The organism is Pantoea sp. ICBG 828 (genome assembly GCF_002928355.1).
Taxonomy (GTDB): Bacteria; Pseudomonadota; Gammaproteobacteria; order Enterobacterales; family Enterobacteriaceae; genus Pantoea; species Pantoea dispersa.
The window spans coordinates 1-57,671 of record NZ_POWN01000013.1 but is presented as its reverse complement, the minus strand read 5'-3'; the positions used below and the strand labels follow the sequence as shown (position 1 = coordinate 57,671).

Below are 57,671 nucleotides of genomic sequence, written 5' to 3'. Positions count from 1 at the left end.
GCTACCCGGGCAAAATAGGGCGTGGCGGTGATCGATAACGGCACAATTGCGGCCCAGGTGCCCAAAGAGGTGCCGACCAGCAGACGGGTAAAGGGAATCAGCGCCACCAGCAGAATAATGAACGGCAGCGAGCGAAAGCCATTGATCACTACGCCCAGCAGGCGATTGATGCTCCGGTTTTCAGCAATGCCGCCGGGGCTGGTGGTCACCAGAATCAGTCCCAGCGGTAATCCGGCCAGCAGCGAAAACAGGCCGGCCACCGCCGTCATCAGCAGCGTTTCACCCAACGCGTTGAGCAGTAAATCAATCATCACTGGCGACATAACCGACCAACTCCACCTGTGCCTGCTGCGTACGCAGCCAGCTGAGAACCTGATACTCATCGGCAACGTTGGCGGCCGGGAGCGCAATAAAGAAACGCACTACCGCGTAGTGCTGAATATGGTCGATGCCCCCCTGGAGCAGGCGAAATTTACCCGGCAGAGCGCTGGCAAACTGCGTCAGCAAATCCCCCTGCGCCGCCACACCAGCAAAGTGAACGCTGTAGATCGCCTCACCTTCACGCCGTTCGCTGAGCCGCGCTGCGAGATTCTCCGGCAGCTGCGGCAGCAGCCCGCGCAGCAGCGTGCGCGTCAGCGCGGATTGCGGATGGGCGAACACCTGCCACACCGGGCCCTGCTCGACAATCTCCCCGGCGTCGATGACGGCCACGCGATGCGCCACGGATTTGATCACCTCCATCTCATGCGTGATCAGCAGAATGGTGATACCAAGCTGCTGATTGAGCGATTTCAGCAGCGCGAGAATCGAGCGGGTGGTTTCCGGATCGAGCGCTGACGTGGCTTCGTCACACAGCAGCAGCGCCGGGCTGGCGGCCAGCGCGCGGGCAATACCGACGCGCTGTTTTTGTCCACCGGAGAGCGCCGCCGGATAGTGTCCGGCCTTGTCGCTCAACCCCACCAGCGCCAGCAGTTCCGCTACGCGCTGGTTGCGCTGTGCCTTTTCCATGCCAGCTATTTTCAGCGGCAGCGCCACATTCTGCGCCACGGTTTTTGCCGACAGCAGATTGAAATGCTGAAACACCATGCCGACGCGACTGCGCACCGCCTGCAGCTGCTGTTCTGACAGACCGGTAATACGCCGCCCTTCAATCTCGATTACGCCTTCGTCGGGCTGCTCCAGCCCGTTGAGACAGCGAATCAGCGTCGATTTTCCGGCGCCGCTGCGCCCGATCAGGCCAAGGATTTCGCCTTTTTGCACCGTCAGTGAGACATTGCGCAGCGCCTGTGTCTGACCGAAACGGCGCGACACGCCCTGTAAACGCACCACGTTGCTGTGCTGCGCCACGCGATCGCGTACTGTTGCCTCTTCGATCACGCCGCGCGCCACGGCGGTCAGGGGCACGGTGGCCTCGGAAAATAGCGTCATGGAAGGGTTCCTTACCAGGCGGTTTCGCCCGTGCCTTTGTAGACCTTGTCAAATACCGTTTTGACGGCATCGTTCTGGTACGATGCCACCAGGGTTTTCACCCACGGGGCGCTGGCGTTCTCTTTTTTCACCGCGATAAAGTTGTTGTACGGGTTGTCTTTCACCGGCTCCTGCGCGATACGATCCGCCGCGGTCAGACCGCTTTTCAGCGCCCAGTCGGTATTGACCACTGCTGCATCAAGATCCGGCACCGAGCGACCAATGATGCCGGAATCCAGCTCTTTGATTTTCAGGTGATGGGGATTATCAGTGATGTCGGCCGTGGTGGCGGCAATGCCGACGCCCGGTTTGAGTTTGATGAGCCCCTGTTGCTGCAGCAGCACCAGACCGCGCGCCTCGTTCGACGGATCGTTAGGCACGCCGATTACCGCTCCGTCTTTCAGACCGGCGGCGCTTTTCACTTTCTTCGAATAGAGACCGATCGGCCAGACGGCGGTATCGCCGACGCGCACGATATCGTAATGATTGACCTTGATTTGATTATTCAGGAACGGCTGGTGCTGGAAGGCATTGGCATCCACTTCACCATTCTGTAACGCTTCGTTGGGCTGATTATAATCATTGAAAATCACGGTTTTCACCGTCAGCCCTTTCGCGGCGGCCTGTTTTATCACTTCACGCCAGACGTCTTCGTCCTCGCCGCTCATGATACCGACCTTCACCGCGGTTTTATCCGCTGCCTGCGCCACTGAAAACGGCGCGACCACGCTGCCGGCAACCAGTAACGCGCCGACAGTTAACAACAATTTATTTTTGGCTGATACAAAGCGTGTGTGCATAAATTATTTCCTGAGTGTTATTATTACGCGAGTCAAAATAAGCTGCCGTGATCGACAGATACGCGCAGTATACGCAGTTGCTTATTCCAGCATTATGATTTATCCGGGAATGCTATTCCTGAAATGAATAAAGCCATGCCGCCGCTCATCGCGCCAAAAGGCCCCGGGCGGCTGTGCTACCATGCCTGTTTGATTGACCGTTATTGAGCGCTATGTCGGATACCACACCCAAACGTAAAAATGACCCGGAAGGGTTGAAAAAACGCATCCTCGCGGGTGCGCTGCAAACCTTCGCCGAATACGGTATGCAGGGCGCGCGAATGGAGCAGATTGCTGAACTGGCACAGACCACCAAGCGCATGGTGGTGTATCACTTCATCAACAAAGAGAAGCTGTATATTGAGGTGCTGGAGCAGGTGTATCAGGCGATCCGCCAGCATGAAACCGGCCTGAATCTTACTACGCTGGAGCCGGAAGAGGCGATGATCAAACTGGTGGAAGCCAGTTTTGACTATCACGTCACGCATCCCGATTTTATGCGCCTGGTGTGTACAGAAAACCTGCTGCGCGGGCGTTACATCATGCAGTCTGAGCGCATCAAAGCGATGAACAAAAGTACCCTCGATTTGCTGGATGACATCCTGTCCCGCGGCCAGCGTCAGGGCATCTTTATCGACGGCCTGGATACCGTGGACGTACACCGCCTGCTCAGCAGTATTTGTGTGCATCACGTCTCCAACCGCTACACCTTCCACACGCTGTTTACCCCCCACGACAGTGAAGAGGACAGTATTCGCCGCAACCGTCAGCTGGCGGTGACGGCCACGCTGCGCTATATACGCAAAGCCCCGTAATCTGCGGGTTCGCTGTGATGGTCTACGCTTGATCAAATAAACGGGACCGTGACAGACCTCAGATTAAGGAACGCTGTAGTGAAGAAAGATGCTCTCCTCTATCCGTTACGCAACACGCAACATACCGATGACACGCCTGCGCTCTGGAACTGGGCGCAGAATTCGGTAGTTGGCCAGCGCCAGCAATTGCATCAGCCGCGTAGTGAAGCCGAGCTGCAACAGCTGTTGCGCGACTCGCACGGCAAAGTGCGCGTGCTCGGCAGCCGCCTGTCGCCCGGTCGCATGCTGTGCGTACAGCCGCAGGACGTACTGCTGGATCTCAGTGCGCTGCACGGCATCCTCGCTCAGGATGAAGAGAGCGTCACGTTTGCCGCGGGCACGCCGCTGCAGCAGGTGTATGACAGCCTGACAAAGATGGATCGCATGCTGGCCTCCTCGCCCGGCGTGATTGCGGTGCAGACGCTGGCAGGCGCGCTGGCAACCGGCACCCACGGTCAGGGCCTGGCACAGAGTTCGCTGGCGGACGAAGCGCTGCATATCCGCATGGTGCTGGCCGATGGCAGCGTGCGCGAGTTTCAGCGCGGTGACGCTGATTTCCCGGCGGCGATGGTGTCACTTGGCGCGCTCGGCATCGTCACCGCCATTACGTTGCGCACTCAGCCATTTCGCCTGTTTACCTGCCATAAATTCGCGGCGTCTGCCGATTCACTGGAGCAGGATTTGCTGACGTGGAATGAGCAGCACGAACTCAGCAAAGCCTGGTGGTTTGTCGATGACAACCTGATGCATGTCTGGAACGCCGATGTCGCCAGTGCGGAAAACAGCCAGGCGTGGCACGACCATCAGCGCGAAGTGATTGAGCACGGCGATCAGGCCGACAGCAGCCTGAACGACACCATTGATCAGACGCTGGAACACATGCATCGCGACACGCAGATTCACGGCAAAGGCGGCAAACAGTTCCGTACCGTCACCCGCTTCCGTGATTTCACTGACATCAGCGGCGATATCTACCAGCTGTTTTGTCGTGGCATCGCCGTACCGCAGATCAACGTTGAGATTGGCGTGCCGCTGGCCAAAACGCCGGAAATTATCAGCAAGATCAAAGCCTGGTACGCACAGAATCGTCCGCACATGCACTATCCCATTATCCTGCGCTGCACCGGCGCTTCACAGGCGTGGATGAGCCCGGCGCATCAGCAGCCGACCTGCTTTTTTGGTTTCGTGGTGTATTACGCGGATGACGGCTCGCTGTCGCAGGACGGACTGCATTTCCTCACCGAAGTGGAAAAACTGCTGGCGGCAGAAGGTGGACGTCCGCACTGGGGTAAATATTACGATCCGCAGCGCTATCAGTGGCGCGCCATCTATCCGCAGTGGGATGCGTTTCGTGCGGTGCGTGAACAGCTGGATCCGACGCACCGCTTTAGCAATGACTATGTCACGGCTTTGTTTGATTGAGTTTGATGGGGAGAAGCTATGTACGCCTGGGTAACGCTGTTAACGCAGCCGGAATATTATGTCGGGGTGAAAGCGCTGCATCGCTCACTCAAACGCAGCGAAACGCGCTGGCCGCTGATTGTGATGGTCACCGATGCCATCGATCTGAGCATGCGCGAAGCATTACAGGCGCTGGGCTGTGTGATCCATCCGGTCCAGCCGCTAATGCCGGACGCCGCGCTGGAGCAGCATTATGCCTCGGCACAGTTTGGTGAAGTATGGAGCAAGCTGCGCGCCTGGGAGCTGACCGGCTGCGAGCGCGTGGTGTTTCTTGATGCCGATATGCTGGTGCTGCGCAACATGGATGAGCTGTTTACGCTTGACCTCGGCAAGCATGCGCTGGCGGCCTGTCACGCCTGCCGCTGCAACCCGAATCAAATCGCCAGCTATCCTGACAGCTGGCAGCCGGAGCATTGTCACTACACCTGGCAGGCGCGCGGTGAGACACCGCCCGCCGATCTTGATAACTATCTCAACGGCGGCTTTCTGGTGCTGCAGCCGGATCAGGCGGTATTCGACTGGCTGCAGCAGAAAGTGGCTGAGATTGACGACCTGCGCCGCTATCCGTTCTCCGAACAGGATTTGCTCAATGAAGTATTTGCCGGGCGCTGGCTGCCGCTGCCGTACATTTATAACGCGCTGAAAACACTGCCGTTCCAGCATGCCGGCTTATGGCATGACGATGAGGTGAAGAATCTGCACTACATTCTCGCCAAACCGTGGAAGCGCGACCTGAACCAGCCAGAGGCGCAGCGCGACCGTTATTACGCGCTGGATAAGCTGTGGTGGGAGCTGGGCGCAGATTAATGGCTGTTAACGGCGCGATTTATCGGGCAATAGTTGGTCGCCATGAATGGCGACCCTACAGAATCTAAAACGGGTTAAAGCCTTTGCTGAATTTCCCAGGGTGCGCATTTATGCGCACCTGGTCGCGGCGCGATTTATCGCGCAATGGGTTGGTCGCCATAAATGGCGACCCTACAGGGTCGAATGCGGGTTACAAGGTCTGGGTGCGTTCGTGAAGGACGCATTGTCGCCATCAATGGCAACCCTGCAGAATCTGATACACGTCAAAAGACCTTGCCGCATTTCCCAGGGTGCGCATTTATGCGCACCTGGTAGCGGCGCGATTTATCGCGCAATAATTGTGCGCTTCCCTGCGCACTGTGGCTTAACGCCAGCCGAGCTCTGGCGCGACGTGGGTCAGAATGCTGTCGATCACGTGCGCACAATAATCCACGCCAAGCTGATTAGGGATGGTCAGCAACAGGGTATCGGCTTCCGCAATCGCTTCATCCTGTGCCAGCTGTTTGATCAGTTGCTCCGGCTCTGCAGCATAGCTACGCCCAAAGATGGCGCGGGTTTTCTCATCGAGGAAGCCGACGGAATCCTGCTCCTGTCCGCCGCGACCGAAGTAAGCGCGATCGGTGTCGTTCATCAGGGCAAAAATACTGCGGCTGACCGACACGCGCGGTGCACGCTGATGCCCTGCCGCCTGCCAGGCTTCTTTATAGGCGCGAATCTGCTTCGCCTGCTGCACATGGAACGGTTCGCCGGTCTCGTCATCCTTCAGCGTCGAACTCTGCAAATTCATCCCCAGCTGGGCTGCCCAGATCGATGTGGCGTTCGAGCCAGAGCCCCACCAGATACGCTCGCGCAGGCCTTCGGAATATGGCTCCAGGCGCAGCAGCCCCGGTGGATTCGGGAACATCGGCTGCGGATTGGGTTTGGCAAACCCTTCGCCACGCAGCACTTCCAGCAGCTCTTCGGTGTGACGACGTCCCATATCCGCATCGGTTTCCCCTTCGCGCGGATTAAAGCCAAAGTAGCGGTAGCCTTCAATCACCTGCTCCGGCGAGCCACGGCTCAGGCCGAGCTGCAAACGGCCGTTGGCGATCAGGTCCGCTGCTCCGGCGTCTTCCGCCATATACAGCGGATTTTCGTAACGCATGTCGATCACACCGGTACCAATCTCGATGCGGCTGGTTTTGGCACCGACTGCCGCCAGCAGCGGAAACGGTGAACTCAGCTGGCGGGCAAAGTGGTGTACGCGGAAATAGGCACCGTCGGCACCCAGTTCTTCAGCGGCAACGGCCAGGTCAATCGACTGCAGCAGCACATCCTGCGCCGAACGGGTGGCCGAGTGTGGTGACGGGGTCCAGTGACCGAAAGATAAAAAGCCAATTTTTTTCATGCTAAATGCTCCTCGCGGGCCAGAACGGCGCCGGCGTCATCAATCAGAATTCGATGAGGTAAGGTTACGCCTGTGCGAAGAGGACTGATAGCCAATAGTTTTCGCGCGCTTCTTCAACTTTTTTGCATAACAAAGCAATTTTCCGTCTTTGTGTTTATCACGCGTATCGCGCATCGTGAGCGCATCTTTTCCCGTCTCGCTGACTGAATACATGAACAAGGTCAAAGGAACCTCCGCCTACCTCAGTGCGCAACAGCGCGAAGTGGTGCATCAGCTGGCGCGCAGCTGGCTATGGCGCAGCGAATTGCCGACCTGGCTGTTAATCATTACTGTTTATAGCGGCTGGTTCGCCAGCGTGCTGTACTGGCAAACGCTGGGCCTGCCCCTCGCCACGCTGCTGCTGATTTTGTTCACCACCTGGTATTTGTCGCTGCAGCATGAGTTGATTCATGGCCATCCGACGCGCCTGCCGCGCCTTAATCAGCTGTTTGGCACGCTGCCGCTGGCGGTGTGGTATCCGTATGGTCTGTACCGGGATTCGCACCTGGCACATCACCGCAACCACACCCTGACCGATCCACATGATGATCCGGAAACCTATTATCTGTCGCCGGCGCACTGGGCTCGGCTCAAACCCTGGCAACAGCGCGTTATACATCTGCGCAACACCTTTCCGGGACGTCTGCTGCTGGGACCGCTGCTGGATATCCTCGCCACGCTGCGCGCGCTGACGCAAAGCGTGGTGCAGCGCGACGTGCCGGCGATGATGATGTGGCTGGTGCACCTGCTACTGCTGGCCGGACTGTTTTACTGGCTCAGCCTGCGCGACTTTTCCCCGCTGTGGCTGGTGCTGGCGGTGAGCTATCCGGCGCTGATGCTGACCAAGGTGCGCTCATTTTACGAACATCGTGCCGATGAGGCGCCGCTGGCGCGCTCGGTGAATAACGAAGCGGCCTGGCCGTGGCGCCTGCTGTTCCTGAATCTCAACTATCATTCTGTACATCACGATCTGCCCGGTTTACCCTGGTACGGTCTGCGCAGAGTCTATTTGCTCTACCGCGACGGCTACTATCAGCGTAATCAGGGTTTTCGCGTTGCCGGTTACGGCGAATGGATGAAGCGCTTCTGGCGTCAGCCGATCGACGTTAACGCCCACCCGGGACACCACAAGGACGCACAGAATGCACATCATCTCTTTACCGATGTACGACATCGACCACCCGAGCACGCTGGCAATGACCTCAGTGCTGACGCGGCTGCTGGCGAAGCGCGGCGTGCAGGCTGAGGTGCAGTGGCACGACGACCTGCTGCCACACTGGCGTGATGACAATCTGCTGCTGAGTCAGACCTGCGGCTATCCGCTGGTCGCGCTATTGCCTGACGTGCAACTGGTGGGCACGTTTCAGTCCAATGCGCCTGGCTGCCATGACCTGCGCTATCGCAGCTGGCTGGTGGCGCGGCAGGAAGATGAGAACCTGAGCCTCGCTGATTTCCGCGGCCGTCGCGCAGTGTGCAACAGCAATGACTCACACTCCGGATACAATTCGCTGCGCTATGTGGTCGCGCCGCTGGCCCGGGACGGCAAATTCTTCGCCACTACCCGGTTCAGCGGCAGCCACCGCCAGTCGCTGGCCGCGCTGCGCGCCGGAGAGGCCGACCTCGCCGCGATTGATTGCATCACCTGGGCGCTGCTGCGCAAATACCGGCCGCAGGAGCTGCAGGGCTTAGCCATTATCGGTGAAACCCCGCTGTGTGCCGCGCTGCCGCTGATAACCTCGGCGAAAACCGACAGTTTGCTGCTGGAAAAGCTGCGCAGCACGCTGTTTGAGCTGGCCAATGTGGAGGACTACAAGGATATGATGAAGGCCAACCTGCTGGCGGGCTTTTCTGTGCCGCAGCGCGACTGGTTTGACGAGGTTAAACGCTGGGAAGATGACGCCGCCGCGCTGGGCGTGACGGCGCTGTAAATAAAGCACTAACCGGCGGCATCCCTGCCGCCAGCGGACTTACTGTGCGCGAGCCGCGATAATCGCCTCCGCGACGTTACGCGGTGCTTCGGCGTAGTGGGCAAACTCCATGCTGTACGTGGCGCGGCCCTGCGACATCGAGCGTAGCGTGGTGGCGTAGCCAAACATCTCGGCCAGCGGCACTTCAGCACGGATAATGCGCGCGCCGAAACGCTCGTCCATGCCCTGCAGCGTGCCGCGCCGGGATGACAAATCGCCCATCACGCCGCCGGCATACTCTTCCGGCGTCTCCACTTCCACCTGCATCACCGGCTCAAGTATCACCGGATCGGCCTGCTTCGCTGCCGCTTTGAAGCCAAAGATCGCCGCCATGCGGAACGCCATCTCCGACGAGTCAACGTCGTGATAAGAGCCAAACGTCAGCGTGGCTTTGATGTCGACCACCGGATAACCGGCCAGCACGCCGCTGTTCAGCGCTTCGCGAATGCCCTTCTCCACCGAAGGAATGAATTCGCGCGGCACCACGCCGCCTTTGGTCGCGTCTTCAAAGGCGAAACCGCTTCCGGCCGCCTGCGGCTCCAGCGTCAGCACCACGTGACCATACTGGCCCTTACCGCCTGACTGACGCACAAATTTCCCTTCCACCTCGCGCACCGTTTTGCGGATGGTTTCGCGGTAGGTTACCTGCGGCCGGCCAATATTGGCTTCCACGCCAAACTCGCGTTTCAGACGGTCGACGATGATCTCCAGATGCAGTTCGCCCATGCCGGAGATGATGGTCTGACCGGACTCCTCATCGGTGTGCAGCCGGAACGACGGATCCTCTGCCGCCAGCCGCTGCAGCGCCAGCCCCATTTTTTCCTGATCGCCTTTGGTCTTTGGCTCAATCGACAGCGAAATCACCGGATCGGGAAATTCCATGCGCTCCAGCGTGATTACCGCATCAGGATCGCACAGCGTTTCGCCGGTGGTGACCTCTTTCAGCCCGACGCAGGCGGCAATATCGCCGGCGCGGATCTCATCAATTTCGATGCGATCGTTAGCCTGCATCTGCACGATGCGGCCAATGCGCTCTTTACGCCCTTTTACCGCGTTCCACACGCTGTCACCCTTGCGCAGCACGCCAGAATAGACGCGCACAAAGGTCAGCTGACCGACATAAGGATCGCTCATCAGCTTGAACGCCAGCGCCGAGAAAGGTTCCTCATCGTCAGCATGGCGTTCGTCGTGTTCGCCGCGCTCGTTGATGCCGGCGACCGGTGGCACGTCGAGCGGCGAAGGCATCAGTTCGATGACCGCATCGAGCATGCGCTGCACCCCTTTGTTTTTAAACGCGCTGCCGCACAGCATCGGCTGGATTTCGCCCGCCAGCGTGCGCTGCCGCAGCCCGGCAATCACCTCGTCTTCACTGAGATCGCCCTGCTCCAGATAGCGATCCATCAGCGCTTCGCTGGCTTCTGCCGCTGCTGCCACCATGTTTTCCCGCCACTCCGCCGCCTGCGCCTGCAGCGCGTCCGGAATCGGCGCATAGCTAAAGCTCATGCCCTGGCTGGCGTCGTCCCAGTAGATGGCGCGCATTTTGTTGAGATCGATGACCCCGCTGAACTGCTCTTCAGCGCCGATGGGAATGACAATCGGCACCGGATGCGCCTGCAGGCGATCTTTCATCATCTGCACCACGCGGAAAAAGTCCGCGCCCTGGCGGTCCATCTTGTTGACGAACGCAATGCGCGGCACGTGGTATTTATTCGCCTGCCGCCACACGGTTTCTGACTGCGGCTGAACGCCACCGACCGCGTCGTACACCATCACGGCGCCATCCAGCACGCGCATTGAGCGCTCCACTTCAATGGTGAAGTCAACGTGTCCGGGCGTATCAATGATGTTGATACGGTGCGGCGTGAAGCTGCCGTCCATGCCCGGCCAGTAGCAGCTGACCGCCGCCGAGGTGATGGTAATGCCGCGCTCCTGCTCCTGCGCCATCCAGTCGGTGGTTGCCGCGCCATCGTGCACTTCACCCAGCTTGTGGCTCATTCCGGTGTAAAACAGGATGCGCTCAGTGGTGGTGGTTTTACCGGCATCGATGTGCGCGGAGATGCCGATGTTGCGATAACGTTCGATGGGGAGGGGTCGGGGCATAATGCGTCCTTAGTCTGTTGACAAAAAATCCGGCAGGCACCATTGCCCGCCGCTGTGCCCCAGCATAAACCCATTGTACGAATGAATACGAACAGTTTGAGCTTTTTTTGCTCATCGCTGAGATTGTCACGGTTTTCCGCATTTGCGGTGTGGCGCAGCGACGCGCAGCGCTTTAAGGTAAGGCTTTCATGCTTAACGGGAAAACAGTCCATGCGTATTCTGATTGTGGGAGCCGGTGCCACCGGCGGGTACTTTGGCACGCGCCTGGCGCAGGCCGGCCGTGATGTGACCTTTCTGGTGCGCGAGCGCCGCCAGCAGCAGCTGCAACAGACCGGACTGGTGCTGCAAACGCCGGAAGGCAGCACGGTGCTGCAACCGCAGCTGGCGTTAGCCTCGACGCTGACCGGTGATTACGATTTGATTATCCTGACGGTGAAAAGCTTTGCGCTGGAACAGGCGATTGAAGACATCGCTCCGGCGGTTGGCGCGCAGACGCTGATCATGCCGATCCTCAATGGTATGCGTCACATTGATACGCTGCGCGCACGTTTCGGTGACAAGGTGATTGGCGGGCTGTGTAAGATTCACGCCACGCTGGGCGAGCACGGCGAAGTGATGCAGCTGTCGCCGCTGCACGTGCTTTACTACGGCGCGCTGGACGGCAACAATGATGCCCGTCTGGCGCGCGTGGATGCCGCGCTGCGTGATGCGCAATTTGATAGCGTGTTCGCCGATAACATTATCAGTGAGCTGTGGGAGAAGTGGCTGCTGCTGAGCACGCTGGGTGCCGTGTGTTGTGTGGCGCGCGGCAATACGCAGCACATCCTGCGTTCAGCCGGTGGTGAAGCGCTGTTACAGGGCATTTTCGCCGAGGTGCTGGCGGTGATCACCGCCGATGGCTACCAACAGCGTCCGGCCGTGACGGCGAAGATTTATGAGACGCTGAACAATCCTGAGGCAGCGATGACCTCATCCATGTACCGCGATTTAACCCAGGGCTACGATATCGAAGCCGATCAGATCATCGGCGATTTGCTGGTGCGCGGCGCGCGCCATGCGGTGGCGACGCCGCTGCTGAACGCGGTGTATGTGAATTTGCAGGTGTATTTGCAGACGCGGTGATCGGTCCGGTGCGTGGCGTGCCAGGTGCGCATGAATGCGCATCCTGTTATTTGTGCGACAGGTCACTGCGGCACCAGCCAGTCGCACAAACCGTAGCGGCGCGATTTATCGCGCAATGTGCATTTCCGCACCGCGGCCGGTTGCGCAATAAATTGCGCCGCTACGGATAGTGCAAAATATTATTTTACTCAATCACATATGCTTTTGGTGACGGTTTAACCCAACCGCGACTGCACGCCGGGCAGCTGCATCAGGCGCTGCCAGGCTGTTTCGACCGCGTCGGGTATATCAACGTGCCCGAAGAACCCCTTGCCGTTCGGGCCGTAGCCGCTGGCGTCGTCACGCAGGCGCTGCACCTCGCCCATCAGCAGCGACAGAAAACGCTCCACTGACCACAACCCCTGCGGCGGCGCGCCAACGATGCGCAGCATGCCCGCATCCATCATCACCTGCGGCACAAACACCGGCCAGCTGATGAATTCCGGCGCATGCTCGCGATCGCGCCACTGCCAGCGGAAGGTTTCCCAGCTGCGGCGCTGCATCAACGGATCCTGCACCAGCAGTACGCGCTGCGGCTGCCACTGTTGATCATCCAGCAGGCGCTGGCTCAGGGCGGCGTTTTCGCCACAGTTGCGTGAGGCGGTTTCCAGCAGCAGCTGATCGTCAGGCAGCTCAGCGAACACGCGCGCCATCTCGCCCAGCAGCTGCGCTTCGCCCTTGCCGGCGGTGTCGATCTGGCGATAGAGCGGATGGCTGGCAATCATCGCGGCCAGCAGCGCGGTTGAGTGACCGATGCCGCCGCTGATCAGCAACGGCAGCTGATATTTCTTCGCCAGCGCAATCACCGCTTCGACGTTCGGCAGCACCGCATGTCCGGCAAGTATGGCTAAATCGACCTCCAGCGTACCGTCCTTTGGCAGCTGATCGAGCGCCAGCCAGGCGGCAATGGTGTTGATATCCTGAATTTGATGGTCATTGAGCTGCATCACTTTCTCCTTGCGTTATCACTGGCAGTGTAACGCCTTAATACCGCGACGGCAGGGAAAAATTTGCTACACTCGCCGCATTCTCATCAGGAGGGATCAATGACAGCGCGTTCCGTAACGCTTGACGATGTCGCCCGGCTGGCTGGCGTCTCCTATCAAACGGTTTCCCGGGTACTCAACCATTCGGCGCAGGTGTCACCGCGCACCCGCGCGCGGGTGGAAGCCGCGATGCAGCAGCTCAGCTACGTGCCAAACCGGGTCGCGCAGCAGCTGGCCGGCAAGGCCACGCGCACGCTCGGTCTGGCGACCAGCGATCTGGCGCTAATGGCGCCAGCGCAGATTGCTTCGGCGATTCAGCAGCGCGCGGCGGCGCAGGGCTATCATCTGGTGATCGCCATGGCCAATGCCACCAGCCACGCGCAGGACACGGTGCATGAACTGCTGGCGCAGCGCGTCGATGCTCTGTTGATCAACCTGCCGCTGGATGCCGCGCAGGCAGCGCAGATTCAGCAGCAGTGCGGCAGCAAACCGACGCTGTTTCTGGATGTGGAGCGCAGCGCGGCCGTGGCGCAGTGTCAGTACCGGAGCACCAGCGGTGCGCAGCAGGCGGTGGATCATCTGGTGGCGCTCGGCCACCGGCAGATTGGCGTGCTGAACGGGCCTGCCAGCTCCGCGTCAGCGCGGGCGCGATTTAGCGCCTGGCAACAGGCGCTGGCGCGTCATCATCTGGTGCCGGACTGCGTACTGAGCGGCGACTGGAGCGCAGCGTCCGGCTATCAGGCGCTGCTGACCCGGCTGCCCGACCAGCTGCCGCAGGCGCTGCTGGTGGCTAACGATCAAATGGCGCTGGGGGCGATGCGCGCGCTGCATCAGCATGGCGTACGAATTCCGGCGGAGATGTCGATCATCGGTTACGACGATACGGCGGAGAGCGCGTGGTATCAGCCACCGCTGACCACGGTGCGCCAGGATTTACAGCAGTTAGGCACGGTGAGCGTCGATCGTCTGCTGGCGCAGCTGGAGGGTGACACGCCGGACAGTCAGCCGCTGGAGACTGAGCTGGTGTCACGCGCCACCACGGCAGCGCCGTTGCAGCAGCAGGTGGATGTGGCGGAGATTGCGCAGCAGTTACAGCAGCTGGCGCGGGCATTAAAAAGGTCGCCGTAAAGGGCGACCCTGGAACAAAACGCGGCTATCGAGCCCGTGTGAAGCTTACTGCCCTTTTGGTTCGCCCATCGCTTTGAGCTTTTTCGACAGCTCGCGACGCTCTTTCGACAGATCGGCGTTTTTGATGATGTACTCATCTACGCGATCTTCATAATCCACGCGCATGCTGGCGATGATTTCCTGAATCGCTTCCACGCTCATACCAGGTTTGATGTACTCGCTCAGGTTGTCCAGCAGCAACACACGTTTCTGGTTATCACGGATTTTCTTTTCGTTGTCCGTAATTTCGCGCTGCAGTTTGTTTTTACGACGAAACATACGCACAAACTCCAGTACGTCCTGAAATGATTGCTTGGCATTTTCCATGTTGGCACCTTTCTTGTGGCCTGCCGCGGCAGGCAAAATAGTCATAAACCGGGAAGACATTTAGCTTAGCGGCTTATAAGCCGGGTTCGCAATTTTCACCGCTAAATTCGGACTGGCACTTATCTTAGCGCAAAGAAAGGGCAATTCGCACTAAGTCATTGCCTGAGAAAACTATTTGCGCAGCGCCAGACGCACCAGGTCTGTCATGCGCTCCAGCTGACGCGCCTGCTCCAGACTCAGCCAGACGTAACCGTAAATCGCGGTTGTCTCCAGCCGCGCGCTGCCGTTGGCGATCAGCGCTTCCAGCTCCTGGGTGATGGCTTCCAGCTCGTGGCTGTTGGCAATCACCTGTTCAGTCTCGCCTTTCACCATCAGCGCAGACAGCGCGTTCAGGGTGTTCTCGGTCATCTGCTGCGTGCGGCGCAGCGTCGGCGCGTTCAGCAAAATCAGATGGCTTTCGCGCGACGCCCACCAGGCTTCAATCTGCATCTGCATGGTGTTAACCATATTACGGTTAATGGTCTGAATGGCTTCAAACACCGATTTAGGGATGCGCGTCTCTTTGCTCGCCGGCTCCAGCAGCGCGCGCATTTTGATCACGCTGGTGAGCAGCTTCTGGAAGCGCGGATTGAGGCGCGGCTTCTCCACCAGATTGGCAGAAAAGCCGGCGTGATGAATCTTCGCCATGTTGATAAAGGCGTCCGACAGCTGAATGCGCCAGTGAGTGTAGGCGCGCTGCGCCCAGATGGCGCTGAACAGCAAGGCCATCAGTGAGCCGAGAATCACATCGCCGCCGCGCCACAGCGCCACGGTGAAATCGCCGGCCGGCGCGCCGACCACCACGCCGAGCGTGATGCCGATCAGCAGTGCCATATACGGGTGTTTGCCCAGCGTCAGATAGCCGCAGACGATCATCACGATAAAGCACCACACCAGCATCAGCGGCAGTGACAGCAGCTCCAGCTTCAGCGCGATCAGCCCTGATATCAGCCCGGCAAAGGTACCGCTGATACGCTGCACCACGCGCGGCAAAACATTGCCCCAGGTGGAGATCGGTCCCATCACCACCACCAGCGTAATCAGCGGCCAGGTGCCTTCCGGAATATCGGTCAGACGGACAAACAGGAAGCACAGCACAAAGGCGATAGCGATGCGTACGCCGTGCACGGCGCGGTAGTGGCGGTAAAACCAGAACTCAATTGGAGAGATAGGCTTGTCAGCGCGTAACATGGTGGTCCGGGTGCGATAAAAATTTGCGCGCTATGTTACCCTGGCGCAGCACGAACATTGAGGGGCTGGCGCAACTTTTTGCGCAATAATACAACTGCGCTACATCTTGTTTTCTCAGTGCACACAAGGATGTAACGCAGCGGTTGCTTATCGCCCGACGGCTTACAGTTTCTGTTTCACGTAATCGCTGATGCGCGTGATGATGCCTGCTTCATCGACCGACTGCAGCGCGTACAGCGGATAGCTGGCCAGCTGCTTGTCTTTATCCAGCACCTGAATTTCGCCCACCTGCTCGCCGGCTTTGAGCGGCGCTTCGAGGTCTTTACGATTGATCACATACTTCGCCATCACGTTCGACACTTCGCTGCGCGGCAGTGACAGATAGATATCTTCGGTGGTACCGACGTCCACTTTGTGCGGGTTGCCGTACCAGACGTTTTCGCTGCCGATCTTTTTCCCGGCGTGGAACAGCTGCACGGTGTCGAAGTTGTTCTGTCCCCACACCAGCAGTTTACGCGCCTGCTCTTCACGTCCCTTTGAACTTTTCCCGCCCATGATCACCGCAATCAGACGATGGCGACCGACGATGTTCGAGGCGACGATGTTAAACCCGGCGCTCTCGGTGTGGCCGGTTTTCATGCCGTCGACGTGCAGATTCTGATCCCACAGCAGGCCATTACGGTTGTTCTGGGTAATGCCGTTGAAGCTGAGGGTTTTCTCGCTGTACATGGCGTAGAAATCCTGCTCACCGTTGATGATGGCGCGCGACAGCACCGCCAGATCGCGCGCGGTGGTGTGCTGCCCCGGCGCATCAAGACCGTGCACGGTTTCGAAGTGGGTGTGCGTCAGGCCGAGCTTTTGCACGTAGCTGTTCATCATGTTGACGAAGCTCTCCTGACTGCCGGCCACATAGTCGGCCAGCGCCACGCAGGCGTCATTGCCGGAATCGATGATCACGCCGCGCATCAGGTCGCGCACGGTGACTTTATCGCCCGGCTTAAGAAACATCAGCGACGAGCCTTTAAACACCGGATTGCCGGCGGCCCACGCGTCTTTACCCACCGTGACCACATCGTCGCGGGTGATTTTCTTCTGATCGACCGCGCGGTCGACGACATAACCGGTCATCAGTTTGGTCAGGCTGGCCGGGTTGCGCTCCGCATCCGGGTTGCCTGCGGTGAGGATCTGCCCGGTGGTGGCGTCCATCAGCACCCAGGACGCGGCATCAATGGCCGGCGGCGTCAGGGGAAACGGCATGCTGTCATCCGCGTGCGCCAGCGATGCCCAAACAATCATTCCAGATACAGTTACCAACAGACGCCTTTTCAACACTTCTTCCTCAACATCAAATAAATGAATTTACCGCCGCACGTTTTACGGCAAATAGCGCTTTGATATCTGAATAAATTGAAAAAAAGTATGAACCGCGGACAAATGCTGCGCGCCCGCTCGCAGCGATGGCGATCGAGGTTGTGCTGTACCGGGCTGACGACTATTCTGTGCGTTGATTTTCCATAGCCAGGATAACGCCGTGCCCGCCTCTGAGTTCACTTTTCTGTTCCACGATTATGAAACCTTCGGCAAAAGCCCGTCGCTGGATCGTCCGGCGCAATTTGCAGGCCTGCGCACCGACAAAGCCTTTAACGCCGTGGGCGAACCGCAGGTGTTTTACTGCCAGCTCGCGGACGATTACCTGCCGCAGCCGGAAGCGGTAATGATCACCGGTATCACGCCGCAGGTGGCCAACGCGCGCGGCGTGCCGGAAGTGGAGTTTGCTCAGCGCATTCACGCGCTGTTCAGCGAACCGCAGACCTGTGTGATCGGTTACAACAACGTGCGCTTCGATGACGAAGTGACGCGCAATATCTTCTACCGCAACTTTATCGACCCGTATGGCTGGAGCTGGCAGAACGGCAATTCGCGCTGGGATCTGCTCGACGTGATGCGCGCCTGTTATGCGCTGCGCCCGGAAGGCATCGTCTGGCCGGAGAACGACGACGGTTTCCCGAGCTTTAAGCTGGAGCATCTCACCCAGGCTAACGGCGTGGCACACGAACAGGCGCACGATGCGATGTCCGATGTGTACGCCACGCTGGCGATGGCAAAGCTGGTGCAGGAGAAGCAGCCGAAGCTGTTTGAGTTTCTGTTTACCCATCGCAACAAGCAGAAACTGATGACGCTGATTGATATTCCGCAGATGAAGCCGCTGGTGCACGTTTCCGGCATGTTCGGCGCGGCGCGCGGCAATACCAGCTGGATTGTGCCGCTGGCGTGGCATCCGGATAACAAAAACGCGCTGATCGTGGCCGATCTGGCCGGCGACATGACGCCGCTGCTGACGCTGTCGCCAGATGAGTTGCGCGAGCGGCTGTATACGCGACACAGCGATCTGGGCGATTTGCCGGCGGTGCCGATCAAGCTGGTGCACATCAATAAGTGCCCGGTGCTGGCCCCGGCCAATACATTGCGCCCGGAAGATGCCGAACGACTGGGTATCGATCGTCAGCACTGTCTGGCGAATCTGGCACTGCTGCGCCAGCATGCCGAAGTGCGGGAAAATGTGGTGACGCTGTTTGCCGAAGCGGATCCGTTCACGCCGTCGGAGGATGTCGATGCGCAGCTGTATGACGGCTTCTTCAGCGACGCCGATCGCGCCGGCATGAACATCCTGCGCCAGACGCCGCCGCAGAACCTGCCGGCGCTGGATTTGACCTTTGAGGATAAGCGTATCGCGAAGCTGCTGTTCCGCTATCGCGCCCGCAACTTCCCCGGCACGCTGGATGATAAAGAGCAGCAGCGCTGGCTGCAGCACCGCCGCGAGCAGCTTAATGCGGAGCGGGTACAGGCGTTTTTGCTGGAGCTGGAGTCGCTGGCTAGTTTACATGAGGGCGATGCAGAGAAGATGGCGCAGCTGAAAGCGCTGTATTTGTATGCGCAGGAGTTGGTGTCGTAGCAGGGTTTCGTGCGGGCTGATGCCCTCACCCCGGCCCTCTCCCACAGGGAGAGGGAGAGGTAGAGTGCGTTTTGGTGCAGCTACAGAGCTGATACCTGACTCATGCTCGGGCGGTTCCCTCTCCCACGGGGAGAGGGAGAGGTATAGTGCGTTTTGGTGCAACTCCAGGGCTGATACCTGACACACGCTCGGGCGGTTCCCTCTCCCGCGGGCGGGAGAGGGTTAGGGTGAGGGAAAAGCCTTACACCTCTTCGCTAAACTGCGGTACCGGATTGCGGAACGTGCGGGTCACAAACGCCAGGTAAACAATACCAATCGCCGCCCACACCAGGCCGAGCACCATCGAGGTCTCTTCCAGGTTGATCCACAACGCACCCACCGTTAGCGCACCCATAATGGGCAGCACCAGATAGTTGAGGTGGTCTTTCAGCGTCTTATTACGCTTCTCACGAATCCAGAACTGGGCAATCACCGACAGGTTCACAAAGGTGAACGCCACCAGCGCACCGAAGTTAATCAGCGCCGTTGCGGTGACCAGGTCGAAGTTGATCGCCAGCAGCGCTACCGCACCAACCAGCAGCACGTTCAGCGACGGCGTGCGGAATTTTGGATGCACGAAGCCAAAGAAACGCTGCGGGAACACGCCGTCACGGCCCATCACGTACATCAGACGCGAAACGCCGGCGTGTGCCGCCATGCCGCTGGCCAGCACCGTCACCACCGAGAAAATCAGAATGCCGATCTGCAGCGCTTTACCCGCCACGAACAGCATGATTTCCGGCTGTGAAGAGTCCGGATTCTGGAAACGCGAGATATCCGGGAAGTACAGCTGCAGGAAGTACGAGACGCCAATAAAGATCACCCCACCAATCAGCGCGGTCAGGAAAATCGCGCGTGGAATGGTGCGCTCGGCATCTTTGGTCTCTTCCGACAGCGAGCTGATACCGTCAAAGCCAAGGAACGAGAAGCAGAGAATGGTCGCACCGGTAATCATCGGCACCACCTGCGCATTTTCAGACCAGAACGGCTTCGTACTGGTCAGCGTACCAGCGCCAATACCGTGTGCCACACCATACACCACCATACCGGTGATCACCGCCATCACCACTACCTGCAGCACCACAATGACGCTGTTGAAGTTGGCCACAGTTTTGATCCCACGCAGGTTGGAGATGGTCATAAACGCCACCAGCAGCACCACGAAAATCCACGACGGAATGCCCGGCACCAGCGACTCAAAGTAGCTTTTCGCCAGCAGGATGTTGATCATCGGCATGAACAGATAGTCCAGCAGTGATGACCAGCCCACCATAAAGCCGACGTGCGGACTGATAGCCTTCTGAGCATAGGTGTAAGCGGAGCCCGCAGATGGGAAGCGGCGTACCAGCTTGCCGTAGCTCACGGCAGTAAACAGTATCGCGATCAGCGCGAAAGCATAAGCGGTGGCGACGTGACCGTCGGTGAGGCCTGACACGATGCCGAAGGTATCAAACAGGGTCATTGGCTGCATATACGCCAGGCCCATCATGACGACCGGGATCAGAGTCAGAGATTTTTTCAGATGTGCACGCTGTGGTGCGGCAGAGGTATTAAGCGACATTGTTCAGGCCCCCTACAGCAACAACTGAGTTCAGTTGTACCACAGGGATACTGCGCAACGTGCTGCAGTGAGAAGTGATATTAGTGTTTGCGATTGTCGCCGCGCCATAATCATCACGGAAGCGAGAACCAGCATGCGCTGGTGCAATTGTAAACAGTCCCATCTTTGTTCCTCAAATCTCACGCACAAGCGTGTTTCAGTGTCTATCTATCCGGATGCGTGTCCGGCCTCGTTCATGTAGTGAAAGCACCATGCAAAAAAATAACCGACGTAATAAGCGTCGGTTATGTTTTGTCTTTTGCAGGGCGCGTATTTTGCCCCAACTTAGGCCATCGACACAAGACGTTGGATCAATTCTTCTGTCGGTCAGGCGTTCTTCAGCATCCAGTCAATTTCCGTGGCGGTGATCAGCCGTTCAAACTCGCGCAATTCATACTGTTTGCAGCTGTGCCACACGCCGCTGAAGCGTTCGCCGAGCAGCTTTTGCAGCGGATAGCTGTTTTCAAACTCGTACAGTGCATCGCTCTGGCGAATCGGCAGTTCCAGCCCTTCCGCCTCGTGACCGTTGCCCTTCACCGGATGCGGTAAGGGTAGCTGATTATCCAGACCGTGCAAGATACCGGCAATAATTGCTGACACCACCAGATACGGATTGGCATCGGCGCCCGCCACACGGTACTCGACGCGATGGTTTTCTACATCGCCGCAGGGAATGCGCAGCGCCACCGTGCGGTTGTTGTGCCCCCATGACGCCTGCAGCGGCACAAACGCCTCCGGCAGGAAGCGACGAAACGCATTGACGTTGGGCGCCAGCAGCGCCATTGATGCCGGCATCAGATCGATCATGCCAGCCAGCGCCCGCTTCAGCAGCGGCGAATCGCTGCCATCATCCAGCGCAAAGGCGTTGTGATCGGCCGCATCCAGCATGCTGATGTGTACGTGCATGCCGCTGCCCGCATACTCCTCATACGGCTTGGCCATAAACGTGGCGGTCATGCCGTGATTCTCTGCCACCTGACGCACCAGCCGCTTCAGCAGAATGGCGTCGTCGCAGGCTTTGAGGATATCACGCGTATGGTGCAGGTTGATTTCGAACTGGCCCGGTGAGGCTTCCGCCAGCGCGCCGTCGGCTGGGATATTCTGCAGTTTCGCCAGCGCGTCAATATCGCGCAGTACGTCGGCAAAATGGTCGAGATTATCCAGCGAATAGACCTGACTCTGCATGTTGCGCTCTTCGCTCCCCGGCGCACACGGCGGCTGAATATAGCCTTCGGCATCGCGCTTTTTGTCCACCAGATAGAACTCCAGCTCTACCGCTACCACCGGAAACAGACCGCGATTGCGCAGCTGTTGCCACAGCCGGTTCAGCACGTTTCGGGGTTCAACGTCAAAGGGAGTGCCATCTTGGTCGCACATGGTCAGCAGCAGCTGGGCAATGCGTTGCGGGTCAGAGGCGGAAGGAATTAAGGTCCCGGGGACCGGTATGCAGAGGTTATCAGGTTCGCCGAGCGCCTGTCCGAGGCCGGCTTCCTCGACGGTGTTGCCGAGAATGTCCATGGCGAAAACCGAGGCCGGAAAGTAACACCCTTTTTCCAGCTTAGCTAACGCGGAGACGGGAATGCGTTTACCGCGAAATACCCCGTTGAGATCGTTTAACAGAATATCGACATACTGCGTTTCCGGATGGCGTTCCAGCCAGGTTTTCACCTCCAGCTGGAACGCGCTGGTTCGTTTTTCTTCACTGTGTCGCGTGAAGTCTTCTACTTCCACGAGGTTCGTCATCTTCCCACCCGCCCTATACCGTTTAAGATGGTTTGCACATGCTCAAAATAACAGCCACACCTCTAACATAGCTCTAACGCAAATGGTGTGCAAATGTAACAATTCTGTTTGAAGAACAACCAGACGGTTGCTAGATTGACAATATATTGCACACTTTTTCTACTTAGCGCGCAAAACCGGCGAAAATATTGAACAGCAGCGTGGAGACGTAATGGGCATTATTTTTGACAAGCCTTTGATTGGCGTAGTGATGTGCCAGAACCCCATCGGCAACCACGTTGGGCAGACCGTGCATAACAAATACCTCGACGCCGTGGTGCTGGCCGGTGGCGTGCCGCTGCCTTTACCGCATCAGCTGATGCACGCGCCGCAGCTATTAGAAAACAGTATGACGCTGCTGGACGGCATTTTGCTCACCGGCAGCCCAAGCAATATTGAACCCTGGCATTACGGTGAAGAGGGTCATGAGGCACATGCGGATCCGTCGCGTGACCGCTTGTCCTTTGCGCTTATCACCCACGCCAGCGGGAAAAAGATGCCGATGCTGGGCATCTGCCGCGGTCTGCAGGAGCTGGTGGTCGCCAACGGCGGCGCGCTGCATCGCCAGCTGCATCAGACGCATCTGTTTCAGGAGCACCGCGAAGATGACAGCCAGCCGCTGGAGCAGCAGTACGCGCCGGCGCATCTGGTGCAGCCCGAACCCGATGGCCTGCTGAGCCAGCTGTTGGGCAGCGCTGCCGCGTTCGCGGTCAATTCGCTGCACGGCCAGGGCATCCGCGAGCCTGGCCCGCAGTTACGCATTGAAGCCCGCGCACCGGATGGCCTGATCGAAGCCGTCAGCCTGCGCCAGCATCCGTTTGCGCTGGCGGTGCAATGGCATCCGGAGTGGCAATCCGATCGCGATCCGGTCTCGCGCCGTTTGTTCGAGGCCTTTATCCACGCCGCAGCACGTTATCACAAGGAAAAACAGCCATGAATGATGCCACTCTGGCGCCCGGACGACGCTTATCGCAAATCCGGCAGGAGTTGGGATTGTCTCAGCGTCGCGTCGCTGAGTTGTCAGGTTTAACACACAGCGCCATCAGCACCATTGAGCAGGATAAAGTCAGCCCGGCAGTCAGCACGTTACAAAAGCTACTCAAAGTGTATGGGCTGTCGCTGTCGGAGTTTTTCTCGGAGCCGAAAGTGAATGCCACGCCGCGCATCATCGTACGCCCGGATGATTGCGTAGAGATCGGCAGCCTCGGTGTTTCTTTACAGCTGATTGATAACGGTGCGGCGAAGCGCGCGCTGGCGATGCTGCTGGAGCGCTACGAGCCGGGGGCCAGCACCGGTGAAAAGCTGCGCCATCCGGGGGAAGAGACCGGCACGGTGCTGGAGGGGGAAATCACCCTGGTGGTGAACGGTCAGAGTTATCACCTTAACCGCGGCGAAAGCTACGTGATTGATACCGGTTTGCCGCACAGTTTTACCAATACGTCAGATCAGCCGTGTCGCATTGTCAGCGCGCATACGCCCGCCAATTTCTGAGTTCACGCGCTACAGGAGGTTAAGATGCACCACGTGCAAAGTTATTACGCCGCGACCGCCAACGCGCACGCGCCGTGGCCGCAGCTGCAGGAGAGCATTCAGTGTGACGTCTGCATCATCGGCGGCGGGTTTACCGGGCTCTCTTCCGCGCTGTTTCTCACCGAAGCCGGTTACGATGTTGTGGTGCTGGAAGCGGCCCGCGTCGGCTTTGGCGCCAGCGGCCGCAACGGCGGCCAGGTGGTGAATTCCTACAGTCGCGATGTCGATGTGATTGAGCAGCGCTACGGCAAACAGACTGCGCAGATGCTGGGCAGCATGATGTTCGAAGGAGCGGAGATTATCCGCGACCGCATCGATCGTTACGCCATCGCCTGCGACTATCGTCCCGGCGGCATTTTCGCAGCGCTCAATCAGCGCCAGATGGGGCATCTGCGCAGCCAGCAGGCCAGCTGGGCGCGTTACGGCAACAGCGATCTGGAGCTGCTGGACGAGCGCGGCATCCGCCGTGAAGTCGCCACCGACCGTTACGTCGGCGGCCTGCTGGACCGGCGTGGCGGCCATCTGCACCCGCTCAATCTGGCGTTGGGTGAAGCCGAAGCGATTCGCCGGCACGGCGGCCGTATATATGAGCAGTCGGCGGCGCTGGCAGTGACTTACGGCGCACCCAACCGGGTCAAAACCGCGCAGGGTGAAGTCAGCGCCACCTTTGTGATTTTTGCCGGCAACGCCTATCTGCCATCGCAACTGGAACCGCGACTGGGGCGCAAAAGCATGCCGTGCGGCTCGCAGATCGTCACCACCGAGCCGCTGAGCCGCGATCAGGCGCTGGGGCTGATGCCAAATAACCACTGTGTGGAAGATTGTAACTATCTGCTGGATTACTTTCGCCTGACTGCCGACAACCGTCTGCTGTACGGCGGCGGCGTGGTGTACGGCGCGCGCGAACCGGAAGACATTGAGGCGTTGATCCGGCCCAAGCTACTGCGCACCTTTCCGCAGTTGCGCGACGTGAAGATCAGCCATCGCTGGAGCGGTAACTTCCTGCTCACGCTGTCGCGCATGCCGCAGTTTGGTCAGCTGGAGAAGAATGTGTTCTTCATGCAGGGCGATAGCGGACATGGCGTGACCTGCACGCACCTCTCCGGCAAGCTGATCGCCGAAGTGCTGCGCGGCCATGCAGAGCGGTTTGATGCATTTGCGAAGCTGCCGCACCTGCCGTTTCCCGGCGGAAGACGCTTTAAGGTGCCACTGACGGCGATGGGCGCGGCCTGGTATGCGTTAAGGGATCGGCTGGGGGTTTAGGTGGGTGCGGTTTGCTGCCCTCACCCCGGCCCTCTCCCACGGGGAGAGGGAGAAGGATGGTGCGTTCATCTGCAGTGAGAGGGAGAAGGACGGTGCGTTCATCTGTATGGAGAAGGAGAATGGCCGTGAGATCATCTGTCTGAGGGTGATGCTGCCGTTTGTCAAAGTGACGAAACCAGCGAAATAAACGCTCGGGCGGTTCCCTCTCCCGCGGGCGGGAGAGGGTTAGGGTGAGGGCAACCCCGCACCGCCCCTACTCCAGCGGCATCTTCATCGGGTCATCATAGCTGTACTCAAACCCCAGCTCGTGACAAATCTTCGAACCGTCAATCACCTTGCCACCCGACCGTTCAGACTCGGCAACAAACGTCGGTGGCACCAGGCCTAACTGCTTCGACACGCTCGGGTAAAAGCTGTCGCGTGACGGATGTTTCGGAGCGCACAGGTTGTAAACATGCCCGCCCTTCGGCGTTTGCAGCAGCAGCACAATCGCGTCGACCACATCATCAAGATGCACCAGGTTCACCGCGTGCGCGCCGTTTTCCAGGTTGGTTTTACCGGCGAGGAAACGCCCCGGATGACGGTTCGGACCGACCAGCCCGGCAAGACGCACGATATCCACGCTGGTGCCCGGCAGGTCATGCAGCCAGTTTTCCAGCTCCACCAGCGTTTTGCCTGCCACCGTCTCCGGCTGCAGCGCACTGCTCTCTTTTCTCACGCCGTCGCCGCTGCCGTATACCGAGGTAGAGCTGGTAAAGATGATGCGCGGCACTTTATTCGCCAGCGCGGTATCGACCACGTTCTGCACCGCCTGCATGTAATCTTCGCCGCCCTGCACGGTGCGGCTGGCAGGCAGCGTCACCACCAGCGCATCCACCGCCATCAGTGCGGCCAAATCATCTGCTTCACACTCCAGCTCCGGTGACAGCACCAGCTGAAACGCATCAATGCCACAGCGGCGCGCCGCATCGACGCCATCCGGTGAGGTTTTGCTGCCGGTCACCTGCCAGCCGCGCGCTGACAGCGCCATCGCCAGCGGCATTCCCAGCCATCCCAGACCTACAATCGCCACCTTTTTCATATCGACTCCTGCTCTCCCGCGCTAAGACACCCCATCTTAGTGCCAGCGCGTCAGCCAGACCAGCGCAAACTGTTGCCGAAGGTTGCGAAAACTGACGTTAAAAAAGGGTTGCCAAGCGCCGCCATCTTCGTTAGGTTAATCAGCACGCAAATGAATACTCATTCAGCAACGGAATTTTTTATGACACGCGTTCAGTTCAACCACCATCATCACCATCACCCTGACTAGTCTTTCAGGCGATGTGTGCTGGAAGACGTTTAGGATCTTCCAGTGGTGCGAGCGCAAAGAGAGCCCCCGGAAGATCATCTTCTGGGGGTTTTTTTATGGGCGAACGCAACCCGATACGCTTCAGACAGGATTGAATAAGAGGACAGGAACCATGTTAGATAACACCCGTTTACGCATAGCTATGCAGAAATCTGGCCGTTTGAGTGATGAATCACGCGAACTGCTGGCACGCTGCGGTATTAAAATTAACCTTCAGCAGCAGCGTCTAATTGCGTTTGCGGAGAACATGCCGATCGATATCCTGCGCGTGCGCGATGACGATATCCCTGGCCTGGTGATGGACGGCGTGGTCGACCTCGGTATCGTTGGCGAAAACGTGCTGGAAGAGGAGCTGCTGACGCGCCGCGCACAGGGCGAAGACCCGCGCTACTTTACGCTGCGCCGCCTCGATTTCGGCGGTTGCCGCCTGTCACTGGCAATGCCAGTGGATGCCGAGTACACCGGTCCGCAATGCCTGAATAATGCCCGTATCGCCACCTCTTACCCGCACCTGCTGAAGAAATACCTCGATAAACAAGGCATCGCGTTTAAATCCTGCCTGCTGAACGGCTCCGTTGAAGTGGCACCGCGCGCCGGTCTGGCCGATGCCATTTGCGACCTGGTGTCCACCGGCGCCACGCTGGAAGCCAACGGCCTGCGTGAAGTTGAAGTGATCTACCGCTCCAAAGCGGTGCTGATTCAGCGCGATGGCGAACTGCCAGCGGCGAAACAGCAGCTGGTGGATACGCTGATGACGCGTATCCAGGGCGTGATTAAAGCGCGTGAATCCAAATATATCATGCTGCACGCGCCGAGCGAGCGGCTGGAAGAAGTTATCGCCCTGCTGCCGGGTGCCGAGCGCCCTACCGTGCTGCCGCTGGCCGGTGAAGTGAGCCGCGTGGCGATGCACATGGTGAGCAGCGAAACGCTGTTCTGGGAAACCATGGAAAAACTGAAGGCGCTGGGCGCCAGTTCAATCCTCGTGCTGCCAATTGAAAAAATGCTGGAGTAACCGATGAGCGCAATCATGCAACCTATCGACTGGCAGGCGTGCAGTGCCGAACAGCAGCAGGCGCTGCTGCAGCGTCCGGCAATCTCGGCATCGGCCAGCATCAGCGCCACCGTGCAGGACGTGCTGGTGCAGGTGAAACAGCAGGGTGACGCGGCACTGCGGGCGTTCAGCGCGCGCTTCGACAAAGCCCAGGTGGAGAATCTGCGCGTGTCCGCCGCTGAGATGCAGGCGGCCGGCGAGCGGCTGAGCGACAGCTTAAAGCAGGCGATGGCAGACGCCATGGCGAATATCGAAACCTTCCACAACGCGCAGATTCTGCCGCCGGTGGACGTGGAAACCCAGCCGGGCGTGCGCTGCCAGCAGATCACCCGTCCGGTGAAGTCGGTCGGCCTGTACATTCCCGGCGGCTCGGCGCCGCTGTTCTCCACCGTGCTGATGCTGGCAACGCCAGCGCGCATCGCCGGCTGTGGCCGCGTGGTGCTGTGCTCGCCGCCGCCGATTGCCGATGAAATTCTCTACGCGGCGCAGCTGTGCGGCGTGCAGGAAGTATTTCAGGTCGGCGGCGCGCAGGCGATTGCCGCCCTCGCCTTCGGCACAGAAAGCGTGCCAAAAGTGGACAAGATTTTTGGCCCGGGTAACGCCTGGGTGACCGAAGCGAAACGCCAGGTCAGCCAGCGTCTCGACGGCGCGGCGATCGACATGCCTGCCGGTCCGTCTGAAGTGCTGGTGATTGCCGACGAAGGCGCGACGCCGGCGTTTGTCGCTTCAGATTTGCTGTCGCAGGCCGAACACGGTCCGGATTCCCAGGTGATCCTGCTGACGCCTTCACGGCAGCTGGCCGACGCTGTGGCGCTGGCGGTTGAACAGCAGCTGGCGCAGCTGCCGCGTGCCGCTACGGCCCGTCAGGCGCTGGAGAGCAGCCGCCTGATCGTGGCGCAGGATCTGGCGCAGTGCGTTGAGATTTCCAATCAGTACGGCCCGGAGCACCTGATTATTCAGACGCGCCAGCCGCGCGCGCTGGTTGAGGAGATCACCAGCGCCGGTTCGGTGTTCCTCGGCGACTGGTCGCCGGAATCCGCCGGTGATTATGCCTCCGGTACTAACCACGTGCTGCCGACCTATGGCTACACCGCGACCTGCTCCAGCCTTGGGCTGGCCGATTTCCAGAAACGCATGACGGTACAGGAGCTGACGCCGCAGGGCTTCCTCAACCTCGCCGCCACCATTGAAACCCTCGCCGCCGCGGAACAGCTGGACGCGCACAAAAATGCCGTGACCCTGCGCGTCGCCGCCCTGAAGGAGCAAGCATGAGCAACAACGTTGAAGATTTAGCCCGCGCCAACGTGCGCGCGCTGACGCCCTATCAGTCTGCTCGTCGCCTCGGTGGCAACGGTGACGTATGGCTGAATGCGAACGAATTTCCGCTGCCGGTGCCGTTTGAGCTGTCGCAGCAGACGCTGAACCGCTATCCGGAGTGCCAGCCAAAATTAGTCATTTCGCGCTATGCCGCCTATGCCGGCGTTCAGCCGGAGCAGGTGCTGGTGAGCCGCGGGGCGGATGAAGGGATTGAGCTGCTGATGCGCGCCTTCTGCGAGCCGGGCAAAGACGCCATTCTGTTCTGCCCGCCAACCTACGGCATGTACAGCGTCAGCGCCGAAACCATCGGTATTGAGTACCGCACCGTGCCGGCACTGGATAACTGGCAGCTCAATCTGCCCGCCATCGCGGACCAGCTGGACGGCGTGAAAGTGGTGTACATGTGCAGCCCGAACAACCCGACCGGCAATCTGATTGATCAGGATGACATCCGCCAGCTGCTGGCGATGACCGCCGGCAAAGCGCTGGTGGTGGCCGACGAAGCCTATATTGAGTTCTGCCCGCAAGCAACGCTGGCCGGCTGGCTGCAGGAATTCCCGCACCTGGTGATTCTGCGCACGCTGTCAAAAGCCTTTGCGCTGGCTGGCCTGCGCTGCGGCTTTACGCTGGCCAACAAGCCGGTGATCGATCTGCTGCTGAAGGTGATTGCACCTTACCCGCTGGCGACGCCGGTGGCCGACGTGGCGGCGCAGGCGCTGAGCGAGCAAGGCATCGCGCTGATGCGTCAGCACGCGCAGCAGCTCAACGACAACCGCGCCTGGCTGTGCGAACAGCTGCCGCAGCTGAGCGTAGTGCAGCAGGTTTTCCCGAGTGAGACTAACTATATTCTGGCGCGCTTCACCGACTCGCCAAAAGTGTTTAAAACGCTGTGGGATCAGGGCATTATTCTGCGCGACCAAAACAAAAACCCCGGCCTGGCGGGATGTCTGCGCATCTCCATTGGCACCCGTGAAGAGTGCGAGCGCCTGATCGCCGCGCTGCAAGCCTTATCTGTGGAGCAAGCATGAGTCAGAAGATCCTTTTTATCGACCGCGATGGCACCCTCATCTCTGAGCCGCCGACGGATTTTCAGGTGGACCGTATGGAGAAGCTGGCGTTTGAGAAGAACGCCATCCCGGCCCTGCTGGCGCTGCAGGAGGCGGGTTATCAGCTGGTGATGATCACCAACCAGGACGGCCTGGGCACTGAACGCTTCCCGCAGGCCGATTTTGACGGCCCGCACAACCTGATGATGCAGATCCTGCGCTCACAGGGCGTGAACTTCAGCGACATCCTGATCTGCCCGCATCTGCCAGAAGAGAACTGCGACTGCCGCAAGCCAAAGACCAAAATGGTCGAAGCCTGGCTGGCCGACGGGGCGCTGGATACCGCCAACAGCTATGTGATTGGCGACCGTCTGACCGACATCCAGCTGGCGCAGAACATGGGCATTCAGGGCCTGCGCTACGGTGCGGAAGGCGAAGACTGGGACGCGATTCAGGCGCGCCTGACCAAACGCGATCGTCACGCGCTGGTGAACCGCAACACCAAAGAGACGCAGATCAAAGTGGAAGTGTGGCTGGATCGCGAAGGTGGCAGCAAAATCAACACCGGCGTCGGCTTCTTTGATCACATGCTGGATCAGATCGCCGTGCACGGCGGCTTCCGCATGAACATCGAGGTGAAAGGCGACCTGTATATCGACGATCACCACACGGTAGAAGACACCGGCCTGGCGCTGGGCGAAGCGCTGCTGAAGGCGCTGGGCGACAAGCGCGGCATCGGCCGCTTCGGCTTCGTGCTGCCAATGGATGAGTGCCTGGCGCGCTGTGCGCTGGATATCTCCGGCCGTCCGCACCTCGAATACAAAGCCGAGTTCAGCTACCAGCGCGTTGGCGACCTGAGCACCGAAATGGTCGAGCACTTCTTCCGCTCGCTGTCGTACGCCATGATGAGCACGCTGCACCTGAAAACCAAAGGCCGCAACGATCATCACCGCGTGGAAAGCCTGTTCAAAGCCTTTGGCCGCACGCTGCGTCAGGCGATTCGCGTTGAGGGCAACACCCTGCCGAGCTCGAAAGGAGTGCTGTAATGAACGTGGTGATTCTTGATACCGGCTGCGCCAACCTCTCTTCGGTTAAGTGGGCGATTGAGCGCCTCGGCTACACACCAGCGGTGAGCCGCGATCCGGACGTGGTGCTGCGCGCTGACAAACTGTTTCTGCCCGGCGTCGGTACCGCGCGGGCGGCGATGGGCCAGCTGCAGGAGCGCGAGCTGATCGAGCTGGTGAAAGCCTGCACCCAGCCGGTGCTCGGCATCTGTCTCGGCATGCAGCTGCTCGGACGCGGCAGCGACGAGAACGGCGGCGTCAGCACGCTGGGCATCGTTGACGAGCCGGTATCGCTGATGGATACCCAGGGTTTACCGCTGCCGCACATGGGCTGGAACCAGATCACCGCGCAGGCCGGCAATCATCTGTTCCGCAATATTCCGGACGGCAGCTACTTCTACTTTGTGCACAGCTACGCCATGCCGGTGAATGCCGCCACCATCGCCCAGTGCGACTATGGCCTGCCGTTCACCGCTGCCCTGCAGAAAGATAACTTCTTCGGCGTGCAGTTCCACCCGGAGCGCTCGGGTAAAGCCGGCGCGCAGCTGCTGAAAAACTTCCTGGAGATGTGATGATTATCCCCGCATTAGATTTGATCGACGGCAAAGTGGTGCGCCTGCATCAGGGCGACTACGGTCAGCAGCGCGATTACGGCAACGATCCCCTGCCGCGCCTGCAGGATTATGAACGCCAGGGCGCGGAAGTGTTACATCTGGTGGATTTGACCGGGGCGAAAGATCCGGCAAAGCGCCAGATCCCGCTGCTAACCACGCTTTTACGCGGCGTCAGCGTGCCAGTGCAGGTTGGCGGCGGTATTCGTCATCGTGACGATGTGGCCGCCCTGCTGGCAGCAGGCGCCACGCGCGTGGTGGTTGGCTCCACCGCAGTGAAGCAGCCGGAAGCAGTGAAAAGCTGGTTCAGCGAATTCGGTGCCGACGCCATTGTGCTGGCGCTTGACGTGCGCATTGACGCCAGCAATCGCAAAGAAGTGGCGATCAGCGGCTGGCAGGAAGCGGCAGGCGTGACGCTGGAAGAGGTGATCGGCTGGTATCAGCCGGTGGGCCTCAAACATGTGCTGTGCACCGATATTTCGCGCGACGGCACGCTGAGCGGTTCCAACGTGGCGCTGTATCAGGAAGTGTCCCAGGCGTTTCCGGACATCGCGTTTCAGTCTTCCGGCGGCATCGGTTCACTGGATGATATCGCTGCCCTGCGCGGCAGCGGTGCGCAGGGTGTGATTGTCGGTCGCGCCCTGCTGGAAGATAAATTTACGGTAGCGGAGGCAATTGCATGCTGGCAAAACGGATAATCCCCTGTCTGGACGTGCGTGACGGGCAAGTAGTGAAAGGCGTGCAGTTCCGCAACCACGAAATCATTGGCGACATCGTCCCGCTGGCGCAGCGCTATGCCCAGGAAGGCGCTGACGAACTGGTGTTTTACGATATCACCGCCTCTTCCGACGGCCGCGTGGTAGATAAAAGCTGGGTATCCCGCGTGGCGGAAGTGATCGATATTCCGTTCTGCGTCGCCGGGGGCATCAAAACCCCGGAAGATGCGGCGCGCATTCTGCAGTTTGGCGCAGACAAGATCTCTATCAACTCACCCGCGCTGGCCGATCCGACGCTGATTACCCGGCTTGCGGACCGCTTCGGCGTGCAGTGCATCGTGGTCGGCATCGATACCTGGTTTGATGAAGCCAGCGGCAAGTATCACGTCAATCAGTATACCGGCGACGAAGCGCGCACCCGCGTCACCCAATGGGAAACGCTGGACTGGGTAGAGGAAGTGCAGAAGCTGGGCGCCGGCGAGATCGTACTGAATATGATGAACCAGGACGGCGTGCGTAACGGCTACGACCTGGTGCAGCTGAAGAAGGTGCGTGACGTGTGTAAGGTGCCGCTGATCGCTTCCGGCGGTGCAGGAACCATGGCGCACTTCCTCGAAGCCTTCGAGCAGGCAAACGTCGACGGCGCGCTGGCGGCTTCGGTGTTTCACAAACAAATTATCAATATCGGCGAGTTGAAAAACTTCCTGATCGACAACGGTGTGGAGATTCGCGCGTGTTAACTGCAGAACAACTGGCCAGACTGGACTGGGCCAAAACCGCGGGCATGATGCCCGTCATCGTCCAGCACAACGTCTCCGGCGAAGTGCTGATGCACGGTTACATGAACGAGGACGCGCTGCACAAGACGCTGGCCGACGGCAACGTCACCTTCTTCTCCCGCACCAAAAACCGTTTATGGACCAAAGGCGAAACCTCGGGTCACTTCCTCAAAGTGGTCAGCATCACGCCGGATTGCGATAACGACACGTTGCTGGTGCTGGCCAATCCGATTGGCCCCACCTGCCATCTCGGTACCTCAAGCTGCTTTTCGCCTGCCGCACCGGACTGGACGTTCCTGTATCAGCTGGAGCAGCTGCTGGCCTCGCGTAAAAGCGCCGATCCCGCCAGCTCCTATACGGCGAAGCTGTACGCCAGCGGCACCAAGCGCATCGCACAGAAGGTGGGAGAAGAAGGTGTTGAGACCGCGCTGGCCGCTACCGTCAATGACCGCCACGAACTGACCAACGAAGCCTCCGACCTGCTGTACCATCTGCTGGTGCTGCTGCAGGATCAGGAGCTGGACCTCAGCACCATCATCAACAACCTGCGCGCACGCCATAAGTAACGATTGTGCGCCATGCTGCTCAAAACGGGCTTTCTGGCTCGATTTTGAGCAGCATACTTCGCAAAAGAGTGCGATCAATTGCGCTTCATCAGAATGGAAACCCCCATGACCACGCATGAAAAACTGCTCACCCTGCTCGATCAGCACAACGCCCGTTACCGACTCATGGAGCATGAAGCGACCGGTAAATGTGAAGCCGTGGCCGCGATTCGTGGCACGGAAGTGGGACAAGGCGCCAAAGCGCTGGTGTGTCACGTCAAGGGCAACGGCATCAAACAGCATGTGCTGGCGGTGCTACCGGCCGACCAGCAGGCCGACCTGAGTAAAGTGGCAGCCGCCGTGGGTGGCCGTCGCGCCTCGCTGGCCTCGCCGGCTGAAGTGGATGCGCTGACCGGCTGCGTGTTTGGCGCGATTCCGCCGTTTAGCTTTCATGCGGATTTACAGCTGGTGGTGGACCCGCTGCTGTTCGAGCGCTACGACGAAATTGCCTTTAACGCCGGGCTGCTGGAGAAGTCGGTGATACTGCAGGTTGAGGATTACCGCGCACTGCATAATGGTAACGTGATGAAAATAATACTCTAATTGCCATACACCACGCTGAGCGGTACTCTCGATGACTTATCATCACGACAAAAGAAGACCGCAACTATGGCAAGTTCCCGTTTTACCGCCCGTCTGCGCCAGACGCTGGCACTGGCTGTGCTGGCAGGCTGCGCGTTCGGCGCTCAGGCAAAAATCGATCAGGTGCGTTTCGCCGTTGATCCAACCTATCCCCCTTTTGAATCCAAAACGCCGCAGGGCAAGCTGGTCGGGTTTGACATCGACCTCGGCAATGCGCTGTGCGCGCAGATGCAGGCCAAATGCGTGTGGGTCGAGAGCCAGTTCGACGGCATGATCCCGGCGCTGAAGGCGCGTAAGTTTGACGCCATCCTGTCGGATATGGGTATCACCGAAGAGCGTCTGAAGCAGATCGACTTCACCGTGCCGCTGTATGACACCCACACCCAGCTGATTGCGCGTAAAGGCTCCGGCCTGCTGCCCACCGCGGAATCGCTGAAAGGCAAAACCGTGGGCGTGGAACAGGGCACCGTGCAGGAGCGCTACGCGCTGGCAAAATGGCAGCCGCACGGCGTGAACGTGGTGCCGTATGGCGATCAGGCACAGGTCGAGAGCGACCTGATTTCCGGACGCCTTGACGTGGTTTTCACCGATGCCGCACAGGCCGCAAACGGTTTCCTGAAACATCCGCAGGGCAAAGATTTCGAGCTGGCTGGCCCGATTGTGCAGGATCCGATTATCGGCCCCGGCACCGCCATCGGCCTGCGCAAAGGCGACACCGAATTAAAAACCGCGCTGGATAACGCCTTCGCGGAAATCAAAAAGAACGGTACCTTTGATACCTTGCAGAAGAAGTATTTTGCGACGGATATCTCTATTAAGCCGTGATCGATGGGGCGGCGCATTTGCCGCCCTTTTTCCAGCAGAACTATAATTCCCTTCATCAATTTCATGCGGCGCGGCCACGAGCGTGCCCCAGACACAGGACATCGACAGCGTTATGCAACAACAACATCATCCTTTGTTAAGCGCGACGCTGGGCACCCAGCGGGAAATTGTCAGCTTCCACTTCGGCACCGACTCACAGCAGCGGGTGTATATTCAGGCGGCGCTGCACGGCGATGAACTGCCGGGCATGGCGGTGGCGTGGTATCTCAAGCAGAAGCTGCTGGCGCTGGAGTCGGCGGGCAAGCTAAAAGCCAAAGTCACTTTGGTGCCGGTCGCGAATCCGCTCGCGCTGGGTCAGCACTGGCACGGCACTCATCTCGGACGTTTTCATACTCTTTCTGGTCAGGATTTTAACCGTCGCTTCCCGGCGCTGGGCGATACGCTGGCGGCTGAACTGGCGGGATCGCTGACACAGAGTGAATATGAAAACAAACGACTGATTCGCGACGCCATCGATCGTCACTACCGCGACCGCATCGCCAAAACCGAACTGGAGGCCCAGCGCTTTACCCTGATGCGCATGGCCAGCCAGGCAGACCTGATGATTGACCTGCACTGCGACTGGGATGCCTTGCCGCATCTTTACACCACACCGCACGCCTGGCCGGAGATTGAGCCGCTGGCGCGCTGGCTTGGCAGTGAAGTGCAGCTACTGGCGCAGATCTCCGGTGGAGAGCCCTTTGATGAGGCCTGCTGCGAACCCTGGCTGACGCTGGCCGAGCGTTTTGGCAAAGACTACCCAATGCCGCGCGGCCTGCTGCCGGTGACGCTGGAACTGCGCGGCGTAGCCGATGTGTCGCAGGAACAGGCGGAGAAAGATGCGGATGCGATTATCAATGCGCTGATTGAAGGGGGATATATTGCCGGAGAAACCGGAGACTCCCCTGCCCTGATCCACGCGCCAACGCAACTGGCGGGCTGTGAGTACATCCACGCGCCTCACTCCGGACTGCTGCTGAACCGCAGAAAATTAGGCGAGTGGGTTAAAGCGGGCGAAGTGGTGGCGGAGATTGTCGACCCGATCAATGACTACGTAACACCGCTGGTGGCTGAGTTTGGCGGCGTGCTGTATGCACGAAACCTGACCAAGTTTGTCACGGCCGGGATGCTGGTGGTGAGGCTGGCGGGGGAAAATGCGGGACGCAGAGGGGATTTGCTGGTATAGGAAAAAAACGGCCTATTTAAAGGCCGTTAAAGATTAATGTTTTATAGATACTTCCTGTAAAGAAAGTCCTAACATTCTGTTATCCGTACCAAGACCTAACTCAGCTGGAGATTTAGCGTCCTTTACAAACAACTCTATCTTTTGGACCTTCTGAGAATGATCGATTGGAATTAAAACAATCGAAGCATCATTGGTTTTGGATGTAACTTCCTCTGTAACAATCTGATTATTTTGTGAAGTTTTAAACTCTATATCAACCGAATTTCTTACGTTTGATAATAAAACATTATATTTAAGCACATAAAAATTCGATGAGTCATTTGGCACTGGAAGTTGTAAAACTGCCTTATCTTTTGACCAAACATGACCCGGTTCTCTATAATACCATCCATCATCAAGTACAAAGTCAAGATTGAAATCTGTATCATTTATAACAAAAGGATAATGGATGTTTTCGGAGTTAAGATATTCGGTATATTTCTTTTCATCTAAACTAATAACAGCATAGTAATCTCTTTCTTTAACATTGAAGAATGGAATCTCATCTAATTTATAAATTAAAGACGAATAATTCTTTTTTATAACAGCGGGACACTTGAAATCCAGATCATTTTTAAGTGAAATCCGCTTTTCTGATGATAAAGGCAGTAGTGTATCCTCAGGGCATTCCCAATAATGGGCAGACCATAACATGTTAACAAAAGGAATTATGATATAATCAACGTCTTTATTTAATAACAACTGAGTTATATAAGGAATTTGAGCGTCAGAAACTGCTCCTTGTAGATTGAGCATAACCGGCGGCCAATGCAATTTAGCCACATCTAAATTCTTATCACCACCAATATTAAAGGTTTTGAAATTAGAATAAGGCGCTAAATAATTAGCAAAGAAATCATTATTCCATGGAATGAATGCCACTCGAGACGAACGATCGATATCAATTTTAAGATTGTCGACCATTTTCTTGTTAATATCCGCTACGGATAAAAAATTAGCTCTTCCATAGTTCCAGGCCTTAGATAAATGAGGAAGAAATAGAGCGACCAGTAGAATTGAAAATATATATTGCCTCTTTTTACTTACTCTTACCAACATACTTAAAGTTAGGACCCAAAAGCAAAAGGATGCTAAAGCGATCCACCTATATGAGGCTCGCATAACATTGAAGCCAGGAAGGTATTGCGATATAAAAGAATTACCAGTTGGAGCTAATGCATACTTCTCAGGCATTAGCATAGTATTAGCCATATCAGATGGCGCGATGTAATTATCAGGTTTAAATGAGAAAAGCTTTATCGATGGTCCTAGTGCCATATAAACAGAAAAAACACCCAAAATAAAAACACAATAAAACCAGATACTTTTTCTCTTGTTTTGATACCATCCAATTACACCTAACAATAAAAATGGCAAAATAAAGCTCGTATTCCATACTGAGGCATCACCAAAAAATTGTGATGCTGTTCGATGTTTCGATAAAGCTAATAGATCATAAAACCAAAACACACCTTGAGTAGGAATAAATAAAAAGCTTAAATCTAACCCCCAACCTCTAAAAAAATCTAAAGACTCTGGCTGATATGAACTTTTCCCTATGAAACAGGAATAAAGAAGGTAAGCACAGCAAAAAGCCACTAAATATCCAATTAATTTCTTGAGAAAGAATGATTTTTTATTGGCTGATTGAAGGAATGAGAATAAAGCTATTGCAGATGCTGCTACCGCAAACATGATAAAAGTATAGCCATCCATAAAAACGGATATAATTACAGAACTTAGAAAGGCTAAAAACTTTAATGAAAGCTGACTGAAATCATATTCAGATGCCTGAAAGAAAACATAGGTTATCCAACAATAAAATGGAATGAGAGCTATTCCAAGCATCAACATCGAATAGCCTGAGTGGCGTCCGATAACTGGTGTGATAAGCCAAAGTAATGAAAAAATAGATGCAATATTTTGGCTTGCATGAAATAACCTACTGATTTTATAGCATCCTAAGAATGCCAAGCCAATATATAAAGCAAAAACTAAGCTATAAGCAGCCTCGGGCAAAATGCCGAACTTAATTAACCAACTTAATGGTAAAACAGCGGATAATCCAAATGCGATAGCGGCAGGGTGTGGGAACCCTATATCATAAGCATATAAATTGAAAAAACCTTCGTTAGATAGAGATTTCGCATAACCCATAGCCCACAGCGCCTGTCCCATTGTAGGCAGTGATAAAAAAGGTATAACATTGTTGATTATTAATGCCAATAATAAGCATATTGTACAGAAAACAAAATTCCCAGAAGAGAATTTAACATCACCAACCATCATCTTAGTTGATTCTCCGAATATAAAAAGAAATAGTATAAAAAAACACATCACCTAACACAGTGACTATCCTGGAGATCAATACTGTTAAAATTATAATATCCTTATCGTATAATCCGCCCAATAAGTAAATAAGCACAACCTCTCTAATCCCCATTCCTGCCGGAGCTCCAGGGGTGACCAATCCTATTAACCAGGCTGTAACAAAGGCTGCAGGCACGAAAAAGAGGAAATGCATTTTACTAAAATCAAGAAAACCCTGTTCACTTACAATGCAAATAAGGAAATAAAAGATAAATCCTGACAAGGTTAGAAATATAACTTGCTGTATAAAAGCTTTACCTAACAACTCATTAAAAAAAACAGATAAAAAGTAATAGAAAACGACTGTTGTTACTAAAAAAACAGGCAAAGATAATACTGTCGCTATTTCAGGAAGATTAAAATAAGCGGGGGCTGCAATTATCAGAAAAACTGCTCCACTTATTGCTAACAAACCAAGCTCCCAAACAGTGGACTTAGCAAGGGCTACTCCTGATACGCCATCTTTCAAACCTAATGCCTGACGGCCTGCCAAATGAAATATATTGCCGGGTATATATTTTCCAATTTGGGCTAGACCATAAGTTGAAATTGCCCACTTAAGCTTTTTCTCAGAACCAGACATTGCCAAAATGTTTTTCCAGGCGCATCCTAACAATAGACTACCAAGTCCATAAAGAACAACCAGTATCAACACAATGAAAACATGCTTCAAATTAAAAAACGACAAGCTTTCACTTGTAAGATAGCTATTCAAACGCAATGCTACAAAGATAATGCTCAGTATTGCAATAAGGCCACCAATAAAATTCAACGCTTTTGCGTAATTTTTTTTATTAGCACTTACACTTGTGCTATTGTTTACAGGTATTTTACCGTTCATCTCATCCACACCCTAATAAAATACCGAATCACTCTTTTTCATCATGTAATATCTTATTTGTCTTAACACGAATATCTTCTAATAATTTCCGGTTGGCGGATAACAAATCAGCCAAAAATGAGACTAATATCGTTTGGAATCCCATCATGATTAAAATGGCGGAAAGAATCAGCGACTGAACATGCCCTTCACCATCACGGAAAAAGTAAAAATATAAATATCTTATACTAATCAAAACCCCGACTGACATCAATAAAGAACCAATTGTTAAAAAGAATCTGAATGGTCTATAGATGACAAATATTCTTATAATAGTAAATATACTTCTTTGAATATATGAGGGAATACTTTTTACTAGCCTTGATGGGCGAAGGTCATCATTAACGTCAACAGGTACAGAGCAGATTGAAATATCTTTTTGTCCCGCCTGAATTATGGTTTCTAATGTGTAAGTATATTCGCTAAAAACGATCAATTTCTGTGCAGCGCTTCGGCTTATTGCTCGAAACCCACTAGGTGCGTCAGGAATATTTGTTTTACTTGCTCCCCTTACAACCCAACTACCCAATTTTTGCAGAAACTTTTTTGCAGGTGAAAAATGTTCAATGGTTGCTATTGGTCTGGCACCGATAACCATTTCAGCTTTTTTTTCAAGAATTGGAGTTACTAAATCAGGAATATTATCAGCATTGTATTGATTATCTGCATCAGTGTTAATTATTACATCAGCACCTAATTTTAGACAGTTATCTATACCCGTCATAAAAGCTACTGCTAATCCTTTATTACCCATATGTTGAACAATATGATCAACACCGCATTCCTTAGCGACTTCAACAGTATTGTCCGTACTGCCATCATCAATTATAAGCCATTCGACTTTATCAAACCCCTTGACATGACGGGGTAACGCTGCCAAAGCAATTGCTAAAGTTCCAGCCTCATTGAAACATGGCATTTGAATAATAAGTTTCACTTTTTAAATCCCGAGATAATTTAATTGAATAATAAAAGAAAACAAAAAATCCCAGCAAGCTGGGATTTTTTACTAAAGATAAATGATCAAACTAGCCATTCAGTATGGAACACACCGTCTTTATCAATACGCTTATAAGTGTGCGCACCAAAATAGTCGCGCTGCGCCTGAATCAGGTTGGCAGGCAGCACTTCTGAGCGATAGCTATCGTAGTATGCAATTGCCGCTGAGAAGGTTGGCGTTGGAATACCGTTCTGGATGGCATAAGAGACAACATCACGCAGCGCCTGCTGATATTCATCAGCGATGTTTTTGAAGTAGGGATCCAGCAACAGGTTTGCGATGTTAGCATCGGTCGCATAAGCATCAGTAATTTTCTGCAGGAACTGTGCACGGATGATGCAACCAGCACGGAAGATCTTCGCGATTTCACCGTAATGCAGATCCCAGTTGTTCTCTTCTGAAGCCGCACGCAGCTGAGAGAAGCCCTGAGCATAAGAAACGATCTTACCCAGATACAATGCACGGCGCACTTTCTCAATGAACTCAGCTTTGTCACCGGTGAAGGCTTGCGCCTGAGGGCCGCTCAGCACTTTAGAAGCTGCAACACGCTGTGACTTGAGTGAAGAGAGGTAACGAGCAAATACTGACTCAGTGATCAGAGAAAGTGGCTCGCCAAGGTCCAGGGAGCTCTGGCTGGTCCATTTACCAGTACCTTTGTTGGCTGCCTCATCCAGAATCACATCAACCAGGTATTTACCGTCTTCATCTTTTTTGGTGAAGATATCTTTGGTGATGTCGATCAGGTAGCTGCTCAGCTCACCGTTGTTCCAGTCAGTGAAGGTTTTAGCCAGCTCTTCATTATTCAGACCGAGTGCGCCTTTCAGTAAAGCATATGCTTCTGCAATCAGCTGCATATCGCCATACTCGATACCGTTGTGAACCATCTTCACATAGTGACCAGCACCGTCCGGACCGATGTAAGTAACGCAGGCTTCACCGTCTTCTGCACGCGCAGCAATTTTATCCAGAATTGGCGCTACCAGTTCATACGCTTCTTTCTGACCGCCAGGCATGATCGATGGGCCTTTCAGTGCGCCCTCTTCGCCGCCGGAGACACCGGTACCGATGAAGTTGAAGCCCTGATCAGACAGTTCTTTATTACGACGGATAGTGTCTTTATAGAAGGTGTTACCACCATCAATCAGAATGTCGCCCTTATCGAGGTGTGGCGTCAGTGAAGCGATGGTTTTATCTGTCGCTTCGCCTGCCTGTACCATCAGAAGGATGCGGCGGGGTTTTTCTAACGACTCGACAAATTCTTCCACGGAGTAATAAGGAGCAAGTTTTTTGCCCTGATTTTCAGCGATAACTTCATCAGTCTTTTCACGTGAACGGTTAAAGATTGAGACTGTGTAACCGCGGCTTTCGATGTTAAGAGCAAGGTTGCGCCCCATCACTGCCATACCTACAACGCCGATCTGTTGCTTGGACATTACATACTCCTGTCTGTGGTCTCGCTAGGTGTTACCAGTAACACCATTCAGTAAGTGACCAATATGTTAACTCATGAGAGGTGATAAGAGGTAATTATTGATGCTTTTTGAGAAATGCAGCGAGTGATAAAATTTACTTATTTAACAGAGACATATATAAACCTGCATAACTTTCAATCATCTTGTCCGCTGTAAAAAGTTTTTCGAATCGTTGTTGAGCAGCCTGGCCAAAGGTATGAGCCTTCTCTGGGTTGAACCAGATCTCATCCATAGCTTCGCGTAAAGCCCTGGGGTCTGAAGGCGGGACAACCAGACCGGTAAGACCGTCAATATTGATGAAAGTAGTACCGGTTCCAATTTCGCTTGAAATCAGTGGTTTTGAGTACAAAGCCCCTTCAAGCAAAGAAATACCAAAAGCTTCTGAACGAAGATGTGAAGGAAAAACTAAGCAAGTGCAAAGCTGTAATAACGCAGATTTATCGTCATCCTGTAATGCACCAAGGAAATGAATATTGTCGATACCCAACGATTGGGCTTGCGCTTTCAGTTCAGATTCGATGGGTCCCGCACCAACAATGACAACAGGATAATCACTACCAGCGACAGCATCGATGAGTATGTGAAGCCCTTTATAGTAACGAAAAGTCCCAATGAAAAGAAAAAAGCCGTTAGGGAATCGCTGGGACCACTTTTCTAATACCTGGGGATCATTGTTTTGATAAAAACTTTCATTCAGACCATAGGGAATGACCTTAACTTTATCTTTAAATTTTTGCAGAATCGGGCTACTTTCGACATAATTTGGTGATGCAGCAACAATGCAATCTACACTGGAAAGGAACCTATTCATCAATGGTGTATAAAGTTTTAGCAAAGCCTTTTGTTTAACAATATCGGAATGATAGCTTACGATCGATGGCTTTTTTGTAAAATTTGAGAAATGCAGGACATCCATAAACGGATAGGGAAAATGATAATGAATAATGTCTGCCTGTGTTGCTAGCTTTTTAAACTCAGCAATAGCAGTAAATGAAATTGGCGTAGAAGCATACTCAAATAATGTTTTAACACGATGAATAGTATGATGATCCAACATTGAAATAGCATCATCAAAATCAGGACTATGCGTAAAAACCGTTGATTGGATATTTTCTTTCACACCGCCTTCAGCGAGCTGATAAATAACTTGCTCAATCCCACCAAAAGTATCCGGGTAATATGTTTTATAGCAGTGAAGGACTTTTATCATATTAATTTAGAAACCTGATCATACGCTTCTATCGTTTTATCGGCACAGAATGACCACGAATAATTTTGGGCTTGACTAAGACCAACCTGGATCATTTTCTGTTTCAACTCCTCATCATTAATCATCATTTTCAGATAATGCGTGAGCAATTCTATGTCTTCCGGTTCATGCATTAGCGCGGCATCTCCAACAACTTCAGGTAATGACGTTGCATTTGAACAAATAACGGGAGTGCCAGATGACATAGCCTCCAAAACTGGTAATCCAAACCCTTCATAAATCGAAGGAAAGAGGAAACTGTTAGCAGCACTAAAGAGCATGGGTAAATCGTTACCTGGCACAAAGCCTAAATATTTCAACCAGCCTTCCCGCTCGCCTTTATCAAAAAGACGAAAGAGCTCTTCATTTTCCCAGCCTTTATATCCGCTAATAACGAGCGGGAAATTGTTCTTCTCTTGTAATGACAAGCGATCATATGCACGTAGAAGCGTTAAAATATTTTTTCTGGGTTCGATTGTACCAGTATAAAGAAAGAAGCGACGCCATTTTAAATGATACTTATCCAATACTGCGTGAACATCCTCTTGAGTTCGCGAATGAAATTGGTGATTACACGCCAATGGTGCAACTGAAATTTTCTTCTCATCCAGCGAAAAAAATTCCATCAACTCATTTTTTGTATAATACGAATCCGTTATCAATACCGAAGCACGCTTTACAGTGTTACGCAACTCTTTCTGCATGAGATGTACTCTCCCAGCAGGATGGAACTGTGGCCAATGAAATACTGACAGATCGTGAAAAGTCGCAACGCAATTTTTAACACGCGGAGGGAGATAATAATTAGGACTATGGTAAATGTATTCTTTGAATTTTTTAAGTGCCCGGGACTTTAAATGAGGAAAAACAAGGCGATAAACTTCACTAACTATTTTGCTTTTTTGTAACTCTCGCTTAAGCGACTGAACGGATTGCGAAGATTCACTTGCAACCGCCAATGAATCTCTTATTCTTGTTCCATGCAAAAAAGTAAGTGAAAGTTTATCTTCCCGTTGCTGAAGTTGTTTCGCCAGTTCAAAAGCATAACGCCCGATACCCGTTAAAGGGTATTTTATGCAATCCGTCGAGAAAACAACCTCTAGCTTTTTGTTTCCAGCATCCATTTCAGAGTTTCCCTAAGTGGTACTTTTTGCATTTCATGGCCAATCAGACTATTCAGCAACGAAATATCACCGCACAACTCTTTGATTTCATTTGGTCTAACAAATCCAGGATTTACCTCAATGGTTATGGAGTGACCGGTAATATCTTCACAAAGGCTAATAACATCTCTAAGTGAATGCATCTCTCCAGTAGCAACATTGACCACTTCCCCAAAAGCTTTACACTTTAGTAATTCAGCATAGCATTTTACTAAATCTCGTACATCTGAGAAGTCACGCCATACATCTATATTACCAAGTTCAATAACGTCTTTGCGTTCGCGGAAATGTTTGACAATTTTAGGAATTAAAAAATTCTCAGCTTGCCCTACTCCCGTATAGTTAAAAGGACGGGTAATAATTAATGGCAACTTATCTTTAAACAGGTTAGCCATGTATTCCATAGCAAGTTTGCTAACGGCATAATCATTGGCAGGATTCGGAAGCGTTGATTCATCAAGCTTACCAGCAATATTATTTCCATAAACGTTTGCGCTACTTGCCACTAATACGGCTTCGGGCTTTTTCTTTGTTTCTGTTAACGCAGATAGCAAGTTGCGCGTGCCGGAAAGGTTGACATCATAGAATGCGTTCGGATTTGAGTGACCAACAAAAGCAATTGCTGCCAAATGAACGACCACATCGGGACTTATACAATCTACTGCGTTTTTAACTTGAATATTATCTGTGAGATCTACTTGAAAATAGTTATCGATATTATCCGAGGAAGCTGAACCCAGGCCATAAACATCATATCCAGCAGCGGAAAGTTCCGCTGCCATATAATGGCCGGTAAAGCCCTTGATCCCGGTGATCAATGCTTTTTTGCCATTAGTCATATTAGAAAGAGAATCCTTGTTCGTTACGGCGAAGGTCTTCTTTAACCATCATAGCACATAACTCTTCAAGAGTAGTTTTAGGTTCCCATCCAAGAATATCCTTAGCACGCTGGGGATTACCGATCAGTAATTCAACTTCGGCTGGACGGTAGAATTTCGGATTCACTTTTACAACAACTTTATTTGTTGCCACGTCAATTGCCACTTCCTGTTCGTCTTTACCTTCGAAACGTAATTCAATACCAGCAGCTTTAAATGCCATCGATACGAAGTCACGTACAGTTTCTGTTCGGTTGGTAGCAAGTACAAAGGTATCCGGTTCATCTGCCTGAAGCATCAACCACATTCCTTCTACATACTCTTTAGCAAAGCCCCAGTCGCGTTTCGCATCAAGGTTGCCCAGTTCAAGTACATCAAGCTTACCAAGTTTGATTTTTGCAACTGAATCAGTGATTTTGCGAGTAACAAATTCCTGACCACGCAGCGGGGATTCATGGTTAAACAAAATTCCGCTTGAAGCAAAAATGTTATAGCTTTCACGGTAGTTAATCGTCATCCAGTGCGCATACAACTTAGCCACGCCATATGGGCTTCTTGGATAGAATGGTGTGTCTTCTTTTTGAGGGATAGCCTGAACTTTCCCAAACATTTCGGACGTAGAAGCCTGATAGAACCGAATTGATGGATTAACAATTCGGATGGCTTCAAGCAAATTTACAGGGCCTACACCTGTTATTTCGGCAGTCGTCAATGGTTGTTCGAATGAGACACCAACAAAGCTCTGAGCCGCTAAGTTGTAAACTTCAGTTGCACCGCTAGTTTGAAGAAGGCGAATACTTGCTGATAGATCAGTCAAATCATATTCGATCAGATGCAAGCTTGGGTTGTTTTTAATTCCCAACTCTTCAATACGCCAGAAGTTCACGGAGCTAGTACGACGATATGTGCCATAAACTGTATAATTTTTCTGTAAGAGAAGCTCTGCAAGATAAGCACCATCTTGTCCAGTGATACCAGTTACGATTGCAACCTTGTTACTCATAAGAAATTCCACTTTTTTGGTTAAACATAAATACAGTTTTACTTTACTAATATAGATTCAGCGGTATCAGACCATTTGGTCGAACTATATTCTTTACTGATTCTTAACTCTTTCTGCCTTATAACATCCGGATTTTCAATAAGATACTTAATATTATTTGACCATGCGGGCACATCCCAGGGATCCACATAATCGAGCAAATCCCCAGCGATTTCTGGGATAGATGCTGCTGAAGAAGCCAGGCAGTATTTTCCAAACGCTAAACTCTCAGCAACAGGCAATCCCCAACCTTCATATAATGACGGATAAACTGTAAACCAACAATTTTTATAGAGCAGTGTTAATTCTGGATCGGAAACATTATTCAATTGAATAATATTACCTTTCACCCTTGGATCCAGATTCAAATCGGTAATAAAATCATTCATACCCCAACCTGGCATGCCAACAAATACAAGTAATGGCAGATCATGGACCTTGCTATCCACTAGTCTTGTATAGGCTTTATATAATACCTCATGATTCTTTCTTCTTTCAATCGTAGAAACAAATAATAAATATTTTTTGCCCAATAAAAATTGTACTTCATTAGAGATTTCTGGTTGCGTATCAACTTCACTAATTTCACAACCTAACTTAACGATAGTTAACTTTGGGATAGGCGTTCCAAGTTGCTCTAACAATTCTTTCAAATCATCCCTGGAGCATTTAGAAATACAAAATATTTCATCGGCACACCAGGCAACATCGGAAAAATAATGTGAAAATTTTCCAGCAACGTCCCCCACACAAAGATGAGGTAATTTTACAGGAATCACATCGTAACAGAAAAGCTTAACTTTAAGATTAAGTTCTTTTTTTAATCTATATAAATACTGAAAATCTTTTTGATCCCAATCCAGTCCCATTGATATGTATTCATCACCTTGGCTAAAAGGTGAATTCACATTATCAGAAGCCCTATGTCCAAGCTGCTGAACGTTTACGGGAGTTGCATTAGGTTTTAACAACTGCTGTAAAGCTAACTTTGCATATCTTAAGGAAGCTAACAAACTACTAGCCGCAATACGCCGTGGCAGAAGATAGTTTAAAACTCTTCTCTGTAAGCTCGTTGGTAACTTACGAATTAAATTAAGAATGAAACTTTTGAATTTTGCTTTATAATTAATCGTTGACGGTCCCGGCTGAGCAATTAAAGTTTCTTTCTTTTTAATATGTCCATTTATCCGCTTGATTGTTTCTTCGACAACTCCTTTCTCTACCTCATAATAACCTTTTGATGGATTATATGCGCAGAATTTAACAGAGGCTGATGAATTCATCTTTAAGGCATACGTGGCGCATTCAACTTCTGTTCTGACAATACCAACAGCAGATCTATGCCATCCTAAAATTGTTGTGACATCAATCCAAGTATTATGCATTTAGACTAGCCTCATATTCTTTTTCCACCTCGAGAATCAAACTATCCAATGATTTGTCCCATGTTAACTTTTCTAAGCTGGAAAGCTCTTTGGAATCTAAAATTGGTGAAATTCTTGTCAAAACTTGCCTGGTTGCTGAAAAGAATTCTTCAGGATTATTAATAATATTGATACGAGAGCTATCACAAAATTCTTCGAAACCTCTAAAAGCTGATAGAGTGCCTATTACTGGCTTGCCTGAGTAAAGAGCTTCAGCGGTTTTGAGATTTGAACCACCACCATGTTCAATAGGTAAAAAATATGCATGTGCTCTATTCTTAACTTCCGCTAAGTCATCATCATCTAACACATACAAAAACTCTAGACGGCTGATATTAATGCTAGCCCATTTCGATTTTAAAACTTCTTTATAAATATGTTCACAAACACTACCAGCAATAACAAGCTTACTATCAGGCGGAATACAAGCTAAACTCTCCCCAATAATTTTATTAAAACTGGTAAAGTTAGGTGGATGAGCACTGGCAACATAGAGCATCCATGGGGATTTAGGTAATTTACTTTCCCATTTACTGGTCAAAGTATCCGTTTTCCATGGTTCAATACCATTTGCTGCTAACGTAATGGATTCACGGCCCCAACCTTGCATAGACTTAACATCATTTTTTGTCACCGCAGCTACTACATCTGCTTCATGTACGGCTCTCATTTCCAGATGCTTGATGTCTTCAATTACATCGTCTCGGTCTGCAATATTATATTGTTCTAATATATCATTCTTTAATAAAAACTCTATATTTTGAGAACCAAAAACTACGATCGAGTTTTTATATTTTGGAATGCTCTTTATTTTTTCGACCAGATTCCAGAGCCAACATTGTTCAACGTGAATTACGTCAATTTCTGTCGGGAGGTTAGCTAAAATTTTACTGAACCCTCCTTCATCTGAAGTAGCATATGCGCCAGTTAAAAGATCATTAATTAGTGGAACGTGTCGTCCCTTGTAAGATCTAAATAAGGAATCAACAGGAAATGGGATATCATAGGGACCAAGTTCGTCACCCAAAAAACTTTCTTCCTCATATACTGCGATGGACCTAGTCTTCCAACCATTTCGCTCGAACTTCTTGACTAACTGGCTAAGTCTGATCTGACCGCCATGTCTTGGTTTGGCAAATGGATAAGTGCTCAAAAAAAGGATGTTTTTCATTATATTTATTTCCTTCTTAAAAATGCTGAAACACGTCTAAAAGGAGATGTTAGCTTCCATGAGTGGCTGCTGTAAACTTCACTCAATTTATTTTTCAAGATCATATTTTCATCCAAAAAAATACGCAACTCTTCATTCTTGTCTACTAAAAGCTCATTCAGAGAGCTAACCTCGTCATTCATTACTTGAAGATTATCTTGAAGCTCCGCGATAACTTCTTTATTCAAATGTTCAGCATAAGTAATAAATTCGTCAAAAACATTAGGTGGATTTTTAAAATTAGGAAGTAATTCCTCATGCTCTTTGCTAATATAAAATCTATTCAAACCATCAAAGTATGAAAATATATAATCGTTAGCAAGCAATATCTCTTCCCAACTAGTATGACTTTCATTTTGTGAGTTTGGTGCTGTCGATTCAATAACAAGAATCCAGGGTCGATACTTTGACCAATCGTTACTCATTACGACTTGCTCTTCAACTCCTTCAACATCAATTTTTAGAAAATGTATATCAGTAATATTAGCTGGCAACGATTCTTCGATTGTTTGTTTAAGAGTTTTTACTGGCGTTTTTCTCCAAACGCCCTTAAATCCATTTAACTCATGTTGCTCGACAACACTTTTATCCAGTGTCGCCCACCCTCTAATATCAGATTCCCAAATATCTAATTCGCTTGTGCAATTTGATATAGCACAGTTCAGATTTATATCTCGTTCTCTATTTTCAACTAATGCATCGTAATGTTTTTTGAGTGGTTCTATATTTATCCCACTCCATCCATTTAGGTAAAAAAGATTGGTAACAGAATCGATTAGCGGGTCATTAGCACCAATATCAATATAGAATCCATTAGTTATATCTTTTAAAGAACGCCACAACATCACGTCTTCAAAGTTTTGAGCGAAACTTACTATCGGCATTTCAATTTATCTCTATATCTGGATCAATCCATGCGCATCCGGCAAAGTGTGGTTTATTAATGTTAATGATGTTAAAAACCATCGCCAAGTCTCGCCACTCGTAATTGTTAACTAAGTGAGTATCCGTACTGACTAATGCTGTTTGAATTGAGTAGCTACCAGGACCTAAGTTAGCGTTAAATCTAATGTTAAACACATACTCTGACCCTTTTCTAGCCTCAATTATGGCTTGTTTTTTTAAGTCAGTATTGGTTCCGTATATTACTTGTCCCAGTCTGTCTTTAATACCGTAACCCAACACAAGTCTCGGCAGATTTTCATTAACAACCACTGTTATTTTGAGTGTAACAGCTTCACCTACATCGATAAATTCAATGCTGTCTCCTTTCTGATTTAATATCCGAATATCTTTGACGGTTGCTTCTCCACTGCCCGATACAGTTTGGATACTACCATCAGCAAGCTCAACTTGTTCTATTTTCTGATTCTGTTTATCAGCCAACAGAGCATTATAGTAATCCATTACAGACTCAGGATCCCCTTCCATCTCCAGCTTGCCCCTGTTTAACAAGATGGCTTTATCACAAATACTCTGGATGGATTGTTTATCATGCGAAACTATAAGGAGAGTCGTGCCTGCACGACTGAATTCTCTGATTCTATTGAAGCTTTTATGCTGAAAATAAGCATCACCAACAGAGAGTGCTTCATCAACAATAAGAATATCTGGTCTAACAGCTGTAGCGACTGAAAAAGCTAGTCTCATTTGCATCCCGCTCGAATACACTCGAACAGGCTGATCTATATATGCTCCGATCTCTGCAAACTCCTCTATCCCCGGCATCAGCTGATAAATTTCTTCAAGACTAAATCCTAAAAGCTGTCCAGACATAATTACATTTTGTCTACCTGTAAAATCTGGATGGAATCCCATCCCTAATTCCAGCATAGCTGCAACCCTACCTTCTAAACTAATTTTTCCAGTAGTTGGTTGCGTGGTACCAGTAATCATTTTTAGAAGTGTGCTTTTACCTGCGCCGTTAATCCCTATAATACCCAGCGCTTCTCCAGGATGGACCTCGAAGGAAATATTTTCTAATACCCATTTTAGCTTATGGCATTTTCTTTTACCTGGTAGAAACCATTCCGCTAAACGACTCCACCTTGTGGGATACTGCTTATATGCTTTTCCAACATTATTAACTGTTATCTTACCCATTACAATTCATCCACCATTTCACCGGAATGCTTGCGAAACAACTTCAAGCCAATTACGCATAGAATAATCCCGATAAATAACGTAGGTATTAACTGGTGCAGTTGAGGCGATTCGCTTTTGACTAGAATATTCTGCGCTGCAGTAATTACTCCATACATGGGATTGTATGATAGGTATTGCTGAGCCTTAGCAGGCAATATGTCTGCAGGATATATGATCGGAGTTAGCCAGAACCAAAACTGGAGAGCTATTCCGAAAAATTGCCCAACATCTCGAAAAAAAACATTCAATACACCTAATGTGATACCCAAGCCAATTGCAAAGACCATTAATACTAAAAGCACTGGAATTAAGTAAAAATAACTTAACCCCGGAAAGTTGCCAGAAACCAACAAAAATAGTGTAAATAAGCTAAAAACTATTGAGAAGTTTAATAAAGCATTACATATAATTGTCACTGGCAAACATAAGCGCGGAAAGCTAATTTTTTTAAGTAGATTAGCATATTCAAGGAATACATTCTGACCTCTACCAACGACTTCAGCGAAAAGCCCCCAAGTCAAAATACCGGAGCAAAGGTAAATGCTATAGCCAAAGCTATTAGTAACTCCAGGCATCCTCGAATGCATCACTTGAGAAAATATAACTGTGTAAACCACTATCATGGATAGTGGGTTAAGTATATTCCACAGCGCACCTAATAGTGAGTTTTGATATTTCGCTTGAAATTCTCGCTTAACATTACCTAAAACGAACCCACGATAACCCCATAAGGATTTAAAAAGAGATAGATTCATTCCTGCGCCTTAATTAAATAAGAGATAGCCTCAAGCTTTTCTTTCACTAAACCATCATTTGATCTTGATTCAACGTTCAATCTTAGTAATGGCTCAGTATTTGATGTTCTAACATTGAATCTCCAATCAGTAAATTCAAAGCTCAAGCCATCAATAGTATCTGATTTAAAAGCATCCAGTCCAAATTCACTTTTTAAATTTTCAAGGATTTTTTTTGCATCATTAACTTTATAGTTAATCTCGCCACTGCACGGAAATGCTTTCATACGTTCCGCAACCAGTTCAGACAGCGTCATTCCTTTCACCGCCAGCAACTCTGCTACCAGCAGCCACGGAATCATTCCGCTATCGCAATAAGCAAAATCACGGAAGTAATGATGTGCGCTCATTTCGCCGCCGTACACAGCATCTTCTTCACGCATGCGCTCTTTAATAAACGCATGACCTGTTTTAGACATAACAGGTATGCCACCCGCTTTAGTGACGACGTCGATGGTGTTCCAGGTCAAACGGGGATCGTGAATGATCTTCGCGCCAGGCTCTTTTTTGAGGAACGCTTCGGCCAGCAGGCCAACAATGTAATAACCTTCGATGAACTCTGCATTCTCGTCAAACAGGAAGCAGCGATCAAAGTCGCCATCAAATGCGATGCCCATGTCGGCTTTGTTCGCTTTCACCGCATCGGAGGTATCTTTCCGGCACTCTGGCAGTAAGGGATTAGGAATACCATTCGGGAAGTTGCCATTCGCTTCATGGTGAACTTTAACGAAGGTGACCGGTGCATTCGCCTGCCGGAAGCGCTTTTCGATCTCATCGATAACATGACCGGCAGCGCCATTACCCGAGTTGATGACCAGCGTCATGGCTTTGGTGAAATTTGCCAGATCAATGTAGCCCATCAGGTGATCGACATAGGCATCCAATACCGAAATCTGTTTATAGCTGCCACGCTTCGCTGCATCGACCGGCGCAAAATCGTTAGCTTCAGCCAGACGCTGAACATCACGTAAGCCTGTATCGCCACTGATAGGACGGGAACCTTCACGCACCAGCTTCATGCCGTTATAGTTCATCGGATTATGGCTTGCCGTCACTTCGATGCCACCATCAATGCCTAAATGGAAGGTGGCGAAATAAATCTCTTCCGTGCCGCTTAAGCCGATATCAAGTACATTGGTACCCGCATCCATTAAACCATTGGCCAGGGCCATTTTCAGGCTTTCGCTGGTCAGCCGAACATCGCCGCCCACAACAATCGTTTCCGGCTTTAAAAATTCGCCATAAGCGCGACCAATACGATATGCAATTTCTTCATTTAATTCCGCGCCAAGCTCACCGCGAATGTCATAAGCTTTAAAACAGGTCAATGCTGCCATGATCTCGTCTGTCCTTACTTACTTGCAAATTGTTCTTTAATCAGAATTAAATCGTCATCGCCCAGATAGGAGCCTGACTGAATTTCCAGCAGCTCTAACGGAATCTTGCCTGGATTTTCTAACGTGTGCTGATGGCCAATCGGAATAAAGGTCGATTGGTTTTCCGTCAACAATAAGGTTTTATCCTGAATAGTCACTTTGGCAGTGCCGGATAAGATCACCCAGTGTTCAGTTCGGTGATAATGCATCTGTAATTCGAAACGTTCACCCGGTTTAACGGTGATACGATTTACATTAAAACGGCCGGTATTGACCACCAGATCGCAGCGTCCCCATGGCCAGTAAGTTTCACGATGACGACGATATTCCGTACGGCATTCGCTCTTCAGGAACTCCACCACGCGTTTGACGTCCTGAACCTGATCTTTGCGCGCCACCAGCACGGCATCTTTGGTGTTAACAATCACCAGATTTTCCACGCCGATAGCTGCCACTAACTGATCTTCGCTGTTGATGTAGCAATTTTTAGTGTTGTGCAGGAAGGTATCGCCTTTCAGCGAGTTACCGGCTGCATCTTTTTCATTCACTTCCCACAGCGCGGACCAGGATCCGACATCGCTCCAGCCCGCATCCAGCGGCACCACGACGGCTGCGTCCGTTTGCTCCATCACGGCATAATCAACTGACTCATCCGGGCAGGCAATGAAATCGTCTTTATCAATGCTGATGAAGTCGTTACCTTCTGCCACGTTCGCCATGGCACGGCGGCAGGCATCCAGGATATCTGGACGGAATTTTTCCAGTTCCTGCAGATAACGTTTGGCGCGGAACATAAACATCCCGCTGTTCCAGTAATATTCACCGGAAGCCAGATAATCCTGAGCCGTTTTCAGGTTAGGCTTTTCCACAAAACGCTGCACGCTAAACGGCGCATGTTCATCACCCGCCAGCTGCTCACCGCGATGAATATAGCCGTAACCGGTTTCAGGTCCGGTGGGCACGATGCCGAAGGTGACCAGATGCCCCTGCTTGGCATATTTCGTTGCGGTGGTGATGGCCTGGTGGAATGCCGCGCGGTTCTCAATGACATGGTCGGCGGCTAACACTAACAGCACCGGATCATCGCCTTGCTCAATCGCGTTAATCGCTGCCAGAGCAATCGCTGGCGCCGTGTTGCGACCAACCGGCTCAAGAATGATGTTATGGGAAAGTTTGTTGATCTGACGAAGTTGTTCAGCGACGAGGAAACGGTGCTCTTCGTTGCAGATGACCAGTGGAGCTCGCGCTTCAACACCGGTCAGGCGGTTGACAGTCTCCTGCAGCATCGAGTGCTGTCCATGCAAGCTGATGAACTGTTTTGGATACAATTCACGTGAAAGGGGCCACAAACGACTGCCGGTTCCTCCGGCCATGATTACGGGAAGTAACATTCCACAACCTCTAATGTGTCTTTTAGACTGCTCTATCATTTCCAGCGGGACAATTTTTCAGCAAAACAAAAAATAGCCACGCTACCGCCCTTGGCTTGCAGCAACCAATATGCTGTGTAACAAGTCAATCCTGTGCTTTCCGTCTCGGCTAATTATGGTCAATATTGCAGCATCAACCGCTTTGTCTGAGACCATCGCAAATAATACATTTTGTGCTGCCGAATTAACATGGTTATTGTCCGATGCCAGCGCGACGAATCTTAATTTTCTTTCACCGGTGCGTTTATCGCCAAGCTACTGAGCCGGAAAGAATATAGCTGGCGATTCGCAGAATGAAAGGCTGTAACGAGGTTTCACTAAATCAATATGATGAGCTGTGACGTTGATGCATTAGTCTGGTGCTGATTAGGATTTTTCTGCATCCCGCAAATGAATGCCTGACCAAAAAAACATCAAAGTAAATTATTTGCCCATAAAAAAACCCGGCATATGCCGGGTTTTTACTCATTACCTGCTTAATCACTTAAACCCATTCGGGTTCTTCGACTGCCAGTTCCAGGTATCGCGCATCATCGCATCGATACCGCGCGTGACGCGCCAGTCGAGCTCTTTGTTGGCCAGGCTGGCATCCGCCCAGAACGCTGGCAGATCGCCGTCGCGGCGCGGTTTGAACTCGAACGGAATCTGTTTACCGGATGCCTGCTCAAACGCCTTGATCATCTCCAGCACTGAGAAGCCTTTGCCGCCGCCGAGGTTGTAAGCTTTGTAACCTTCAACTTTTGGCAGGTGATCCAGCGCTTTCAGGTGCCCTTCCGCCAGGTCGACGACGTGAATGTAGTCGCGCTGGCAGGTGCCATCTGGCGTCGCGTAGTCATCGCCAAACACGCCCAGCTTGTCCAGACGCCCAATCGCCACCTGCGCAATGTACGGCAGCAGGTTGTTCGGAATACCGGTTGGGTCTTCGCCAATCTCACCGGATTCGTGCGCGCCGACCGGGTTGAAGTAGCGCAGCGCGATGGCTTTGAAGTTCGGCTCGGCTTTGGCGAAGTCGCGCATCACGAACTCAATCATCAGCTTGGAGGTGCCGTACGGACTGGTGGTGCCACCAATCGGCGTCGTTTCGACGTACGGAACCGGTGCGTCAGCGCCATACACGGTGGCGGATGAGCTGAAGATAAAGTTCCACACGCCAGCGGCGCGCATCTCTTCCAGCAGCACCACGGTCCCGGCGACATTGTTCTCGTAATATTCCAGCGGCATGCGCGTGGATTCGCCTACCGCTTTCAGCGCGGCGAAGTGGATGACGGCCGAGATGTCATTGCTGGCAAACAGATCGCGCAGGCAGGCGCGGTCGCGGATGTCGCCTTCAACGAATACCGCTTTCTTACCGGCCAGCTTCTCAACGCGATTGATTGCTTCGCGCGAGGCATTGCAAAGGTTATCCAGGACTACAACGTCGTCGCCGCGCTCTAACAGCGCCAGCACCGTATGGGAGCCGATGTACCCTGCTCCGCCCGTTACCAAAATAGCCATGTGTACTCCTTTAAAACCGCGCAACCTGCGCGGCGGGGAAAGAGATTATTTTGCCAGAATTTTTTGGATTGCTTCGCGGAAATCGCGGCCCTGCGTGTTGTTGCGCAGACCGTACGAGACGAAGGCCTGCATGTAGCCGAGTTTACGGCCGCAGTCGAAGCTGGTGCCGGTCAGCAGCTGAGCATCAACCGGTTTTTTCTGGCTCAGAGAGGCGATGGCATCGGTCAGCTGGATACGGCCCCAGGCGCCTGGCTCTGTGCGCTCCAGTTCACCCCAGATATCCGCGGAAAGCACGTAACGGCCCACGGCGGTCAGGTCTGAGTTCAGCTCGGACGGATGCTCAGGTTTTTCCACGAAGTTGGTGATGGTGCTGATATCGCCCGGGTTATCCAGCGGCTGCTCAGTGGTCAGCACGCCATACTCAGACAGGTCTTCGCCCGGCATGTGTTTCGCCAGAACCTGGCTGCGGCCGGTCTCTTCAAAGCGTGCCACCATCGCGGCAAGGTTGTAACGCAGGTGGTCAGCGGTGGAGTCATCCAGCAGAACGTCTGGCAGTACCACCACAAATGGGTTGTCGCCAATCATCGGACGGGCACACAGTACTGAGTGGCCAAGACCCAGCGGGTTCGCCTGACGCACGTTCATGATGGTCACGCCCGGCGGACAGATTGACTGCACTTCGCTCAGCAGCTGGCGTTTTACGCGCGCTTCAAGCAGCGCTTCCAGCTCGTAGGTGGTATCGAAGTGGTTTTCCACTGCATTTTTGGAAGCATGGGTGACCAGCACAATCTCCTTGATGCCCGCCGCCACGCACTCGTCGACAATGTACTGAATCATTGGTTTATAGACGATAGGCAGCATCTCTTTCGGAATGGCTTTAGTCGCAGGGAGCATATGCATACCGAGACCCGCAACCGGGATTACTGCTTTAAGCTTGGTCATATTTATTCCATTTCATGAAGTGAATACGTGGGGTCGATTATGCAGGATCGGCCGGTTGAGCAAGTATAATCTTTATCTGAAAAACCGGCACTAACTCTCTGTCAACACATAAAAAATCGTCAAAAAGTCCATCTGCCACCCGGTAATCAGGCGGGAAAAAAAAGTGGCTAAATGGCTGAAAAACAGTGGAAGGCAGAGTGCAAGGCGATGACCGGTGAGGCCAGGGATTGTTGAGCGTTCAGACCGGCGTTGCGGAAACATCATTGGGGCGAAGATGGAAGCGTATTTTTGAAAGGTCGCCATGAATGGCGCCCCTACGGGATCACAGCAGGTTTTTGTAGGGTGCGCATTAATGCGCACCGGCAGCTGCACGTCAGTCACCGATCACATCTGATTTTAAAGGTCGCCATGAATGGCGCCCCTACGAGATCACAGCAAGTTTTTGTAGGGTGCGCATTAATGCGCACCGGCAGCTGCACGTCATTCACCGTCCACATCTGATTTTGAAAGGTCGCCATAAATGGCGCCCCTTATATCCCGATCATTCTCCTCCGGGTATGATGATCCCCGACTGATCATCGGGAAGTTGCTGGTGAGATGGGGGCGCCCCCTGGGCATAAAGCCTGCTTCGTAGA

Annotated in this window: 52 protein-coding genes and 1 other annotated feature (1 of these 53 running past the window's edge); of the genes, 23 read left to right on the top strand and 29 right to left on the bottom strand. The window is 52.8% G+C overall.

From position 1 onward, the window contains the following. The 3 genes in view from C1Y43_RS22175 to C1Y43_RS22165 are tightly spaced (at most 11 nt apart) and all read right to left on the bottom strand, a layout consistent with a single transcriptional unit that may run on beyond the window. A protein-coding gene (locus C1Y43_RS22175) for a methionine ABC transporter permease (protein ID WP_088518053.1) crosses the window boundary here: on the bottom strand, positions 1-323 show its 5' portion. Its footprint begins 334 nt before the window's first position; the window shows 323 of its 657 coding nt (coding positions 1-323); the start codon lies at positions 321-323; its stop codon lies beyond the left edge, outside the window. Beyond that, on the bottom strand, positions 304-1,428 hold the full coding sequence (locus C1Y43_RS22170; protein WP_104189724.1) for a methionine ABC transporter ATP-binding protein: 1,125 nt from the start codon (positions 1,426-1,428) through the stop codon (positions 304-306). Before C1Y43_RS22170 ends, C1Y43_RS22175 begins: the two co-directional genes overlap by 20 nt. Positions 1,429-1,439: 11 nt before the next feature. Continuing rightward, positions 1,440-2,267: a MetQ/NlpA family ABC transporter substrate-binding protein gene (locus tag C1Y43_RS22165; protein ID WP_104189722.1), complete on the bottom strand. Its 828-nt coding sequence runs from the start codon at positions 2,265-2,267 to the stop codon at positions 1,440-1,442. Between the two features lie 212 nt (positions 2,268-2,479). Between C1Y43_RS22165 and C1Y43_RS22160 the strand changes: the two genes are divergently transcribed. From C1Y43_RS22160 to C1Y43_RS22150, 3 genes are all read left to right on the top strand, one after another. Then, the gene (locus tag C1Y43_RS22160) at positions 2,480-3,121 is read left to right on the top strand and encodes a TetR family transcriptional regulator (RefSeq protein ID WP_021509768.1); all 642 of its coding nucleotides are present in this window, start codon (positions 2,480-2,482) and stop codon (positions 3,119-3,121) included. Positions 3,122-3,199: 78 nt separating this feature from the next. Further along, positions 3,200-4,582: a D-arabinono-1,4-lactone oxidase gene (locus tag C1Y43_RS22155; protein ID WP_104189720.1), complete on the top strand. Its 1,383-nt coding sequence runs from the start codon at positions 3,200-3,202 to the stop codon at positions 4,580-4,582. A gap of 18 nt (positions 4,583-4,600) precedes the next feature. Beyond that, a complete protein-coding gene (locus C1Y43_RS22150) occupies positions 4,601-5,428 on the top strand; it encodes a glycosyltransferase family 8 protein (protein WP_058771104.1) in 828 nt (275 codons plus the stop codon). Positions 5,429-5,792: 364 nt separating this feature from the next. On the opposite strand, the gene C1Y43_RS22145 is transcribed toward C1Y43_RS22150, so the two are convergent. Further along, positions 5,793-6,815 (bottom strand): LLM class flavin-dependent oxidoreductase, encoded by a 1,023-nt coding sequence (locus C1Y43_RS22145; protein ID WP_021509376.1) that lies wholly within the window; start codon positions 6,813-6,815, stop codon positions 5,793-5,795. A gap of 211 nt (positions 6,816-7,026) precedes the next feature. Between C1Y43_RS22145 and C1Y43_RS22140 the strand changes: the two genes are divergently transcribed. Together C1Y43_RS22140 and C1Y43_RS22135 are read left to right on the top strand one after the other, a co-directional pair. After that, positions 7,027-8,100 (top strand): fatty acid desaturase, encoded by a 1,074-nt coding sequence (locus C1Y43_RS22140; RefSeq protein ID WP_104189718.1) that lies wholly within the window; start codon positions 7,027-7,029, stop codon positions 8,098-8,100. Next, complete coding sequence (locus C1Y43_RS22135; protein WP_233209875.1) at positions 7,997-8,782, top strand: phosphate/phosphite/phosphonate ABC transporter substrate-binding protein; 786 nt, start codon at positions 7,997-7,999, stop codon at positions 8,780-8,782. Before C1Y43_RS22140 ends, C1Y43_RS22135 begins: the two co-directional genes overlap by 104 nt. Before the next feature lie 39 nt (positions 8,783-8,821). On the opposite strand, the gene fusA is transcribed toward C1Y43_RS22135, so the two are convergent. Then, a complete protein-coding gene (gene fusA, locus C1Y43_RS22130; protein ID WP_059012097.1) occupies positions 8,822-10,921 on the bottom strand; it encodes an elongation factor G in 2,100 nt (699 codons plus the stop codon). Positions 10,922-11,131: 210 nt separating this feature from the next. On the opposite strand from fusA, the gene C1Y43_RS22125 reads away from it, so the two are divergent. After that, complete coding sequence (locus C1Y43_RS22125; RefSeq protein ID WP_104189714.1) at positions 11,132-12,043, top strand: ketopantoate reductase family protein; 912 nt, start codon at positions 11,132-11,134, stop codon at positions 12,041-12,043. 215 nt (positions 12,044-12,258) lie between these two features. Here C1Y43_RS22125 and C1Y43_RS22120 read toward each other — a convergent pair whose 3' ends face one another. Beyond that, entirely contained in the window at positions 12,259-13,029 is a 771-nt protein-coding gene (locus C1Y43_RS22120) for a YdcF family protein (RefSeq protein ID WP_104189712.1), read from the bottom strand. 99 nt (positions 13,030-13,128) lie between these two features. Here C1Y43_RS22120 and C1Y43_RS22115 point away from each other — a divergent pair, with 99 nt between their 5' ends. After that, the gene (locus C1Y43_RS22115) at positions 13,129-14,196 is read left to right on the top strand and encodes a LacI family DNA-binding transcriptional regulator (protein WP_104189710.1); all 1,068 of its coding nucleotides are present in this window, start codon (positions 13,129-13,131) and stop codon (positions 14,194-14,196) included. 45 nt (positions 14,197-14,241) lie between these two features. On the opposite strand, the gene tmaR is transcribed toward C1Y43_RS22115, so the two are convergent. The 3 genes from tmaR to dacD all read right to left on the bottom strand — a co-directional run bounded on the left by tmaR (position 14,242) and on the right by dacD (position 17,121). Continuing rightward, on the bottom strand, positions 14,242-14,562 hold the full coding sequence (gene tmaR / locus C1Y43_RS22110) for a PTS system regulator TmaR (protein ID WP_021509369.1): 321 nt from the start codon (positions 14,560-14,562) through the stop codon (positions 14,242-14,244). 171 nt (positions 14,563-14,733) lie between these two features. After that, a complete protein-coding gene (locus C1Y43_RS22105; protein WP_058757324.1) occupies positions 14,734-15,792 on the bottom strand; it encodes an FUSC family protein in 1,059 nt (352 codons plus the stop codon). A 162-nt stretch (positions 15,793-15,954) separates the two neighbouring features. Continuing rightward, the gene (gene dacD / locus C1Y43_RS22100) at positions 15,955-17,121 is read right to left on the bottom strand and encodes a serine-type D-Ala-D-Ala carboxypeptidase DacD (RefSeq protein ID WP_031280074.1); all 1,167 of its coding nucleotides are present in this window, start codon (positions 17,119-17,121) and stop codon (positions 15,955-15,957) included. Between the two features lie 202 nt (positions 17,122-17,323). On the opposite strand from dacD, the gene sbcB reads away from it, so the two are divergent. Further along, entirely contained in the window at positions 17,324-18,745 is a 1,422-nt protein-coding gene (gene sbcB / locus C1Y43_RS22095) for an exodeoxyribonuclease I (protein WP_104189708.1), read from the top strand. Positions 18,746-18,986: 241 nt separating this feature from the next. Here the strand turns inward: sbcB and C1Y43_RS22090 are convergent, their stop codons facing one another. Further along, the gene (locus C1Y43_RS22090; protein ID WP_058757322.1) at positions 18,987-20,345 is read right to left on the bottom strand and encodes an APC family permease; all 1,359 of its coding nucleotides are present in this window, start codon (positions 20,343-20,345) and stop codon (positions 18,987-18,989) included. A 366-nt stretch (positions 20,346-20,711) separates the two neighbouring features. Then, a complete protein-coding gene (locus C1Y43_RS22085) occupies positions 20,712-22,127 on the bottom strand; it encodes a glutamine synthetase family protein (protein WP_021509364.1) in 1,416 nt (471 codons plus the stop codon). A 211-nt stretch (positions 22,128-22,338) separates the two neighbouring features. On the opposite strand from C1Y43_RS22085, the gene puuD reads away from it, so the two are divergent. The 3 genes from puuD to C1Y43_RS22070 are packed head-to-tail and all read left to right on the top strand — an operon-like array spanning position 22,339 to position 24,959. Further along, positions 22,339-23,103: a gamma-glutamyl-gamma-aminobutyrate hydrolase gene (gene puuD / locus C1Y43_RS22080; protein ID WP_021509363.1), complete on the top strand. Its 765-nt coding sequence runs from the start codon at positions 22,339-22,341 to the stop codon at positions 23,101-23,103. Beyond that, positions 23,100-23,657 carry an HTH-type transcriptional regulator PuuR gene (puuR, locus tag C1Y43_RS22075; protein ID WP_031280073.1) on the top strand — a complete coding sequence of 186 codons (558 nt, stop codon included), beginning with the start codon at positions 23,100-23,102 and terminating at the stop codon, positions 23,655-23,657. Before puuD ends, puuR begins: the two co-directional genes overlap by 4 nt. A 24-nt stretch (positions 23,658-23,681) precedes the next feature. Beyond that, the gene (locus C1Y43_RS22070; protein WP_081049440.1) at positions 23,682-24,959 is read left to right on the top strand and encodes an FAD-binding oxidoreductase; all 1,278 of its coding nucleotides are present in this window, start codon (positions 23,682-23,684) and stop codon (positions 24,957-24,959) included. Positions 24,960-25,212: 253 nt separating this feature from the next. Here C1Y43_RS22070 and C1Y43_RS22060 read toward each other — a convergent pair whose 3' ends face one another. Beyond that, positions 25,213-26,040 carry an SDR family oxidoreductase gene (locus C1Y43_RS22060; RefSeq protein WP_058771094.1) on the bottom strand — a complete coding sequence of 276 codons (828 nt, stop codon included), beginning with the start codon at positions 26,038-26,040 and terminating at the stop codon, positions 25,213-25,215. Positions 26,041-26,220: 180 nt separating this feature from the next. Here C1Y43_RS22060 and hisL point away from each other — a divergent pair, with 180 nt between their 5' ends. The 12 genes from hisL (at position 26,221) to C1Y43_RS22000 (ending at position 36,128) form a co-directional block, all read left to right on the top strand. Beyond that, positions 26,221-26,268, top strand: a complete 48-nt coding sequence (hisL, locus tag C1Y43_RS23740; protein WP_100396937.1) for a his operon leader peptide — start codon at positions 26,221-26,223, stop codon at positions 26,266-26,268. Continuing rightward, positions 26,244-26,365, top strand: a sequence feature (His leader region). Its footprint overlaps the gene before it by 25 nt. A gap of 54 nt (positions 26,366-26,419) precedes the next feature. Further along, entirely contained in the window at positions 26,420-27,319 is a 900-nt protein-coding gene (hisG, locus tag C1Y43_RS22050; RefSeq protein ID WP_031280070.1) for an ATP phosphoribosyltransferase, read from the top strand. Positions 27,320-27,322: 3 nt separating this feature from the next. Further along, positions 27,323-28,630 (top strand): histidinol dehydrogenase, encoded by a 1,308-nt coding sequence (gene hisD, locus C1Y43_RS22045; protein ID WP_104189706.1) that lies wholly within the window; start codon positions 27,323-27,325, stop codon positions 28,628-28,630. Beyond that, positions 28,627-29,703, top strand: coding sequence for a histidinol-phosphate transaminase (hisC, locus tag C1Y43_RS22040; protein ID WP_058757314.1), 1,077 nt, complete (start codon positions 28,627-28,629; stop codon positions 29,701-29,703). Before hisD ends, hisC begins: the two co-directional genes overlap by 4 nt. Then, entirely contained in the window at positions 29,700-30,767 is a 1,068-nt protein-coding gene (hisB, locus tag C1Y43_RS22035) for a bifunctional histidinol-phosphatase/imidazoleglycerol-phosphate dehydratase HisB (protein ID WP_021509354.1), read from the top strand. Before hisC ends, hisB begins: the two co-directional genes overlap by 4 nt. After that, positions 30,767-31,357 (top strand): imidazole glycerol phosphate synthase subunit HisH, encoded by a 591-nt coding sequence (gene hisH / locus C1Y43_RS22030; RefSeq protein WP_104189704.1) that lies wholly within the window; start codon positions 30,767-30,769, stop codon positions 31,355-31,357. The genes hisB and hisH overlap by 1 nt, the downstream gene beginning before the upstream one ends. After that, the gene (hisA, locus tag C1Y43_RS22025; protein ID WP_104189702.1) at positions 31,357-32,094 is read left to right on the top strand and encodes a 1-(5-phosphoribosyl)-5-[(5-phosphoribosylamino)methylideneamino]imidazole-4-carboxamide isomerase; all 738 of its coding nucleotides are present in this window, start codon (positions 31,357-31,359) and stop codon (positions 32,092-32,094) included. The genes hisH and hisA overlap by 1 nt, the downstream gene beginning before the upstream one ends. After that, entirely contained in the window at positions 32,076-32,852 is a 777-nt protein-coding gene (hisF, locus tag C1Y43_RS22020; RefSeq protein WP_021509351.1) for an imidazole glycerol phosphate synthase subunit HisF, read from the top strand. The genes hisA and hisF overlap by 19 nt, the downstream gene beginning before the upstream one ends. Further along, positions 32,846-33,457, top strand: a complete 612-nt coding sequence (gene hisIE, locus C1Y43_RS22015; RefSeq protein WP_021509350.1) for a bifunctional phosphoribosyl-AMP cyclohydrolase/phosphoribosyl-ATP diphosphatase HisIE — start codon at positions 32,846-32,848, stop codon at positions 33,455-33,457. The genes hisF and hisIE overlap by 7 nt, the downstream gene beginning before the upstream one ends. 105 nt (positions 33,458-33,562) lie before the next feature. Then, complete coding sequence (locus tag C1Y43_RS22010) at positions 33,563-34,039, top strand: YbaK/prolyl-tRNA synthetase associated domain-containing protein (protein WP_104189700.1); 477 nt, start codon at positions 33,563-33,565, stop codon at positions 34,037-34,039. Between the two features lie 66 nt (positions 34,040-34,105). Further along, positions 34,106-34,903: an ABC transporter substrate-binding protein gene (locus C1Y43_RS22005; protein WP_058782016.1), complete on the top strand. Its 798-nt coding sequence runs from the start codon at positions 34,106-34,108 to the stop codon at positions 34,901-34,903. 112 nt (positions 34,904-35,015) lie between these two features. Further along, complete coding sequence (locus tag C1Y43_RS22000) at positions 35,016-36,128, top strand: succinylglutamate desuccinylase/aspartoacylase family protein (protein ID WP_104189698.1); 1,113 nt, start codon at positions 35,016-35,018, stop codon at positions 36,126-36,128. 33 nt (positions 36,129-36,161) lie between these two features. Here the strand turns inward: C1Y43_RS22000 and C1Y43_RS23735 are convergent, their stop codons facing one another. The 17 genes from C1Y43_RS23735 to galF all read right to left on the bottom strand — a co-directional run bounded on the left by C1Y43_RS23735 (position 36,162) and on the right by galF (position 57,036). Next, on the bottom strand, positions 36,162-38,456 hold the full coding sequence (locus tag C1Y43_RS23735) for a hypothetical protein (protein ID WP_146068684.1): 2,295 nt from the start codon (positions 38,454-38,456) through the stop codon (positions 36,162-36,164). 1 nt (position 38,457) lies between these two features. Then, the gene (locus C1Y43_RS21995; protein WP_146068683.1) at positions 38,458-39,378 is read right to left on the bottom strand and encodes a hypothetical protein; all 921 of its coding nucleotides are present in this window, start codon (positions 39,376-39,378) and stop codon (positions 38,458-38,460) included. Between the two features lie 28 nt (positions 39,379-39,406). Next, entirely contained in the window at positions 39,407-40,354 is a 948-nt protein-coding gene (locus C1Y43_RS21990) for a glycosyltransferase family 2 protein (RefSeq protein ID WP_104189694.1), read from the bottom strand. A gap of 86 nt (positions 40,355-40,440) precedes the next feature. Next, positions 40,441-41,850, bottom strand: coding sequence for an NADP-dependent phosphogluconate dehydrogenase (gene gndA / locus C1Y43_RS21985; RefSeq protein WP_058757307.1), 1,410 nt, complete (start codon positions 41,848-41,850; stop codon positions 40,441-40,443). A 133-nt stretch (positions 41,851-41,983) separates the two neighbouring features. Next, a complete protein-coding gene (locus C1Y43_RS21980) occupies positions 41,984-43,099 on the bottom strand; it encodes a glycosyltransferase family 4 protein (protein WP_168715151.1) in 1,116 nt (371 codons plus the stop codon). After that, positions 43,096-44,262, bottom strand: coding sequence for a glycosyltransferase family 1 protein (locus tag C1Y43_RS21975; RefSeq protein ID WP_088516589.1), 1,167 nt, complete (start codon positions 44,260-44,262; stop codon positions 43,096-43,098). Before C1Y43_RS21975 ends, C1Y43_RS21980 begins: the two co-directional genes overlap by 4 nt. Further along, complete coding sequence (locus C1Y43_RS21970; RefSeq protein WP_058757305.1) at positions 44,238-45,140, bottom strand: GDP-mannose 4,6-dehydratase; 903 nt, start codon at positions 45,138-45,140, stop codon at positions 44,238-44,240. Before C1Y43_RS21970 ends, C1Y43_RS21975 begins: the two co-directional genes overlap by 25 nt. Before the next feature lies 1 nt (position 45,141). Then, a complete protein-coding gene (gmd, locus tag C1Y43_RS21965; RefSeq protein ID WP_058757304.1) occupies positions 45,142-46,182 on the bottom strand; it encodes a GDP-mannose 4,6-dehydratase in 1,041 nt (346 codons plus the stop codon). Positions 46,183-46,220: 38 nt separating this feature from the next. Continuing rightward, positions 46,221-47,606, bottom strand: a complete 1,386-nt coding sequence (locus C1Y43_RS21960; RefSeq protein ID WP_104189692.1) for a glycosyltransferase family 1 protein — start codon at positions 47,604-47,606, stop codon at positions 46,221-46,223. After that, the gene (locus C1Y43_RS21955; RefSeq protein WP_104189690.1) at positions 47,599-48,816 is read right to left on the bottom strand and encodes a glycosyltransferase; all 1,218 of its coding nucleotides are present in this window, start codon (positions 48,814-48,816) and stop codon (positions 47,599-47,601) included. The genes C1Y43_RS21960 and C1Y43_RS21955 overlap by 8 nt, the downstream gene beginning before the upstream one ends. Positions 48,817-48,821: 5 nt before the next feature. Further along, positions 48,822-49,739, bottom strand: a complete 918-nt coding sequence (locus C1Y43_RS21950; protein WP_088516593.1) for an FkbM family methyltransferase — start codon at positions 49,737-49,739, stop codon at positions 48,822-48,824. Position 49,740: 1 nt separating this feature from the next. Continuing rightward, positions 49,741-50,958: an ABC transporter ATP-binding protein gene (locus tag C1Y43_RS21945; RefSeq protein WP_104189688.1), complete on the bottom strand. Its 1,218-nt coding sequence runs from the start codon at positions 50,956-50,958 to the stop codon at positions 49,741-49,743. Then, the gene (locus C1Y43_RS21940) at positions 50,958-51,755 is read right to left on the bottom strand and encodes an ABC transporter permease (protein ID WP_058757300.1); all 798 of its coding nucleotides are present in this window, start codon (positions 51,753-51,755) and stop codon (positions 50,958-50,960) included. The genes C1Y43_RS21945 and C1Y43_RS21940 overlap by 1 nt, the downstream gene beginning before the upstream one ends. Then, the gene (gene cpsG / locus C1Y43_RS21935) at positions 51,752-53,131 is read right to left on the bottom strand and encodes a phosphomannomutase CpsG (protein ID WP_104189686.1); all 1,380 of its coding nucleotides are present in this window, start codon (positions 53,129-53,131) and stop codon (positions 51,752-51,754) included. The genes C1Y43_RS21940 and cpsG overlap by 4 nt, the downstream gene beginning before the upstream one ends. A 14-nt stretch (positions 53,132-53,145) precedes the next feature. Beyond that, on the bottom strand, positions 53,146-54,561 hold the full coding sequence (locus tag C1Y43_RS21930; protein WP_058757298.1) for a mannose-1-phosphate guanylyltransferase/mannose-6-phosphate isomerase: 1,416 nt from the start codon (positions 54,559-54,561) through the stop codon (positions 53,146-53,148). Positions 54,562-55,080: 519 nt separating this feature from the next. Then, positions 55,081-56,094: a UDP-glucose 4-epimerase GalE gene (gene galE, locus C1Y43_RS21925; RefSeq protein ID WP_058757297.1), complete on the bottom strand. Its 1,014-nt coding sequence runs from the start codon at positions 56,092-56,094 to the stop codon at positions 55,081-55,083. Between the two features lie 45 nt (positions 56,095-56,139). Then, positions 56,140-57,036: a UTP--glucose-1-phosphate uridylyltransferase GalF gene (gene galF / locus C1Y43_RS21920; protein WP_104189684.1), complete on the bottom strand. Its 897-nt coding sequence runs from the start codon at positions 57,034-57,036 to the stop codon at positions 56,140-56,142. Positions 57,037-57,671 lie beyond the last annotated feature (635 nt).

Coding starts and splice junctions, on each gene's coding strand:
- tmaR (WP_021509369.1), bottom strand. CDS start 14,562: ATGGAAAATGCCAAGCAATCATTTCAGGACGTACTGGAGTTTGTGCGT.
- C1Y43_RS21950 (WP_088516593.1), bottom strand. CDS start 49,739: ATGCCGATAGTAAGTTTCGCTCAAAACTTTGAAGACGTGATGTTGTGG.
- hisH (WP_104189704.1), top strand. CDS start 30,767: ATGAACGTGGTGATTCTTGATACCGGCTGCGCCAACCTCTCTTCGGTT.
- galF (WP_104189684.1), bottom strand. CDS start 57,036: ATGACCAAGCTTAAAGCAGTAATCCCGGTTGCGGGTCTCGGTATGCAT.
- C1Y43_RS22150 (WP_058771104.1), top strand. CDS start 4,601: ATGTACGCCTGGGTAACGCTGTTAACGCAGCCGGAATATTATGTCGGG.
- hisG (WP_031280070.1), top strand. CDS start 26,420: ATGTTAGATAACACCCGTTTACGCATAGCTATGCAGAAATCTGGCCGT.
- C1Y43_RS21980 (WP_168715151.1), bottom strand. CDS start 43,099: ATGATAAAAGTCCTTCACTGCTATAAAACATATTACCCGGATACTTTT.
- C1Y43_RS22005 (WP_058782016.1), top strand. CDS start 34,106: ATGGCAAGTTCCCGTTTTACCGCCCGTCTGCGCCAGACGCTGGCACTG.
- hisA (WP_104189702.1), top strand. CDS start 31,357: ATGATTATCCCCGCATTAGATTTGATCGACGGCAAAGTGGTGCGCCTG.
- puuD (WP_021509363.1), top strand. CDS start 22,339: ATGGGCATTATTTTTGACAAGCCTTTGATTGGCGTAGTGATGTGCCAG.
- hisC (WP_058757314.1), top strand. CDS start 28,627: ATGAGCAACAACGTTGAAGATTTAGCCCGCGCCAACGTGCGCGCGCTG.
- C1Y43_RS22070 (WP_081049440.1), top strand. CDS start 23,682: ATGCACCACGTGCAAAGTTATTACGCCGCGACCGCCAACGCGCACGCG.
- C1Y43_RS21955 (WP_104189690.1), bottom strand. CDS start 48,816: ATGAAAAACATCCTTTTTTTGAGCACTTATCCATTTGCCAAACCAAGA.
- gndA (WP_058757307.1), bottom strand. CDS start 41,850: ATGTCCAAGCAACAGATCGGCGTTGTAGGTATGGCAGTGATGGGGCGC.
- C1Y43_RS21975 (WP_088516589.1), bottom strand. CDS start 44,262: ATGGATGCTGGAAACAAAAAGCTAGAGGTTGTTTTCTCGACGGATTGC.
- C1Y43_RS22160 (WP_021509768.1), top strand. CDS start 2,480: ATGTCGGATACCACACCCAAACGTAAAAATGACCCGGAAGGGTTGAAA.
- C1Y43_RS22010 (WP_104189700.1), top strand. CDS start 33,563: ATGACCACGCATGAAAAACTGCTCACCCTGCTCGATCAGCACAACGCC.
- C1Y43_RS22165 (WP_104189722.1), bottom strand. CDS start 2,267: ATGCACACACGCTTTGTATCAGCCAAAAATAAATTGTTGTTAACTGTC.
- C1Y43_RS23735 (WP_146068684.1), bottom strand. CDS start 38,456: ATGATGGTTGGTGATGTTAAATTCTCTTCTGGGAATTTTGTTTTCTGT.
- C1Y43_RS21945 (WP_104189688.1), bottom strand. CDS start 50,958: ATGGGTAAGATAACAGTTAATAATGTTGGAAAAGCATATAAGCAGTAT.
- fusA (WP_059012097.1), bottom strand. CDS start 10,921: ATGCCCCGACCCCTCCCCATCGAACGTTATCGCAACATCGGCATCTCC.
- C1Y43_RS21970 (WP_058757305.1), bottom strand. CDS start 45,140: ATGACTAATGGCAAAAAAGCATTGATCACCGGGATCAAGGGCTTTACC.
- cpsG (WP_104189686.1), bottom strand. CDS start 53,131: ATGGCAGCATTGACCTGTTTTAAAGCTTATGACATTCGCGGTGAGCTT.
- C1Y43_RS22000 (WP_104189698.1), top strand. CDS start 35,016: ATGCAACAACAACATCATCCTTTGTTAAGCGCGACGCTGGGCACCCAG.
- C1Y43_RS22115 (WP_104189710.1), top strand. CDS start 13,129: ATGACAGCGCGTTCCGTAACGCTTGACGATGTCGCCCGGCTGGCTGGC.
- C1Y43_RS22145 (WP_021509376.1), bottom strand. CDS start 6,815: ATGAAAAAAATTGGCTTTTTATCTTTCGGTCACTGGACCCCGTCACCA.
- C1Y43_RS22140 (WP_104189718.1), top strand. CDS start 7,027: ATGAACAAGGTCAAAGGAACCTCCGCCTACCTCAGTGCGCAACAGCGC.
- C1Y43_RS22125 (WP_104189714.1), top strand. CDS start 11,132: ATGCGTATTCTGATTGTGGGAGCCGGTGCCACCGGCGGGTACTTTGGC.
- C1Y43_RS21995 (WP_146068683.1), bottom strand. CDS start 39,378: ATGAACGGTAAAATACCTGTAAACAATAGCACAAGTGTAAGTGCTAAT.
- C1Y43_RS22105 (WP_058757324.1), bottom strand. CDS start 15,792: ATGTTACGCGCTGACAAGCCTATCTCTCCAATTGAGTTCTGGTTTTAC.
- gmd (WP_058757304.1), bottom strand. CDS start 46,182: ATGAGTAACAAGGTTGCAATCGTAACTGGTATCACTGGACAAGATGGT.
- C1Y43_RS22085 (WP_021509364.1), bottom strand. CDS start 22,127: ATGACGAACCTCGTGGAAGTAGAAGACTTCACGCGACACAGTGAAGAA.
- C1Y43_RS22090 (WP_058757322.1), bottom strand. CDS start 20,345: ATGTCGCTTAATACCTCTGCCGCACCACAGCGTGCACATCTGAAAAAA.
- C1Y43_RS22135 (WP_233209875.1), top strand. CDS start 7,997: ATGCACATCATCTCTTTACCGATGTACGACATCGACCACCCGAGCACG.
- puuR (WP_031280073.1), top strand. CDS start 23,100: ATGAATGATGCCACTCTGGCGCCCGGACGACGCTTATCGCAAATCCGG.
- hisD (WP_104189706.1), top strand. CDS start 27,323: ATGAGCGCAATCATGCAACCTATCGACTGGCAGGCGTGCAGTGCCGAA.
- hisF (WP_021509351.1), top strand. CDS start 32,076: ATGCTGGCAAAACGGATAATCCCCTGTCTGGACGTGCGTGACGGGCAA.
- C1Y43_RS22060 (WP_058771094.1), bottom strand. CDS start 26,040: ATGAAAAAGGTGGCGATTGTAGGTCTGGGATGGCTGGGAATGCCGCTG.
- C1Y43_RS22170 (WP_104189724.1), bottom strand. CDS start 1,428: ATGACGCTATTTTCCGAGGCCACCGTGCCCCTGACCGCCGTGGCGCGC.
- C1Y43_RS22120 (WP_104189712.1), bottom strand. CDS start 13,029: ATGCAGCTCAATGACCATCAAATTCAGGATATCAACACCATTGCCGCC.
- hisB (WP_021509354.1), top strand. CDS start 29,700: ATGAGTCAGAAGATCCTTTTTATCGACCGCGATGGCACCCTCATCTCT.
- galE (WP_058757297.1), bottom strand. CDS start 56,094: ATGGCTATTTTGGTAACGGGCGGAGCAGGGTACATCGGCTCCCATACG.
- C1Y43_RS21930 (WP_058757298.1), bottom strand. CDS start 54,561: ATGTTACTTCCCGTAATCATGGCCGGAGGAACCGGCAGTCGTTTGTGG.
- C1Y43_RS21940 (WP_058757300.1), bottom strand. CDS start 51,755: ATGAATCTATCTCTTTTTAAATCCTTATGGGGTTATCGTGGGTTCGTT.
- C1Y43_RS21960 (WP_104189692.1), bottom strand. CDS start 47,606: ATGCATAATACTTGGATTGATGTCACAACAATTTTAGGATGGCATAGA.